Here is a 53,897-nt window from a genome sequence, read left to right as displayed (position 1 = left end):
GGCTGGAGTTCACCGACGTCGAGGCCGACGACGCCCCGCGGGTGGTCGCGCACCAGCAGCGGCTGGACAACGGCCAGTACCTGGTCGCCGGCCTGCGCATGCGTTCGGAGGACGGCTTCCTGCGCCTGATCCTGCATTCGGCGCTGGCCGCGCTGCTGGCCGCGGCGGTGATGGGGGCGATGGTCGGCGGCTGGACCTCGCGCTGGGTGGCGCGCCGGCTCGGCAGCCTGGACCGCACCGCCGAGCGGGTGGCGGCCGGCGAAATGGACCTGCGCGTGCGCAGCGATGGCAGTGGCGATGCCTTCGACCGCGTCGCGCTGCGCTTCAATGGCATGCTCGACCGGATCCAGGCGCTGCTCGACGCGGTGCGCCACGCCACCGATCACATCGCCCATGACCTGCGCACTCCGCTGAGCCGCCTGCGCACCCGGCTGGAGGCGATGCGCGCGGTACCGGCCATTGCCGCGTCGCCGGCGGCGCTGGCCGAACTGGAGTCGGGGCTGGCCGAGGCCGACGGCCTGCTGCAGTCGTTTTCCGCGCTGCTGCGGCTGTCGCGGATCGAGGCGCAGGCGGCGACCACCGACGATGCCACCGTGGTCGACCTGGACCAGCTGGTCGCCGACGTGGTCGAGCTTTACCAGCCGGTCGCCGCGCAGCGCGGCATGCGCCTGTGCGTCTCCGGCGTGCCGCTGCAGGTGGCGGGCGACCCCGACCAGCTGTTCCAGGTGCTGGTGAACCTGCTCGACAACGCACTCAAGTACGGGCCCACCGGCGGTACCGTCAGCGTGGACACGGCGGTGGACGGCGAGCATGCCGTGCTGCGCATCCGCGACCAGGGCCCGGGCATCCCCGAAGGCGACCGCCAGCGCGTGTTCGATCGCTTCGAGCGCCTGCAGGCCGACCGCGGCCAGCCCGGTACCGGGCTGGGCCTGAGCCTGGTGCGCGCCATCGTCAGCCGCCATCGCGGCACCGTTGTGCTGTCCGCGGGCGACCCGGGCCCGGGCGGCACCCCGGGGCTGTGCGTGACCGTGCAGCTGCCACGGCGGCCGCCCGCTGCCCTGGCCTGAGGCCCGTGGAGGGGCGCCGCGCACCCCCAGGCGGGCTTGGACAGTTGCCCCTGCAAGCGTTCCGGCCGGGCATCGCGGCCCCCCGCTGCGGCCCATTTGCGGTACAGTTGCGCGGTGTCCATTCTGACGACCAAGCGTTCCCTTTCTTCCGCTCGCCGCTGGTGGCGATGGTGGCCCGTTGCCGTCGTCCGTACCGCCACCGTCGATTCCCGGAAGGAAAGCCGTCTTGATCACGCAAGAGCAGTTCCAGCAGCAGGCCGCTGAAGGCCATACCCGCATCCCCGTCGTCCGCGAAGTGCTGTCCGACCTGGACACGCCGCTGTCGGTCTACCTCAAGCTCGCCGACGGCCCGCATACCTACCTGTTCGAATCGGTCGAGGGCGGCGAACGCTTCGGCCGCTACTCGATCATCGGCCTGCCGGCGCGGCGCATCTACAGCGTCCGCGGCCATACGCTGGAAGTAAGCGAACTGGGTGAAGTGATCGAACGCCGCGAGGTCGCCGACCCGCTGGCCGAGGTCGAAGTCCTGCGTGCGCAGCACTCGGTGCCACAGTTCGATGGCCTGCCGGGTTTCACCGGCGGCCTGGTCGGCTGGTTCGGTTTCGAGTGCATCCAGTACATCGAGCCGCACCTGGGCGCGGGCGACAAACCCGACGAACTCGGCACACCGGACATCTACCTGATGCTCTCCGAAGAGCTGGCGGTGTTCGATAACCTCAAGGGCCGGCTGTACCTGATCGTGCATGCCGACCCGGCGCAGCCGCAGGCCTGGGCCCGCGCCAACCGCCGCCTGGACGAACTGGCGCACCGGCTGCGCCAGGGCGGGGCCGGCTACCCGCAGGCGCAGGTGTCCGATGCCATCGACGAGCAGGATTTCCAGTCCTCGTTCACCCGCGAGCAGTACCACGCGGTGGTGCGCAAGGCGCAGGAGTACGTGCGCGCTGGCGACATTTTCCAGGTGGTGCCGAGCCAGCGCCTGCGCGTGCCGTTCCGTGCGCGGCCGATCGACGTATACCGCGCGCTGCGGGCGCTGAATCCGTCGCCGTACATGTATTTCATCGACGTCGGCGGCACCCAGGTGGTCGGCTCCTCGCCGGAAATCCTCGCGCGGCTGCGCGATGGCATGGTCACCGTGCGCCCGATCGCCGGCACCCGCCCGCGCGGCGCCACGCCGGAGCAGGACAAGGCGCTGGAGGTCGAGCTGCTGGCCGATCCCAAGGAGCGCGCCGAACACGTGATGCTGATCGACCTGGGCCGCAACGACGTCGGCCGCATCGCCGAGCCGGGCACGGTGAGGGTGGGGGAGCAGTTCGTGATCGAACGCTACAGCCATGTCATGCACATCGTCAGCGAAGTCACCGGCACCTTGAAGGCCGGGTTGAGCTACAGCGACGTGCTGCGCGCCACGTTCCCGGCCGGCACCGTCAGCGGCGCGCCCAAGATCCGCGCGCTGGAGATCATCCGCGAGCTGGAGCCGGTCAAGCGTAACGTCTACTCCGGCGCGGTCGGCTACATCGGCTGGCATGGCGACGGCGACACCGCCATCGCCATCCGCACCGCGGTCATCCAGGGCGGTTACCTTTATGTGCAGGCCGGCGGCGGCGTGGTCTACGACTCCGACCCGGACGCCGAGTGGCAGGAGACCATGAACAAGGGCCGCGCGCTGTTCCGCGCGGTGGCGCAGGCGGCGAAAGGGCTGTGAGGTGAACGGCATGGCCGCCAATTGCCTGCCAGTCGTCCTGCTCGCTGCAGTGATGGGAGCGGCGACGACGGTGTCCTCTGCGCGAGCCGCTGGCACCGTGGATGGCGCGCAGGCGGCGGTCCGTGCCGAAGGCAGGGTCGTTCATTACGACGGCCGGATAACGCAGGCCTCCGTTGCCGCGGTACGCATGCTGCTTGAGGCCGACGGCTCGTTGAAGGAACTGGCGATCCGCTCGGGCGGCGGCGATGTCGAAGCCGGGCTGGCGCTGGGCGGGCTGGTCCGTGACCGCGGCCTGGACGTGCGCGTCGTCGGTGATGTCTGCATGTCGTCCTGCGCGAATTACGTGTTTCCGGCAGGTCGGCGGAAGATCGTGGAAAGCGGCGCGCTGGTGATCTGGCACGGCTCCATGATCCAGAAGAATCTGCTTGAGGATTTTGATTACTCGGGCGTGCAGAAGCAGCTCGGCCGGCCACCTACCTGGTGGGAGCGGTGGTCCATGAAGCGGACGGCCAGGCAGTGGCTGCGCAGGATCTCGGCCGAGCAGGCCGCGTTCTACGCCAGGATCGGAGTCGATCCGCGGATAACGGTGCTCGGCCAGCTGCAGGACTGCGGGTGCAACTGGACCGTTACGGTCGCGGACATGGCGAAATTTGGAATCGATTCGGTGGCGGCCGACCCCGCTTATGGCATGCCCGGCTACGGGCGCTGGGACGGGGAATGGCGGCTGGTGGCCGACCACCCGCAGCCGCTCGCCGCAACAGGACAACGATGAGAGACGAACCATGCTGTTGATGATCGACAACTACGACAGCTTCACCTTCAACCTCGTGCAGTACCTGCAGATGCTGGGCGCCGAGGTGAAGGTGGTGCGCAACGACGCGCTCAGCGTCGAGCAGATCGCCGCGCTCAATCCCTCGCACATCGTGGTGTCGCCGGGGCCGAAGACGCCCGACGACGCCGGCGTGTCGCTGGAGGTAATCCGTCGGCTCGGCCCGACCATCCCGGTCTTCGGCGTGTGCCTGGGCCACCAGAGCATCGGCCAGGTGTATGGCGGTGACGTGATCCGCGCCGGCAACATCATGCACGGCAAGACCTCGCCGATCCGCCACGAGGGCAAGGGCGTGTTCGCCGGCCTGCCGGACCGCTACGAGGCCACGCGCTATCACTCGCTGGTGGTGGACAAGAACACGCTGCCGGACGTGCTGGAGATCACCGCCTGGACCGAGAACCCGGACGGCTCGATGGAGGAGATCATGGGCCTGCGCCACCGCCAGTACCCGGTGGAAGGCGTGCAGTTCCATCCCGAGTCCATCCTCACCCAGCACGGCCACGCGCTGATGAAGAACTTCCTGGACCGCACGTGCTGAGCGGCACCGAAGCGCTGCGGCTGTTCGTGGTAATGCTCGGCGGCCGCCATGCGCGCGCCAACACCGAAGTGCATGACGTGGTGTTCGCCGTGGCCCCCGGTATCGAGCAGAGCTACCCGCAGCTGCGCCAGCAATGGTTCGGCGATGCGGCGGGGCTGCACCTGGATTCGTGGATGACGGTCGATGGCGTCGAGCAGTGGCAGGTGCGCCTGTCCGCGGACGTGCCGGCCGCCGATGCACCGCGGCTCTACTTCGTGAACCTGGGCGGCTACGTCGCCGGCGAGTTCGGCGAGGCCCACCGCTACCTGCTGGTGGTCGCCGACGACCCGGCCGACGCCAAGCGCAAGGCGCTGCGGCAGGCCGGCGCGGCATGGATCAAGCCACACCGCGACGCCCTGTTCGAGGTCGACAGCTGCCTGCCCGTCGGCCCCATCGGCGGTCTGCACGTGCACCTGGTTCCCGGCGCCCACGAAGGCATCCGCTGCCAGAGCGATTACATCGTCATTTCCTGATCCTGGAGTTTTCATGACCATCACCGCGCAGGAAGCCCTGCAACGCACCATCGAGCACCGCGAGATCTTCTTCGACGAGATGGTCGACCTGATGCGGCAGATCATGCGTGGCGAGGTGTCCCCGACCATGACCGCGGCCATCCTCACCGGACTGCGGGTGAAGAAGGAAACCGTCGGCGAGATCGCCGGCGCGGCCACGGTGATGCGCGAGTTCGCGCTGCCGGTGGCGGTGGCCGACAAGACCCACCTGGTCGACATCGTCGGCACCGGCGGCGACGGCTCGCATACCTTCAACATCTCCACCTGCTCGATGTTCGTGGTGGCCGCGGCCGGCGCCAGGGTGGCCAAGCACGGCAACCGCAGCGTGTCGTCCAAGTCCGGCAGCGCCGATGCGGTGGAGGCGCTGGGCGCGGCGATCGAGCTGCAGCCGGACCAGGTGGCCCGGCTCATCGAACAGACCGGCATCGGCTTCATGTTCGCGCCGATGCACCACCCGGCGATGAAGGTGGTGGCGCCGGTACGCCGCGAGATGGGCGTGCGCACCATCTTCAACATCCTCGGCCCGCTGACCAACCCCGTGGGCGCCACCAACATCCTCATGGGCGTGTTCCACCCCGACCTGGTGGGCATCCAGGCGCGGGTGCTGCGCGAGCTCGGCGCGGAGCGTGCGCTGGTGGTGTGGGGGCGTGACAACATGGATGAGATTTCGCTCGGCGCCGGCACCCTGGTCGGCGAGCTGCGCGACGGCAAGGTGCGCGAGTACGAGATCCACCCGGAGGATTTCGGCATCGCCATGTCGGCCAGCCGCAACCTCAAGGTCGCCGATCCGGCAGAGTCCATCGCCATGCTGCGCGGCGTGCTCGACAACCAGCCCGGCCCGGCCAACGACATCGTCGCGCTCAATGCCGGCGCCGCGCTGTACGCTGCCGGCGTGGCCGACAGCATCGCCGATGGCCTGGCGCGGGCGCGCGCGGTCATCGCAGACGGCAGCGCCCGCGCACGCATGCAGCAGTACGTCGCCGCCAGCCGCGCGCTGGCCGGTTGAGCGCCCCCCGTCTTCCCCTACCGCCGTACCGCATTCCAGGAAAGCAGAGCCATGAGCGACATCCTCAACACCATCCTTGCCCGCAAGACGCAGGAGGTGGCCGAGCGCAGTGCCCGCGTGCCGCTGGCCGAGCTGAGGGCGCGCGTGGCCGACGCGCCGCCGGTGCGCGGTTTCGCCAGTGCGCTGCAGGCGGCCATCGCCAACGGCGACCCGGCGGTGATCGCCGAAGTCAAGAAGGCCAGCCCGTCCAAGGGCGTGATCCGCCCCGACTTCCGCCCCGCGGAGATCGCGGTGAGCTATGAGCTGGGCGGCGCCAGCTGCCTGTCGGTGCTCACCGACGTGGACTTCTTCCAGGGCGCCGACGCCTACCTGCGGGAGGCGCGCGAGGCCTGCACGCTGCCGGTGCTGCGCAAGGATTTCGTCATCGACCCCTATCAGGTGGTCGAGGCCCGCGTGCTGGGCGCGGACTGCATCCTGCTCATCGTTTCGGCGCTGGACGACCGCCAGCTGGCCGGGTTGTCCGACCTGGCGATGCAGCTGGGCATGGACGTGCTGGTGGAAGTCCATGACATCGACGAGCTGGAGCGCGCGATCCAGGTGCCGGTACCGCTGGTGGGCATCAACAACCGCAACCTGCGCACCTTCGAGGTATCGCTGGACACCACCCTGTCGATGCGCGCCGCGGTGCCGCGCGACCGCCTGCTGGTCACCGAGAGCGGCATCCTCGGCCCGGGCGACGTCAGGACCATGCGCGAGGCCGGCGTCAACGCCTTCCTGGTCGGCGAGGCCTTCATGCGCGTGGAGGAGCCGGGCGAGGGCCTGCGTCAGCTATTCTTCAGCGCATGACCGAGTCCTACCCCGTTCCCCGCGACGACGCGCAGCTGGTCGTCTTCGATTTCGACCACACCCTGTACGACGGCGATTCCGGCAGCCACCTGTTCGCCTGGCTGATCCGCCGCAACCCGCTGCGGATGCTGGCGGCAGTGCTGGCCACGCCGCTGTTGGGCCCGCTGGTGGCGCTGCTGCCGACGCGCCGTTTCGGCATCTCCGGCTACGTGTGGATCGCGACGTTCGGCCTGCACCGGGCTCGCGAGTTCAACGGCATCATCGACCAGTACGTGCGCGCGCACGAGCCGGCCATCCGCGCGCGCCTGCTGCCGCGCGCGCTGGCGGTGTTCGCCGCGCATCGCCGCGCCGGCGACCGGGTGGTGGTCGCGACCGGTGCGCCACCGGAGCTGGCGCGGGCCATCCTGGCCTTCGTCGCGCACCAGGACGTGCCGGTGGTCGGCAGCGAAGTGGGGCCGCGGCTGGGCGCCATGGGCGCCACCCGCCACTGCCACAACGAAGAGAAGATGCGCATGCTGCGCGAGCGCGGCTATGGCGACATCGCCATCGCCTATTCGGACAGCACCGCCGACCTGCCGCTGCTGCGCGCGGCCAGGGCGCCGGTGGTGGTCAACCCCAAACAGGCACGGGTGGCCTATTTCCGCCGGGTGCTGCCGGCCGGCACCCGCATCCTCAACTGGGGCTGCGTCGACCGCGGCGGCGAACCGGCCTGAGCGGCGCCGCCGGCCGGTGGCCGTGGCCGCGCCCGGCGGCGGTCATCCCAGCCAGCGGTGCAGCGCGTGTCCGATCTGGAACAGGCTGATCGACAGCACCAGCACGCCCACCGCCACCAGCACCCAGCGCTCCTTGAGGCGCTTGACCAGCAGCGCCGCCACCGGCGCGGCCATCATCCCGCCCACCAGCAGTCCGGCGACGATGGACAGGTGCTGCAGCCCCATCGACAGCAGGAAGGTGGCCGAGATCGACAGGGTGACGATGAACTCGGCGGCATTCACCGTGCCGATGGTGGTGCGGGCTTGGCCGCCGCGCGCGAGCAGGGTCGAGGTCGCCACCGGCCCCCAGCCGCCGCCGCCACTGGCGTCGAGCAGGCCGGCGAAGAAGCCCAGCACCGGTACCCGTTGCACCTCGCTGCGCGGGGTGAAGCGGCCGGCCGCGCGGGCCAGGATGAAGATCGCCAGCGCCAGCAGGTAGAGATAGATGAAGGGGCGGATGAACTCGCCGGGCAACTGGGTCAGGACATAGGCGCCCAGCGCGCCGCCGACCGCCCCCGGCAATGCCAGGCGCAGGAACAGCCGCCGGTCGACATTGCCCGCTGCCAGATGCGATACGCCGGACGCGCCGGTGGTGAACACCTCGGCCGTGTGGATGCTGGCGCTCACCGCCGCCGGCGGCAGGCCCATGCTCAGCAGGACCGACGAGGACACCAGCCCGAACGCCATGCCCAGCGCGCCATCGACCAGCTGTGCCCCGATCCCGATCAGGATGAACCAGTAGAACTCGCTTCCAAATTCCATTCGTGGAGACTGCTGGGTAAGGAAGGGAACCGTCAAGGCAGCAGCAATGTCCCGCAGTGCCAGGCTGCGGGGCTTGCGACGTCATGTTTCCGCCGAGGCAGCCCCCTTTGGTGAAGGGGGCGCGCCGACAGGCGCACGGGTGAAGATGGCCTGCCTGCGCGGTACTGCCGCGCGGGCCATCCGAACGACCGGCGCGCTGCGCCGGGCCGGGGAAGGGCAAAACAGAAGCTGGGGCCCAGCGGTTTGCGAAGCAAACGTTGGGGCTGATACGTGAATACGTATCAGCGCGTTCCGTACAGCACGATGGTCTTGCCGCGCGCGTGCAGGATGCCGTCGGCCTGCAGCTTCTTGAGCACGCGCCCGGCCATTTCCCGCGAACAGCCCACCAGCCGGGCGATCTCCTGGCGCGACACGCGCAGCTGGGTGCCCTGCGGATGACTCATCGATTCCGGCTCGCGGGCCAGGTCGTGCAGGGTGCGCACGATGCGGTCGGTCACATCCAGGAACGCCAGGCGGCTGGCCTTGCGGCTGGTATGCAGCAGGCGCCGTGAAATCTGCGAGCCGATGGCGTACAGCAGCCGCGGGGCGTCGCTGGACAGCGGCCCGAGGAACAGCTGGTGCAGCCGTTCGTAGCTGATCTCGGCCAGTTCGCAGGGGGTACGGGTGCGCAGGATCACCTCGCGCTTGTCCGATTCGATGAACAGGCCCATCTCGCCGACGAACTCGCCAGCGCCGAAGTAGCCCAGCACCAGCTCGCGGTCCTCGTCCTCCTCGGCGATGATGCTGACCGAGCCGCTGACCACGTAATACATGGTGCCGGCCGGGTCGCCCGGGCGGAACACATCGGTGCGCGCCGGATAGCGGCGGCGGTGGCTGTGGGCCAGGAACCGATCGATGGTGGCGATGTCCAGGGCCAAGGGGCTGGAGGCGAGGCGCACGGTAGGCACGGTGTTGGCGATCCCTGGACTCATGATGACGTTCATGTTCGTGTTTATGAACTTGTCTTAACGGACAAGCTTAGCGACGCCGGCCATAAGGGGCAAACGCCTGTTGGCCGCGCACGTTTCGCCAGGGGGCGGTTTGCCCCATAATTGCCCCCTTTCCCACCATTCACAGGACCGACCGCCGTGGTCAAGCCGTTGCCTCGCCTGAGGTTGCAGGGTTTCAACAACCTCACCAAGGCGCTGAGCTTCAACATCTATGACGTCTGCTATGCGCGTACCGAAGAGGAGCGCCAGCGTTACATCGAGTACATCGACGAGGAATACAACGCCGATCGACTCACGCAGATCCTCACCGATGTGGCCGAGATCATCGGCGCCAACATCCTGAACATCGCCCGTCAGGATTACGATCCGCAGGGTGCGTCGGTGACCATCCTCATCTCCGAGGAGCCGGTGATCGACAAGAAGGCCGCAGGCAAGGAGCTGATCTCCGACGCCGTGGTCGCGCACATGGACAAGAGCCACATCACCGTCCATACCTATCCCGAGACCCACCCGCAGGAAGGCATCGCCACCTTCCGCGCCGACATCGACGTCGCCACCTGCGGCGTGATCTCGCCGCTGAAGGCGTTGAACTACCTGATCGAGAGCCTCGAGTCGGACATCGTGATCATGGACTACCGCGTCCGTGGCTTCACCCGCGACGTGAAGGGCAAGAAGCACTTCATCGACCACAAGATCAACTCGATCCAGAACTTCCTGGCCAAGAACATCAAGTCGCGCTACGAGATGTTCGACGTCAACGTCTACCAGGAAAACATCTTCCACACGAAGATGCACCTGAAGGACTTCGACCTGGACCAGTACCTGTTCGAGGAGAAGGCGAAGAACCTGTCGTTCAAGGAGCGCATGAAGATCGAGGCGCTGCTGCGCCGCGAGATCGAGGAGCTGTTCCACGGTCGCAACCTGGCCGAGTGACGGTTACATGCGGTTCGGGGAGCGGTTGCTAGCCTGCCGCTCCTGAAATACCCGGCGGGACGGCCCGCCCCGTGGAGCGATCCGCGGACCACAGCCGACGGCGGCCCGGTGCTCACGCACCGGGCCGCTTCTTTTTTTGTCCCGTACCCAAGGAGGAAACCCGTGGCCTGGATCTATCTGCTGGTGGCCGGTCTGTTCGAAGTCGTCTGGGCGATCGGCCTGAAGTACACCGAGGGCTGGACCCGCCTGTGGCCCAGCCTGGGCACCCTGGCCGCGATGGGGGTCAGCTTCTGGTGTCTGTCGCAGTCGCTCAAGTCGATCCCGATCGGCACCGGTTATGCGATCTGGACCGGGATCGGCGCGGTCGGCGCCGCGGCGCTGGGCATCGTGCTGTTCGGTGACAGCGCCTCGTGGCCGCGGCTGCTGTGCATCGGGCTGATCGTGTCCGGCGTGATCGGGCTGAAAGTGGTGGGGTGATCCTGGCCGCGGCGCGGCCAGGCCCCGGGGCTTGTGTGGCCAGCCCCGGGGCCCGCCGCGGGGCGGCCCATCCCGCGCGCCTTCGGTGCGCCGGCTTTTGCAAAGGCCGCGGCGCACCGGACGGGTTGCAGGCCTCGTGCGTTCCGCTGTGTGGACTGGGTGCGCGGGGGCTGGCCGGCGCTGGCCTTTGCGGCCCGGGCGACCGGTGCCATCACTGCGCGGATCGGCAGTGGCAGGGGCGGGGCGGCGGGTGCTGCCTCCGCGGGCGCCGCGCTGAACCCGGCCGGGGCGTCGGGTTCGCCTGTCCCCGCGGCGATCGTCGCGCCCGCCTGGAGAAAGGCGGTGCTGCAGGGGGCTCCGGGCGCTCCAGGCGTTGCGCCGTGGGCCCGGGGCCTGGATTCAGAGGCGATAGGCGATGGCTTTCATGGCGCGCGAGGCCAGTGCCATCGCCGCCGGGATCGGTGGCGGCAGGAGTCGCGCGCCGGCGTGTTCGGCATGGTCGGCGTGGCGCGCCTCGTCGATCTTCATGACCTTGAGGATCTCGCGGCTGCGCTGGTCGGCCGCTGGCAGGGTCTCCAAGTGTTCGTCCAGGTGCGCCTCGACCTGGCGCTCGGTTTCCACCACGAAACCCAGGTTCCAGCCGTCGCCGCGCAGCCCGGCGAGGGTGCCGATGGCATAGCTGCCGGCATACCACAGCGGGTTGAACAGGCTGGGGCGGCTGTCGAGCTCGCGCAGGCGGTCCGCACACCAGCCCAGGTGGTCGGTCTCTTCCTGCGCCGCTGCCAGCAGGTGCGCGCGGGTGGACGGATCGCGGGCGACGGCCGCCTGTCCAAAATACAGCCCCTGTGCGCAGACTTCGCCGACGTGGTTGATGCGCATCAGGCCCGCGGCGTGGCGCCTTTCATCGGGTTCCAGCACCACGTCCGGGGTGTCGCCGGCCGGGTTGGGCCGGCGCGCCGACGGGTTGCCGAACACCGTGTCCAGGGCGCGCTGGGCCTCGGTCAGCAGGCGATCCAGGGGCGTGAAGGCGCGGTCGGTGATCATGGCGTCCAGGCGGGGTGGGGGAGAGCCGGATTCTCGCCGCTGTCCCCGGGGCTGCCAAGGCCGGGCGGGCGGCAGCTTGCGTGAGCCGGCCGCGGCCGGTACAATCCCGCCTCTTGTGTTTCACCTTCACAACGCGTGGCAGAGTTCCGGCAGTGCAGCGCCGCAATGAGCCCGACCTAACCTGAGTTCTTTCATGAGCACTTTCACCGCAAAGAACGAGACCGTCCAGCGTGACTGGTATCTCGTCGACGCCTCGGGCAAGACCCTGGGCCGTCTGGCCACCGAGCTGGCCCGCCGCCTGCGTGGCAAGCACAAGCCGGTCTACACCCCGCACGTCGATACCGGCGACTACCTGGTTGTCATCAACGCAGAAAAGATTGTCGTCACCGGCAAGAAGCTGCAGGACAAGCAGTACCACCGCTTCACCGGCTACATCGGCAACCTGAAGACCGAGACCCTGGCCCAGGCGCTGGAGCGTCACCCGGAGCGCGTGATCGAGATCGCTGTCAAGGGCATGCTGCCGAAGGGCCCGCTGGGTCGCGCCATGTACCGCAAGCTCAAGGTCTACGCCGGCGCCGAGCATCCGCACGCCGCCCAGCAGCCGCAAGTTCTGGATATCTAATCATGGCTATCACGCAAAACTACGGCACTGGCCGCCGCAAGTCCTCCACCGCCCGCGTGTTCCTGCGCAAGGGTTCGGGCAACATCACCGTCAATGGCCGTCCGCTGGACGAGTTCTTCGGCCGTGAGACCGCGCGCATGATCGTGCGCCAGCCGCTCGAGCTGACCAAGAACACCGAGAGCTTCGACGTCATCGTCACCGCCACCGGCGGCGGCACCACCGGCCAGGCCGGTGCGATCCGCCTGGGCATCGCCCGTGCCCTGGTCGAGTACGACGAAGGCCTGAAGTCCGAGCTGCGCAAGGCCGGCTTCATGACCCGCGACGCCCGCGAAGTCGAGCGCAAGAAGGTTGGTCTGCACAAGGCCCGCCGCGCCACCCAGTTCTCCAAGCGCTGATCCATCGCGCCTGGCGTGGGATCCTCCGGGATCCCGCTGGGAAAACAAAAGCCCGGCCTTGGCCGGGCTTTTGTCGTTCAAGGGTGGCGCGAAGGCCATGCCGCGCGGGCGCCCGGTCGAGGTGCCTGCCGATGGCAGGAGGGGCAAAAAGAAAGGCCTGATCTTTCGATCAGGCCTTTGCTGTTTGGCAGCCCCGGAAGGATTCGAACCTCCGAATGCCTGAGTCAGAGTCAGGTGCCTTACCGCTTGGCGACGGGGCTAGGCAGGGGTGGATTATCGCATGCCGCGGCGGCCGAGGCCAACAGGCGTGGCAAGACCGCTGGAGCAGGCAAAAAAAAGACCAGATCTTTCGATCTGGTCTTCGGTATCTGGCAGCCCCGGAAGGATTCGAACCTCCGAATGTCTGAGTCAGAGTCAGATGCCTTACCGCTTGGCGACGGGGCTGTGGCTTTCAGGAGCCGGGCTCCTGCTCCCTTGGTGGCTATGGGTGGACTCGAACCACCGACCCCAGCATTATGAGTGCTGTGCTCTAACCGGCTGAGCTACATAGCCTCAGGGAGCCCGCAATTCTGCGTATCGGCGGCTTGCCTGTCAACTGTTTTTTCCGCGCTTGTGGCATTGCAGCGGCCATGGCAGAGTCCAAGCCAGTAGAAATATTTAGGAGTCCGCATCGTGATCGATCCGGACGGCTATCGACCGAACGTCGGCATCGTGCTGATGCGGGAAGACGGACAGGTGTTCTGGGCACGACGCGTGCGCCGGGATGGCTGGCAGTTCCCGCAGGGTGGGATGAACTCCGACGAGACCCCGGTCGAGGCCATGTATCGCGAGTTGCAGGAAGAAACCGGCCTGTTGCCTGAACATGTCGAAGTGCTCGGGGCTACCCCGGGCTGGCTTCGCTACCGGTTGCCCAGTCGCGCCATCCGCCGCACCGAGAAGCAGGTCTGCATCGGCCAGAAGCAGGTCTGGTTCCTGCTGCGGCTGACCGGCGACGAGGGCCATGTGCGCCTGGACCATACCGAGGCCCCCGAGTTCGACCATTGGCGCTGGGTGGATTTCTGGTATCCGGTCGAGCATGTGGTGATGTTCAAGCGCGGGGTCTACGCGCGTGCGCTGCGGCACCTGGCGCCGCTGGCGCGTGGCATCGCCGGGCAGGGCGTTACCGCGATGCCGAAGAGCGCCCAGGAGGCGTGGATGCCGGGCCATGCGGCGGGCCATGAGCGCCCGCGCAAGCGGTCCCGCAAGCGCGGCTATTGGCCGCGCAAGGCGCAGGGCGAGGGGCCGACGGCCTGACCGGCACTGTCTGATCGAGAACGATTCAGGATTTTAATTGACAATCGTTCTCGTTTTCGCTGGAATGGTGTCCGGCCACTCCCGGCCGGTCCTGCCCAGCGCCCCCGTGTACGTCTGCATCTGCAACGGTGTCACCGACCACCAGATCCGCGAAGCGGCCGACAACGGCTGCAGTTCGGTTGCCGAACTGACGATGCGTACCGGCTGCGGTTCCAACTGCGGTTCCTGCCTGGAGATGGCGGGCGAGCTGCTGGCCCGGGCACGCGCGGCGCGCGACCTGCCGCTGCCGATCCTCGGCCTGGCCAGGGTGGCCTGAAGAACGTCGCGGCGCACCGCCGGGGTGACCTCACGGGACGCTGCCGCCATCGCGGCCGGACCAATGCATACGATTCGCGTTCCTTCATCGCCGCACGCGTGACGCTACAGTGCGCGCGTTCAACGCGTGCAGGAGCAACACCCATGAAAGGCGACGCCAAGGTCATCGAATTCCTCAACAAGGTGCTCTACAACGAGCTGACCGCGATCAACCAGTACTTCCTGCACGCCAAGATGCTGAAGAACTGGGGCCTGAAGGAACTGGCCGAGCACGAGTACAAGGAATCCATCGACGAGATGAAGCATGCGGACGCCTTGTCCGACCGCATCCTGTTCCTCGAGGGGCTGCCGAATTTCCAGGCGCTGGGCAAACTGCGCATCGGCGAGAGCCCGGTGGAAATCCTGCGTTGCGACCTGGCGCTGGAAACCTCGGCCGTGGCGGTGCTGCGCGAAGCCGTGGCGTACGCCGAGAGCATCGGCGACTACGTCAGCCGCGAGCTGTTCGTGAAGATCCTCGATTCCGAGGAAGAGCACATCGACTGGCTGGAAACCCAGCTCGACCTGATCGAGCGCATCGGCGAACCGAACTACCTGCTGACCAAGCTGGACGATTGAGCCTGCGGCCCGGCGCCGCGCCGGGCACTGCCGGCTCTCCGGCTACGGCGCGTCCGCGCCGCCGTGTGCCAGGGCATCCCTCACCTGCGCAGTGCGGTGCTGCCTGCGCGGCGGTGATCTCACTCCCTTGCCCGCACGCGCGCTCGGGCGCGACGCGCGCATGCGCATGACCCGGGTTCAGGCCTGCACGGCGCGTTCGCCGCGCATGTCCGACTGGTAGCCGATCAACGCCAGCCGCGCGCGCGCGAACTCGGCGATGATCAGCGCGACCATGACCGCCGGGCGTTCCAGCTTGCCGGCGCGGGCGGCCAGTTCGACCCGGCGTGCGGCGGCCGACAGTGCCAGCGCGCCGACGTTGGCGCTGGCCGATTTGAGGCTGTGCGCAAGCTCACGCAGCTGCTCCAGGTCGGGAGCGACCGCGGCCTCCTGCAGCTGCCGCACCAGCGGGGTGGTGTCGTCGAGGAACACGTCGATGATGGTGGCGGTCTCGGCGCCGGCGATCTCGCGCAGTTCGTCCAGCACCTCGCGGTCGAGCACCGGCAGGGTGGTGGCCTGCACGGCCGAGGCCGGCGCCTCTTCGACCTGGGCGGGCGCCGCCTGCGGCGGTGCTTCGCCGGCAGCGGCCGAGGACCCGCACCAGCGCAGCAGACAAGCCTGCAGGCCTTCGCGCGAAATGGGCTTGGAAAGGTAATCGTCCATGCCCGCGTCCAGGCAGCGCTGGCGGTCGCCGACCATGGCGTTGGCGGTCATGGCGATGATCGGCAGGCGCGCGGCCTGCGTGGCGGCCTCGTGCTCGCGCCAGCGGCGGGTGGCGGCGTAACCGTCCAGGACCGGCATCTGGCAGTCCATCAGCACCGCCTGGTAGCGGGTGGCGTGCAGCTTGTCCAGCGCCAGCTGGCCGTTGATGGCGGTGTCCACTTCGCAGCCGAGCACGCCCAGCAGCTTCTGCGCCACCAGCAGGTTGACCGGGTTGTCCTCGACCAGCAGCACCCGCGCGCCGGCCAGCCCGCCGGCGCGTGCCGGCGGCACGTCGGCATGCGGCGCTTCCGCTGCGGTGGCGGGCGTCTGCTGGAGCGGGAGCGGCGCGCGGGTGGCCGGTTCGCTCAAGGCCGTTCGCAGTGCCGCATCGGCCGCCTCGCGCGCGATCACGCGCGCACTGTCGTGCAGCTCGGCCGGCAGCGGCGCATCGCCCTGCAGCCAGACCAGGCGGTGCTCGCCGCTGGCGCGCTGCAGCGCCGCCACCCCCAGGCGCAGCGACGGCAGGTCGCCGATGACGGCATGCCAGGGCTGCGGCGTGCCGCCGGCGCGCAGCAGGTCCAGCGCTTCCTGCACCGTGTCCACGCTGCGCACGTCGAACCCCCAGTTCGGCAGCACCAGCTCCAGCCGCTGGCGCAGGCGCGCGTCGGTGGACACCAGCAGCACCCGGGGATGGGCGGCATGCGCGGGCGCGCGCAGGTCGCCGATCACCTTCAGCAGCGGAATCTCGAACCAGAAGGTCGAACCCTGGCCCGGTACCGAGTCCAGGCCGATCTTGCCGTGCATCAGGTCGATGATGCGCTTGCAGATGGCCAGCCCCAGGCCGGTGCCACCGTACAGGCGGGTGGTCGAGGCGTCGGCCTGGGTGAAGGCGCTGAACAGGCGTTGCTGCTGGTCGGCGTCGATGCCGATGCCGGTGTCGCGGACCTCGAAGCGCAGCAGGTGCTGGGCATTGGTCTCGCCCATGCGCCGCACCTGCACCTGGATGCCGCCGCGCTCGGTGAACTTGATCGCATTGACCATCAGGTTGCTGAGGACCTGGCGCAGGCGCACCGGGTCGCCGCGCACCGCCAGCCGCACCGCCGGATCGAGCGCCAGGGTGATGTCCAGCCCCTTGTGCGCCGCCGAACGCCGCATCAGCTGCAGCAGCGAATCGAGCAGTTCGCGCAGGTTGAAGGTGGTGATCTCCAGCTCCAGCCGCTGCGCTTCGAGCTTGGAGTAGTCGAGGATGTCGTCGACGATGCGGAACAGCGCACGCGAGCTTTCGCTGGCGGTGTTGAGCATCTCGCGCTGCTCGGCGCCCAGCGGCCCCTGCGCGACCATCTCCAGCATCGGGATGATGCCGTTGAGCGGGGTGCGGATCTCGTGGCTCATGGTGGCCAGGAACTCGCCCTTGGCCAGCATCGCCGCTTCGGCGTCCTGCTTGGCCTGCAGCAGTTGCTGCTCCAGCTGCACATGGCGCTGCTGTTCCTGGCGCAGGCGCTGCAGCTCGCGCTCGTTGTCGCGCGCGCGCCGCGCGAACGCGGCGGAGGTTTCGGCCAGGGCGCGCGCGGCGAGCGCCGCCAGCAGCGCGCACAGGCAGGCAAACCCGGCCAGGACGGTGGACACCGCGTGCGCCGGCAACGGCGGCGGCAGCCACTGCGCCGCGCCCGCGGCCACCGCGAGCATCGCCGAAGCCATGGCCCAGCGGTTGGCTGCCCGCATGTCAGAGCACCGTGTTCTGGAAGTCGAAGTCCAGCTCGCTGCCGACCGACTGCACCACGTTGCCCTGGATGAAGTCGATGCCGCTCATCCACATCGCGGCGGCGGCCTGCGGGTCCTCGATCTGCTGGCCGATGATCTGCAGCCCGGCGCGGTGCGCGGCGTCGATCGCGCCACGCAGCTCGTCGCGCAGCTTCTGGCTGGCATGGCTGCCGGCGAAACGCCCGGCCATGCGCACGAAGCCCAGCGGCAGCTGGGTCATCAGCGCGTTGGCCTCGTCGCCGGGTTCGAACTGGCTCAGGCAGAACTGCACGCCGGCGGGCATCAGCCGCTCGCAGAACTGCTGCAGCGTCACCGCGTGCACCAGCGCGTCGCCCAGGCGCACGTCGATGACCAGCGAACTGCCGGCGATCTGCCGGTCGGCGATGGCCTTGAGCAGCCAGCCGGCGAAAGCCTCGCGGGCGAGGCTGCGCAGCGACTGCGACACGAACAGCCGCATCGGTGGCACGGCGTGCTGGTAACGGTGCAGCAGTCCCAGCGCGTGGTCGAGCACCTGCTGGTCGAGGTCGCCGATGCGCCCGGCCGCTTCGGCCGCCGGAATCACCTGGCCGGCCGACAGCAGGGTGCCGTCGTTGCGGCGCAGGCGCAGCAGTACCTGGTACTGCGCGGTGTCGCTGCCGGCGACGGCCACGATCGGCTGGTAGGCCAGCTCGATCTGGCCTTCCAGCAGGGCCAGGTGTTCCTGCGCGGCGGCGTCGCCGTTGCCCTGGTAGGCGGCCACGCCGTCGGCGAGCAGCCGCGCCTGCAGGGCGGTGCGCTCGACCGCCTCCAGCGCGACGCCGGCATCCTCGAAGCCCTGCGACAGGCGGGCGTGGCCGACCGCGCAGCGCAGATGCAGCGATTCGTCATCGCGCACCACGAACGGGTGCGCGGACAGTGCCTGGCGTACCGAACGGGCCAGCGCCTCGACCGCGTCCTCGTCCATGGCGCGGCCCAGCAGCAGGAAGCTGTTGTCGTTCAGCCGCGCCAGCAGGTGCGGCCGCGCGGCTTCGGCCAGGCGCCGGCCGGCCTGCACCATCAACCGTTCGAAGGCGGCATAGCCATAGCGTTCGCGCAGGCCCAGCGCGCTGGCGATCTCGATGAACATCAACCCGCCGGGCTCGGATCCGGCCAGTGCCGTATCCAGCTGCAGCATCAGGTTGTGGCGCGTGGGCAGGCCGGTCTCCGGGTTGCTCAGCGCCAGCCCTTCGGCCGTGCCCTGCGCCTGCTGGCGCGAGCGGCGGATGCGGTTGGCCACCGCGGCGACCAGGTGGCGCGGGCGGATCGGCTTGGTGAGGAAGTCGTCGGCGCCGCTGTCGAGTACCTCGAACTGGCGCTCGGGGTCCGGGTCGCCGGTCAGGAACACGATGGGCAGCAACTGCTGCTGCGGGTTCTGGCGGATCAGCGCGGTCAGGCGCATGCCATCGAGCCCGGGCATGTGCAGGTCCATCAGGATCAGGTCGGGACGGTGCTCGACGATCGCCTGCTGCACGCCTTCGGCGTCCATCTGCACGATGGCCTGCATGCCGGCGCCGTGCAGCACGCTCTGCGCGAACAGGGCCTGCGAGCGGTCGTCCTCGACGATCAGCACGCGATAGGGCGTTTCGGCCGCTGCGGCGGCCTGGCCCGGCTCGGGCGCGGTGGCCGGCGCGGCGGCGATATGCGCGCGGACCGCCTCGGCCGGCGGCGCGTTCTCCACGCTCCAGCGCTGCCAGTAGTCAGCCGGCGGGACCTCCGCGCGCGTCAGCCGGGCGGAGGAAGTGGGTGTGTCGTTGCTTGCCATCGGTACTCCCCGTATGCCGTGGATTATGCGGTCAACGAGCCGGTGGCAGCGAATGGTCCCTGGCCGGTGCCGCTGGCGCGGCCGGCGGGGGTGCGGCGAACAGGCGCTTGACCCCGCGCCAGAGCGCGCGCCACACCAGCCATACGGTGAGCGCACCCAGCAGGCTGGCGCCTACCACCAGCGCCAGCGCCAGCCACGGGTGGGCCAGCGCCAGGGCCAGGCCGGCAATCACCACGCCGTCCTCGGCCACCGATGCGGCCCAGTTGCTGGCCGGCTCCGGGGAAGTGTTCAGCAGTGCGCGGGTGCCGGCCTTCAGGCCATGGCTGGCCAGCGCCACGCCGGCGCCGGCGGCGAGCGCGCCGGCACCGAGCTGGCCATCCGGGGACAACGTGGCCGCGGCCAGGAAGGCCCCGGCCGGTACCCGCGCCAGGGTCTGCAGCAGGTCCCAGATCGAATCCACGCCGGGGATCTTGTCGGCGAAGAACTCGGTGGTCGCCAGCGCCGCCGAGGTACCCAGCACCCACCAGGACTGGGTGGCCTGCAGTGCCGGCGGCAGCTCGACCCAGCCCAGCACGCCGGCCAGGCCGACGCCGAACACGGTCAGGTACACGCGGATGCCGGCCAGCCAGGCCAGCAGGATGCCGATGACGAAAACGTGGGCGTCGGTCATGGTCGCGGACTCCCGCGGGAACTGTGAGCAGGATCGCAACTATCGACCATGCCCCTGGCGATTGCCAGTTCCCGGCAGGCCATGCCGGGAGTCGTTTACACTGCCCAGCCGTTTCAACCGGAGCGAAGGTGCCGCTTCGCGCAGGACCCGGCACCGGTGATGCAGCGTCATGAGCAACCGATCCCCGTCGCGTTTCCAGATCACCCTGCGCGGCACCCCGCAGCGATCGGCCTGGACCCGGCTGGCCGCCCTCGCCGTCGCCTGGCTGGTGTCGCTGCTGCTGGTCGGCTGGCTGGCCGCCCGCTACGCCTCGCCCGATGCCGGCGGGTTGCGCGAGCGGCTGCGCCAGAGCGAGCGCACCGTGGCCGCGCAGCGCGCGCAGATCGAGGAGCTGCGGCAGCGCCAGGCCACGCTGGAGGCGTCGGACAAGATCAGCCGCGCGGCCAACACCGAGGTGCAGGCGTCGCTGGCCGAGCGTGACGAGGAGATCGCCGGGCTGCGCGCGGACGTCGCGTTCTACGAGCGGCTGGTGGGGGCCACCAGCCAGCGCAAGGGGCTGAATGCGCATTCGGTGGAGTTCTCCGCCGAAGCCGCGGGCACCTGGCAGTACAGTGTGGTGCTGACGCAGAACCTGAACAGGGGTGCCATCAGCCAGGGGCAGATGCGGTTCTCGGTGGAAGGGGTCAAGGGCGGCAAGCTGGCGACGGTGAGCTGGGATGAGCTCCACCAGCGCCGCGACGTGCCCGGGCAGGCCTATTCGTTCCGCTATTTCCAGCGCCTGGACGGCAGCGTGATGCTGCCCAAGGATTTCACCCCGCAACGTGTGCGAGTCTCGTTGACCGGGCCCGGGGGGAGCGCGACGCAGACATTCGATTGGAAACTCGCCGGCAACGGCAGAGGGGAGCAGTGATGTTCAAGAACAAGTCCAGCCGCGACAGCCACCTGGTGGTGGACGCCCTGATCGGGCCGCAGGTGGTGATCCGGGGCGACGTGGTGTTCAGCGGCGGCCTGTACGTGGAAGGCCGCATCGAGGGCCGGGTGATCGCCGAGGAGGGCGCCAAGGCGGTGCTGACCCTGGCCGAACAGGGCCATATCGACGGCGAGGTGCGCGCGTCGGTGGTGGTGCTCAGCGGGCGCATGGACGGCGACGTCCACGCCGGCGAACGCATCGAACTGACGCCCACCGCCCGGGTCAACGGCAACGTCCATTACCAGGTGGTGGAGATGGGCGCCGGCGCGCAGCTCAACGGCCGCCTGGTGCATGCCACGACGATGGCCGCGCTGCCCTCGCCCGAGGCGGCCGCGCTGCAGGCGCAGGCTGAAGCGGCGGAGGCTTGAATCGGCGGGCGGGCGACCCCATGCTGGGCGCATGAGCACGCTCGTTTCCCTGCCCGGCGCAACGGCCGCCCCCGATTACCAGTCCCTTGATCGCCCGCTGAACTTCACCCCGGCCGCCGCGGCCAAGGTGGGCGAGCTGATCCGCGAGGAGGGCAACGCGGCCCTGGCCCTGCGCGTCTATATCCAGGGCGGCGGCTGTTCCGGCTTCCAGTACGGCTTCGAGTTCGACGAGAACCGGGCCGACGACGACCTGGCGGTGGTCACCGATGGCGTGACCCTGCTGGTGGACCCGCTGAGCCTGCAGTACCTGATGGGCGCCGAGGTCGACTACTCGGAAAGCCTTACCGGGGCCCAGTTCGTGATCCGCAATCCCAATGCCCGCACGACCTGCGGCTGCGGCAGCAGTTTCGCCGTCTGAGCGCGGCGCCAGGCCGCCGGCACGCGCATCCCGCGGCGGACGCCGGCCGCTTCTCGCCACGCTGGTTTGCCGGTAGTCTGCCGACGATGCCTGCTTCCGATTCTTCCTTCCACGCCCATGCCTTTGCCGGCGCAGCGCTGGACCGCGCCGACGCACTGCGCGACGACGCCGACGCGCTGGCGCGGCTGTGGCCCGATGCCCGGGTGCTGGTGCTCGACGCCGATGGCACCGCCTTCGCCGACGCTGATGGCCAGCCGTTCCTGACCAGCGGCCGCGAACTGGGCGGCGGCCCGGGCACCGCCATCTTCCTGGGCATGCAGCAGGCGCGCGCCTGGTTCGTGGTAGAAGCGGCGATGGTGTCGGTACAGGCGCCGGGACGCATCGACCTGCGCCGCGCCGCCGCCGAGTGGCCGGCCGACGCGTCCGGCGTGTTCTGCTATGCGCGCGGCATGTCGTACTGGCACTCGCGCAACCGCTTCTGCGGCGTCTGCGGCGCCGCGGTGGTGTTCGGGCGCGGCGGTTTCATCGGCCGCTGCGGCCCGTGCGGTACCGAGCACTACCCGCGGGTGGATCCGGCGGTCATCGTCGCGGTCGAGCATGACGGCCGCCTGCTGCTGGGCCGCCAGGCCAGCTGGGCGCCGCGGCGCTGGTCGGTGGTGGCCGGTTTCGTCGAACCCGGCGAGACCTTCGAGCAGACCGTCGCGCGCGAAGTGTTCGAGGAGACCCGGGTGCGGGTGATCCAGGCCGACTACCTGTGCACCCAGCCGTGGCCCTTCCCGGGGGCGCTGATGGTCGGCTTCCGCGCGACCGCGCACGGCGACGTGCCGCAGGTCGACGGCGAGCTCGAGGACGCACGCTGGTTCGATGCCGAGGAAATCGGCGCGGCGCTGCGCCGCGAGCAGGCTGACGATGGCCAGGGCATCCTGTTGTCGCCACGCATCTCGATCGCCCGTACGCTGATCGAGGACTGGTACCGGCGCCGGCAGCCATGAAGCCGGCAGCGGGTCGTCGCCGGCAACAGCCTGCGCGGCCATGGCGGGGCCTACAATCGGGACCCGGAGGAATCGCATGTTCACGACCCTGGTAGCAGTGATCGCGGCACTGGTCCTTGGCCACCTGGCGCCCGCGGCGATGGCGGCGCTGCGCGACTGGCGCTGGTTCGGGCGCTGGCTGGGCTGGCTGCAGGTACACGAAGGCGGCGGCAATGCCGGCCGCTTCGGGCTGCTGCTGGCGATCCTTCCCTGGGTGCTGCTGGTGGCGGTCGTGCAGTGGCTGCTCGCCGGGCACCTGCACGGGCTGCCGTCGCTGCTGTTCGGCATGGGGGTGCTGGCGCTGTGCTGGGGGCCGCGCGACCTCGACCGCGACGTCGAGGCGGTCATCGACGCCGAAGACCCGGCCGCCTACGACGCGGCGGTCGCACAGCTGCAGTCGGCCGGCGGCAGCCTGCGCGAGGACCTGCCGACGCTGGTCGACGCGACCCTGTACAACGCGTTGCGGCGCTGGTTCGCGCCGCTGTTCTGGTTCCTGCTGCTGGGCCCGCTGGGGGCGGTGCTGTACCGGCTGCTGGTGCAGTCGGTGCATGGCCCGATCGCCGCCGGCGTGGCCACCGAAGCCCGCGAAACGGGGGGCTGGGCGCTGGCGTTGCTGGAATGGCCGGTGGCCCAGCTGATGACCCTGTCGATGGCGCTGGTCGGCAATTTCGACACGGTGTTCTCGGCATGGCGCCGTGCCGGCGGCAACCGCTGGGCGCTGGACCTGGCATTCCTGGGCGAGGCCGCGCGCGCCGGGGTCGGCATGGAGCTGGCCGAGGACGCGGCCGATGCGCGCGAGGCAGGCCTGGTCCCGCACGCCGAGCGTCACCCCGAGCTGCGCGACGCGATGAGCATGGTCTGGCGCATGCTGCTGCTGTGGATGGCGCTGCTGGCGCTGTTGATCATCGCCGGCTGGGTGGGCTGAGACCGGCGCAGGTGGCGGGCGTGCCCGGCACGGGGCATCGCCGAGGGGGGGGGCATGCGAGGCAAACCCCGCATCCACACGCTGGTCGCCTGATGCCGCCGGGAGACGCCCAACGTAGGTGCCGGGCTTGCCCGGCACGCGGCATTGCCAAGGGGGGCGTGCGAGGCAAACCCCGCCTCCACACGCCGGTCGCCTGATGCCGCCGGGGGCGCATAACGTAGGTGCCGGGCTTGCCCGGCACGCGGCATCGCCGAGGGGGGCATGCGAGGCAAACCCCGCCTCCACACGCCGGTCGCCTGATGCCGCCGGGGGTGCATAACGTAGGTGCCGGGCTTGCCCGGCACGGTGCCTGGTGCGCGCGATGCCGGCACGCGCGCCAGGCATGGCGCGCCGGAGGTTGCCGCCCGGTGTTTTTCAGCCCGGTGCCAGCAGGGTGAACGGATACCAGGGCAGGTTGCGGGCGATCCAGTAGGCCGGCAGCACCGCCAGCCACAGCTTCGGCGCCATCACCACCTTCATCAGCGGCTGCAACCAGCGTGGGTTCCAGCCGGCGGACCACAGCACCATCAACGGGATCAGGGCCAGGGTCACCAGGCCCAGTGGATTCATCGAAAACGCGCGCAGCAGGTCGCCGTGGGCCAGCGCGTGCAGCGCGCGGGTCAGTCCGCAGCCGATGCAGTAGTAGCCGGTGAAGGCCAGGAACATGCAGGGCGGGAACGGGTTGCCCTCGACGTTCGGGTCGAAATGCCACAGCAGCCAGAGGCCGGCGGGAATCGCCAGTGCGACCCCCGCCAGCCCGAGCCTGTGCCGGGTTTCGAGCACCAATGCCACGGCTTACTGGTATTTCTGCAGCATTTCCATGTAGGCGGCGGCGCCGCCCATGGCGAAGTAGATGGCGTTGAACACCACGCCGATGATGGCCAGCGCCGTGGCCACCCAGCACCAGGTCTTGGCGTTGTTGGAGGCGCGGCGCGCGCCGTCGATATCGCCCTGGGCCAGCAGGTTGTTGACCTTGCTGGAGAACACGATGGCGACGATGCCCACCAGGCCCAGCGGGCAGCACAGGCAGGTGGCCAGGACCGTGGCGATGATCGACCAGGCCAGGTGGTTGGGGATGCTGCTGGCGGGATTGACGGTATTCATGGGTTCTCCGGTGGGATGGCGATCAGCGTGACTTGCAGGCGTTCGCCGCGGTCAGCGACGAGAGGATCATGGCCGCGACCCAGCACAGCGGCCAGGTGATGAAGCCGATGAAGACGAAGCACAGCAGCAGGTTGACGAGCGTCAGCGCCCAGTAGCCGAACATGATGATCAGGCCGGTGCCGACGTTGCCGGCGTACATGTGGCCGATGCCGAACGTCTGCAGGAACAGCCCCGGCAGCACTTCCAGCAGCGCCGCCACGCCGCCGGACTTCTGCGGATGGTAGTAGTGGTGCACCTGCTGCGGCGCGGGAGCGGCGGGAGCGCTGGGAGGGGGCGGTGGGATGTCCATGGTTCCTCGGTGTCGGCGGATGCCGTGCAATCCCTGCAGCCGCGTGTGGACGGGTAGCGTAGCGATTTGCCGGGCAGGCGGTAAAGCCGGTCAGGCGTCGTCGCCGCGCAATGCCCGTACCCGGGCCTCCAGCGCCGCCGCGTCGGTGGCGGTGCCGTCGACCGCGGGGGCGGCCACCACCTCGATGTGGGCGCGGAAGCGGCGGGGTACCCGCATCCGCCCCAGCCGCGTGTCGCGGCGGCTCCACATGCTGCTCCACATGCCTTTCAGCGCCAGCGGCACCACCGGCACCGGCCGCCGCGCGAGGATCTTATCCACCCCGGAGCGGAACCGCGCGATGTCGCCGTCGCGGGTCAGCGCGCCCTCGGGGAAGATGCACACCAGTTCGCCGTCGGCCAGCGCCGCGTCGATGGCGTCGAACGCGCGCTGCATCAGTTCGGCGTCCTCCTTGGGGCTGGCGATGGGAATGGCCTTGGCGGTGCGGAAGATCCAGCGCATCACCGGGATGTTGAAGATCCGGTAGTACATGACGAAGCGCACCGGGCGCGGGATCACCGCGGCCAGGATCAGCGCGTCCATGTAGCTGACGTGGTTGCACACGATCAGCGCCGCGCCTTCGTCGGGCACGTGTTCCTCGATGCCGGTCCGGCGCAGGCGGTACAGCGCGCGCACCATCACCCAGCTCAGGAAGCGCATCAGGAACTCGGGCACGATGCTGAAGATGTAGCCGGCCACCAGCACGTTGGCGATGGCCAGCGCCAGGAACAGCTGCGGCACGCTCCAGTCCAGCACGCTCTGGGTGAGCAGGCCGGCCATCGCCGCCAGCACGATGAAGCCCGAGTTCTGGATGTTGAGCGCGGCGAACACGCGCGACATCTCCGACTTCGGCGTGCGGCTCTGGATCAGCGCGAACAGCGGCACCACGAACAGGCCGGTGAACAGGCCGATGCCGAGCAGGTCGATGACGATGCGCACGCTGCCGGGCTGGCGCAGGAAGCCGGCCACGTCCAGCCCGCTCGCCGCCACCGTGCCGGTACGGGCGAAGTACAGGTCGAACAGGAACGCGCTCATGCCGAACGCGCCCAGCGGCACCAAGCCGATCTCGACGGTGCGCGCGGACAGTTTCTCGCACAGCAGCGAGCCGGTGCCGGTGCCCACCGAGAACAGCGCCAGGGCGAAGATGTACAGGGTCGAGCCACCACCCAGGTTGATCTCGGCGTAGGCCGGCAGCTGCGAGGTCAGCACGGTGCCGACGAACCAGAACCAGGACACGCCCAGCACCGCGTTGCGCACCGCCTTCTGCTTCCTGGCCATGCGCAGCACCGCCAGCGATTCGGACAGCGGGTGCCAGTTGATCTTCAGGCCGGGCGCGCCGGCATCCACTTTCGGGATCAGCCGCGCGGCGATGTTGCCGGCCACCGCCAGCGCGATCACCGCCACCGAAGCCACGACCGGGCCGTGGCTGCCGGCCAGGGTGAAGATCATGCCGCCGGCGATCATGCCGCCGAGGATGGAGAGGGAGGTGCCCATCTCGACCAGGCCATTGCCGCCGGTCAGTTCCTCCGGCTTGAGGATGGACGGCAGCACCGAGTACTTCACCGGTCCGAACAGGGTGGACTGCAGCCCGGTGCAGAACAGCGCCACCAGCAGTACCGGCATGCTCTGGGTCAGGAAGCCCAGCGCGGCCAGCGACATGATCACGATTTCCATCGTGGTGGTGATGACGATCAGCCGCTGCTTCTCCAGCTTCTCGGCGAACTGGCCGGCCAGCGCCGAGAACAGGAAGTAGGGCAGGATGAAGATCGCCGGCGCGAGCATGGCGTAGATGCTGCGTTCCCTGGTGCTGACGCCGAGGAAGAACAGCAGGCCGATGATCGCCTGGCGGTACACGTTGTCGTTGAAGGCGCCCAGCGCCTGGACGACGAAGAACGGCAGGAAGCGGCGCTGTCCGAGCAGCGCGAACTGGTTATGGCCGGCCACGTGGGTTCCTTGGTTTGCGCCGCACCTTAGCAGGTTCGACGCACGCCCCGTACGTCGCGGCGGCGGGCAGCAGCGCGAGCAGGGCGCGCGCGGCCGGGGTGGGATCTGCACGCCACACCGCGCAGGTCCGGAAGCGGAACGGTTCGTCCAGCGGGCGTACCTCCACCGCATGCATGCGCGCGGCCATGCTGTCCGGGATCGCCGCGACCGCCAGCCCGGCGGCCACCAGCTGGCGCAGCAGTTCGCCGTGGCTGACTTCATATTGCAGCCGCGGCACGACGCCGCGCTCGTCCAGCGCGTCGTCCATCATCCGGCGCACCCCGGCGCCGGGCACCAGCGCCGCCAGCGGCACGCCGTCGAGCGCGCTCAGCGGCACCCGCTGCATCGCCGCCAGCGCATCCCCGGGCGGCAGCAGCAGCGACAGGCCTTCCTCGTCGAGCAGGCGGTGCTGCGCCGGCAGCGGCACCTGCGGACCGACGCCGACCAGGGCCACGTCGAGCCGGCCCTCGGCCAGCTCGGCCAGCAGTTCCTCGCTCATGCCCACGCGCAGGTGCACGTCCACGGCCGGATGCGCGCTGCGGAAGCGGGCCAGCAGCGCGGGCACGTCGACCACGCTGAGCGCGGTGATCTGGCCGATGCGGATGCGCCCGCGCACCGTGCCCAGCGCCAGCGCCATTTCCTCCTGCAGCCGGTCGGCGGCCTGCAGGGTGAGCCGGGCGTTGCGCAGGAACACTTCACCGGCCGCGGTGGGCCGCACCTGGCGGTGGCCGCGTTCGAACAGGCGTGCGCCGAAGGCGTCCTCCAGCCGCGCCACCTGGTGGCTCAGCGCCGACTGCACGGTATGGCAGCGCGCGGCGGCGGCGGTGAACCCGCCCTCCTCGGCGACGGCGACGACGAACTCCAGCTGGCGCAGGGTGAACATGCCATCACTCAGAAAGATGGAAAGGATGAAAACAATACATTGGCGTCATTCATGGGTGGCCCACAGACTTGCCTTCCGTTGTTCCCCATCGAGGCCGTGATGTCCAGCCAATCCCCCCAACCGCACGTGCTCAGCCAGCGCCGGGTCATGCTGCTGGCCGCCGCCACCGGGCTGATCGTGGCCAGCAACTATTACGCCCAGCCGCTGCTGCAGCTGCTGGGCGACGCGTTCGGGCTGGGCGCCGGCCGGGTGGGCTGGGTGGTGACCGTCGCGCAGTTGTCCTATGCCGCCGGGCTGCTGCTGATCGTGCCGCTGGGCGACCGCCTGGAACGGCGCCGGCTGATCGTGGCGCTGTTCGTACTGGCGGCGCTGGGGCTGCTGGTCAGTGCCAGCGCCGGCCATTTCACGCAGCTGCTGGCCGGTACCGCGCTCAGCGGACTGTGCGCGGTCGCCGCGCAGGTGATCATCCCGCATGCGGCGACGCTGGCGGCACCGGAGCGGCGCGGGCGCGTGGTCGGCACGCTCATGGCCGGGCTGCTGCTGGGCATCCTGCTGGCGCGCACGGCTTCGGGGCTGCTGGCCGGGATCGGCTCCTGGCATACCGTGTACTGGGTGGCCGGCGTCGCGCTGCTGCTCATGGCGCTGGCGCTGGCGCGTGCGCTGCCGGCCTACCGGCCGCGGGCGACGCTGTCGTATCCACGGCTGCTCGCCTCGGTGCTGGTGCTGTTGCGCGACGAACCGGTGCTGCGCCGGCGCGCCTGGCTGGGCGCGCTCCTGTTCGCCGGCTTCAGCGTGTTCTGGACGCCGCTGGCGTTCCTGCTGTCCGGGCCGGCCTATGGCTATTCCATCGCCAGCATCGGCCTGTTCGGGCTGGTCGGTGCCGCCGGTGCGCTGGCCGCCAGCCGCGCCGGGCGCCTGAGCGACCGCGGCCACGGCCGCCTGGTGACCGGTGGCGGGCTGGTGCTGTTGCTGCTGTCGTGGGGGGTGTTGCTGCTGGCGCCGGTGTCGCTGGCCGCGCTGGTGGTGGGCGTGCTGGCGCTGGACGTGGCGGTGCAGGCGGTGCACATCGACAACCAGAGCACGATCTACCGCCTGGACGAGAGCGCCCGCAGCCGCATCACCGCGGCCTACATGACCTGCTACTTCATCGGTGGCGCGGCCGGTTCCGCGCTGGGCACGCTGGGCTGGACCCGGTACGGCTGGAACGGGGTGTGCGCGGTGGGCATCGCACTGGCGCTGGCGGCGCTGCTGGCAATGCCGCGCGCGTCGGCGCGACGCTAGCCCTGCGGAGCCGCCAGCGCGGCCGGCGCCGGCGCGCCCACCGCTTCGTCCGCGGCCGCGCGCAGCCGCGGCAGCAGGCGCAGGATCAGCGCCAACTGGGTGCGTACCAGACGCGATTTGTCGTCGCTGTCGCCGGGCAACTGCTCCAGCGTATCCGCCAGCGCGGCCTCATCGACCTCCGCCGCCGGCACCGGCCGCCGCGCGGCGAGCGCGGCCGACAGCCCGGCCAGCGCCTGCTGCAGGCACTGCTGGGCATGGTTGACCAGGGGATCGTCGGTCACCGTGGCGCGCGCGCGGTGCGCGCCGAGCGCGGACAGGTAGCCGAGCAGGGTGTTGGACAGCGCCAGGAAGCGGAACCCGGCATCCAGGTTGCCGCGCGCGTAGCCGGGCTCGCGCAGCATGTTGGACAGCGCCACCGACAGTGCGACGTCGGCGTTGTGCATGTCACGGCGGGCGATGCGGTAGGGCAGGTCGTCGCGCATGCCGCTGCGGTACTGGCCCAGCACCTCGTCCAGGTAGCGGGCGCTGGTGGCGATCACCTGCGCCATCACCCGGTGCAGGCGCCGCCCCTGCCAGTCGGGCAGGATCAGCAGCGAGGCGGTGGCGGCGATCACGCAGCCGATCAGCGTGTCCAGCAGCCGCGGCCAGATCAGCACGAAGCCGTCGCCGAGCAGGTTGAAGCACAGCAGCGCCATGGTGGTGATCGCGGCGGTGGCGATCACGTAGCGCTCGGTGCGGGTGACGAAGAACAGCAGCGCCGCGGCCAGCGCCAGCAGCAGCTGCAGCGTGGTGCCCGGGAACAGCTGCATCAGCGCCCAGGTCACGCCCAGCCCGACCAGGGTGCCGCCGATGCGCTGCACCAGCCGCAGCCGGGTGGCGCCGAAGTGCGGCCGGCACACGAACACGATGGTGAGCAGGATCCAGTAGCCGTTGCTGGGGTGCACCAGCTTGAGCACGGCGTACCCGGCGATCAGCGCCAGGGCGATGCGCACGCCGTGGCGGAACAGCACCGAGCCGGGCGTCAGCGCCTGGCGCAGCCGGGTGGCCATCTCGCGCAGGGTATGCGGCGAGGAATCGCGCAGGCGGGTGTCGATGCCTTCCAGTGGCGTGTCGGCCAGCGATGCCTCGGACAACTGCCGCGCGATGCTGGACAGGTTGCTCGCCAGCAGCTGCAGCGAGCCAAGCAGGCGCTGCCAGTGCGGGTTGTGCTGGTCGCGCAGGTATTGCAGCGAATGTTCCAGGTCCTGCCCGGCCTGGCGGTTGCGCTCGCCGTAGTCGAACGGCTGGCGCAGGCGGATGGCCTGGCCCAGCGCCATGCAGGCGCTGCCCTGCAGCGACAGCAGGCGCCGGCAGCGGTACAGCACGTCGCTGTGGAAGAACGCCTCGGTCAGCGCCTCGTAGGGATAGTGCGAGGAACTGGCGCGTTCGTGGAAATCCTGCGCCATGTAGTACAGGCGGAAATACAGCCCGGACTGCACCCCGGGGCGCCCGGAGCGGCCGAAGCGGCTGAGGATCGCGGTCTTGGCCGCGTTGAGCGCCTCGACCACGCGCACGTTCTGCTCGGCCAGCGCCAGCCGCCGTGCCTCGAGGTCGCCATGGCGCACCGGCTCGAACAGGTCCGCCTTCAGCTGCAGGTAGCGCCCGAGCTCGGCGAACAGCCGTGCCAGCCGCTCGCGCACCGGCCGGTTGGCGAACATCACCGTCCACAGGATCGACAGCGCGCCGTACCACGCCGCGCCGGCCAGCATCTGCGCCACGTCGCGCCAGGCCGCACCGGTGCCGGCGCCGCGGTGCTGGTCCATCGCGATCATGGTGTAGATCGCCAGGGTCACCGTGGCCTGGCCGATGGAGGCGTAGCGTTCGCCCAGGGCGCCCAGCAGGGTCAGCGCGAACGCGGCCAGTGCCAGCGCCGCGACGAACGGCAGCGGCCAGTCGAACAGCTGGATGACCGCGGCGGCGGCGGCGACGAAGCACAGCAGTGACAGCAGCACCGATTTGCTGCGGCCCCAGCCGTTGTCGTCGGTCTCGGCCACGGCGCTGGCGATGGTGCCCAGGAACAGCGACGGCAGCGGCTGCAGGTCGCCGCGGTACCAGCACACGGCCATCAGCGTGCCCAGTGCGATGAACACGCGCAGGCCGTAACTGGCCTTCTCATGGGCCCAGAGCCGGTTCAACAGGCGTTCGGTGGGGCGCATGCCGGTGCGGTGGGTCGCCAAGCGTGGGGATGGCCCAGCTTGCCGTGCGCGAATGAAAGCGGCAAGGCAATGGGGCAAGGCCGTTGGCGCGAAGCAGCTGCCCCGCAGGCATGTACTGCCGTGCGCGGTTGGGCCTTGCCATGGGTGCTTCGTCGCGCACCGCAGTGCGCTCCTGCGGAGCATCGGTGCAAGACGTCAGTGCAGCAGGCGCCGCTCTACCGGGGCGGAGCGTTGGCGTCGCGCATGAAATCCACGAACACCCGCAGCTTGGGCGCGAGCTGCTCGCGCGACGGGTAGTACAGGTGGAAGCCGGGGAACGGCGGCTGCCACGCATCGAGCAGGCGCTGCAGGCGGCCGGCGGCCAGGTCCTCGGCCGCGGCCGCTTCGAACACCTGCGCCAGGCCGAGGCCGGCGATGGCCATGCGCCGGCCCAGCCCGCTGTCGTTGAAGATCGGCCCGCCGCCGACCTCGACGCTGAAATCGTGCCCGTCGCGGGTGAACTCCCACGGCATCAGCCGGCCATCGCTGCGCCGGTAGCGGATGCAGGCATGCGCGGCCAGCGCCTGTGGCGTTTCCGGTGGCCGGTGCCGGCGCAGGTAGTCCGGCGCGGCCACGACCACCAGGCGCTGCGGCGGGCCCAGCGGCACCGCCACCATGCCATCGGCCAGCGATTCGCCCAGGCGGATGCCGGCATCGAAACCTTCGGCCACCAGGTCGGTCAGCGCCGCCTGCACCGCCAGTTCCACCTCGACATGCGGAAAGCGCATGGAGAACGCCGGCAGGTGCGGCAGCAGCATCTGTTCGACCACGATCCGCGGCGCGGTGATGCGCAGGCGCCCGGCGGGCACGTCGCGGCTTTCCTCCAGTGCCTGCAGCGCGCCGCCGATGCGCGCCAGCGCCGGTGCGGCCTCGCGCAGCAGGCGCTCGCCCGGCTCGGTCAGGCCGACCCGGCGCGTGGTCCGGTGCAGCAGGCGCACGCCCAGCCGCCGCTCCAGGGTGCGCACCGACTGCGACGCCGCCGACGCCGACATGCCCAGTTCGATCGCCGCCTGGCTGAAGCTGGCGTGGCGGGCGACGCAGGCGAAGGCCGCCAGCGCCGGCAGCAGGGAGGGGGCTATTGTGAAGGGCTGCTTCATTGATGTTGCAGATTACCCCGATTTATCGCCGGGTTCCCGCGCCCTACAGTGGCGTCCCCCGTTCTGGAGCATTGCCATGCAGACCCGCACCCTTGGCCGCGACGGCCCCGTGGTTTCCGCCCTCGGCCTTGGCTGCATGGGCATGAGCGCGTTCTACGGCGGCCGTGGCGACGATGCCGCGGCCATCGCGGTGATCCAGCGCGCGCTGGAACGCGGCGTCACCCTGCTCGACACCGCCGACATGTACGGCCCGCATACCAATGAAAGGCTGGTCGGCCGTGCCATCGCCGGGCGCCGTGGGCAGGTGCTGCTGGCCACCAAGTTCGGCGTCCGCCTGGACCCGTCCGACCCGCAGGCGCGTGGCGTCGATGGCCGCCCCGAATACGTGCAGGCCGCCTGCGAGGCCAGCCTGCAGCGGCTGGGCGTGGAGCACATCGACCTGTACTACCAGCACCGCGTGGACCCGCAGGTGCCGATCGAGGAAACGGTGGGCGCGATGGCGCGGCTGGTCGAGCAGGGCAAGGTGCGCTGGCTGGGCCTGTCCGAGGCGGCGCCGGAAACGATCCGCCGCGCGCATGCGGTGCACCCGATCACCGCGCTGCAGACCGAGTACTCGCTGTGGTCGCGCGAACCCGAGCACAACGGCGTGCTGCATACGGTGCGTGAGCTGGGCATTGGTTTCGTGCCGTACTCGCCGCTGGGCCGCGGCTTCCTGACCGGCGCGATCCGCAGCCCGGACGATTTCGAGGACGGTGACTACCGGCGCAATTCGCCGCGCTTCCAGGGCGAGAACTTCGCCCGGAACCTCGCGTTGGTGGCGCAGGTCAACGCGATTGCCGCCGCCAGGGGCATCAGCCCCGGGCAACTGGCCCTGGCCTGGGTACTGGCCCAGGGCGAGGACCTGGTGCCGATCCCCGGTACCAAGCGCCTGGCCTACCTGGAGGAAAACCTGGACGCGCTGGACGTGGTGCTGGATGCCGACGAACTGGCCCGCATCGACGCGGTGTTCCCGGTGGACGTGGCCGCCGGTGCACGTTACCCGGCGGCGAGCATCGGCAGCGTGCATCGCTGAAGGAAGCGGTAGCGGCAGCTCTGTGCTTTGCGCCTCTCGCCGCCATGGGCCGTGTCCCATCCCGCCGGCAGAGGGAGGCAACGAAAAGGGCGGCCCCAAGGCCGCCCTTCTCATCTTCCGCCACCCCGGTGGCTTACTGCTGCTCGCGTGCGATCGCGCGCCAGCCGATGTCGTTGCGGTGGAATTCGTTGGCCCAGTGGATCTTCGCCACGCCGGCGTAGGCATGGGCCTGCGCGTCGCCGACGCTGTCGCCCAGCGCGGCCACGCACAGCACGCGGCCACCGGCGCTGACCACGTTGCCGTCGGCGTCCAGTGCGGTGCCGGCATGGAACACCTTGGCGCTGGCCGGTACGTCATCCAGGCCGCTGATCACATCGCCGGTGATCGGCGCGTCCGGGTACGGCTTTGCCGCCATCACCACGCCCAGCGACGGGCGCGGATCCCATTGAGCGTCCACGCCGGCCAAGGCACCGTCGATGGCCGCTTCGAGCAGGTCGACCAGGTCCGACTGCAGGCGCAGCATCACCGGCTGGGTTTCCGGGTCGCCGAAGCGCACGTTGAACTCGATCACCTTCGGTGCGCCCGTGGCGTCGATCATCAGCCCCGCGTACAGGAAGCCGGTGAACGGCACGCCGTCGGCGATCATGCCGGCCACGGTCGGCTCGACCACTTCGCGCATGACCCGGGCGTGCACCTGCGGCGTCACCACCGGCGCCGGCGAATACGCGCCCATGCCGCCGGTGTTGGGGCCGGTGTCGCCGTCGCCCACGCGCTTGTGGTCCTGGCTGGTGGCCATCGGCAGCGCGACGCGGCCATCGACCATGGAAATGAAGCTGGCTTCCTCGCCCTCCAGGAACTCCTCGATCACCACCCGCGCGCCGGCATCGCCGAAGGCGTTGCCGCTGAGCATGTCGCGCACCGCGGCCTCGGCTTCGTCCAGCGTCATCGCCACGATCACGCCCTTGCCGGCGGCCAGGCCGTCGGCCTTGATCACGATCGGCGCGCCCTTCTCGCGCAGATAGGCCAGCGCCGCATCGACCTCGGTGTGCACCGCGTAGAACGCGGTGGGAATGCCGTGGCGGGCCAGGAAATCCTTGGCGAAGGCCTTGCTGCCTTCCAGCTGCGCGGCGGCGGCGGTCGGCCCGAAGATGCGCAGCCCCGCCGCGCGGAAGGTATCCACCACCCCCGCCACCAGCGGCACTTCCGGGCCCACCACGGTCAAGCCGACGGCCTCGTCCTGCGCCAGCTTGAGCAGGCCGGCGATGTCGGTGACCTTGACCGCCGCGTTGCGGCACTTGGCTTCGGTCGCGGTACCGGCATTGCCCGGGGCGACGATCACTTCGCTCACGCGCGCGGACCGGGCCAGCTTCCAGGCCAGCGCATGTTCGCGGCCGCCGGCGCCGATGACGAGGATTTTCATGGGGCAGTTCCTGTAGGGGGCATTCAAGGGGAAAGGCAATCGGAGGCTTTCAGCGTGGCGTCGAAGAACACCGCCCCGTCGGCATCGACGAAGTGCCGGCGCACGCCGCCGCCGGCGGCATGCAGCGGGGCGAACAGCGGATCGGCGCACAGTGCCTGCATCGCGGCCTGCTCGTCGTTGCGCAGCGCGTCGAACACGGCGGGCCTGGCCTTGGCCATGGCCACGGTGATCTCCGCCGAACGGATCACCAGCACCAGCTCGTCGCCGTCGCGGTGCACCGATTCGACCACCAGCCCGTCGCGGTAGGGACGCGGAAGCTGCGCGCCGATCTCCTGCAGGGCCACGCGCTGCGCCTGGTCGAGCGCGTGGTTGCCGCACCCGGTGGCCGCCGCCAGGCAGGCGGCCAGGAGCAGGGGCAGGCGCCAGCGCATCAGCCGCAGGCCTCCAGCTGCATGCGCGCCGGGACCAGGTAGCGCGATTGCGCCGGATCGTAGGCAATGGAATGCAGCGCATCCACCGCGCCGGTGCAGCCGTTGCCGGTCTCGTGCACGCGCAACGGCCAGTAGCGCAGCCCGGGCTCGCTGTCGTCCGGACGGGCGTCGAAATCCAGGTCCAGCGTCCCGGGCCGGCAGCTGCCGGTGGTGACGCAGTCAATCGCATTCTGGTCGTCCAGGTGGGCACGCAGCCAGCCCGCTTCGGCCACCGTGTCGCCGCCGTCGAACACCAGCCAGCTGCGGTCGCGCATCCGCGCGCCCACCACCACCCGCTCTTCGTCGATCTGGTAGGCCCAGGCGCCGGCACCGACCTGCAGGATGCTGATCGCGCCCGGTTGGCCGCCGCTGCCGCTGGCCCGGCCCGGCAGTTCGGCGGTGACGCCCACGCTGCCGTCGGCGGCCTCGCGCAGCACGATGAAGTCGCTGACGCCCAGTTCCACGGGGGTCGCGTCGGCATAGCGGGTGCAGACCGCCAGCATGCGATAGCGGCCGCCCGCAAGGGTGATGCCGCGGTCGGCGCACAGCGCGCGCTGGACCTGGCGCGCGGGGTCCAGCTGCGGGTCGTCGAGGCGTTGCGTCCACGGGCCCTTGAGCCGCGCCGGCGCGCCGTAACGCGCCTTGAGCAGCGCCAGCACGGCCGCATCGCCGTCCGGCGCCTGCGCCGTGCCGCCGTCCTGGGTGGCCGCATCCTGCCGGCACGACGCCAGCACGAGCGCGGCGAGCAGTACCGCCAGCGTCCGGATCATGCCCGCCGCCATGCCTGCGGCCTCAGTGGCGGAAGTGGCGCACGCCGGTGAACACCATGGCGATGCCATGTTCGTCGGCCGCGGCGATCACTTCGGCATCACGCATCGAGCCACCCGGCTGGATCACCGCGGTGATGCCCGCTTCGGCGGCGGCGTCCAGGCCGTCGCGGAACGGGAAGAACGCATCGGAGGCCATCACCGAGCCCGGCACCACCAGCCCGGCATCGGCGGCCTTGATGCCGGCGATGCGCGCCGAGTACACGCGGCTCATCTGCCCGGCGCCGACGCCGATGGTGCGCTCGTCCCTGGCATAGACGATGGCGTTGGACTTGACGTACTTGGCCACGCGCCAGGCGAACAGCAGGTCGCGCAGCTCGGCCGCGGTCGGCGCGCGCCGGGTCACCGTCTTCAGCTCGTCGGCGCTCATGCCGCGGTTGTCGGCGCTCTGGATCAGCAGGCCAGAACCAATGCGCTTGGTGTCGTAGTTGTTGCGCGCGTCGCCGGCCGGGATGCGCAGCACCCGCACGTTGGCCTTCCTGGTGGCGTACTCCAGCGCGGCCGGCTCGTAGTCCGGGGCGATCAGCACTTCGACGAACTGGCGGTCGAGGATGGTCTTGGCGGTGGCCGCGTCCAGCGTGCGGTTGAACGCCAGGATGCCGCCGAACGCGCTGGTCGGGTCGGTGTTGTAGGCCATCTCGTAGGCGGCGCCGACATCGGCGGCCACCGCCACGCCGCACGGGTTGGCGTGCTTGACGATGACACAGGCCGGCAGGTCGAACTGGCGCACGCATTCCCACGCGGCATCGGCGTCGGCCAGGTTGTTGTAGCTCAGCTCCTTGCCCTGCAACTGCACGAACGTGGCCAGGGTGCCCGGCACCGGGTACAGGTCGCGGTAGAACACGCCGCTCTGGTGCGGGTTCTCGCCGTAGCGCAGGTCCATCACCTTGACGAAGGTGGAGTTCATCTGCGCCGGGTATTCCTCGCGCACCGGTACCGCGGCGGCGGTGTCGCTGATCGCCGACAGGTAGTTGCTGATCGCCGCGTCGTACTGGGCGACGCGGTTGAACGCGGCCACCGACAGCTGGAAACGCCTGGCCGCCGACAGCTGGCCGCCATTGGCGTCCAGTTCGGCCAGCAGCGCGGCGTACTGGTCCGGGCTGGTGGCCACGGCGACGCGGGCGAAGTTCTTGGCGGCGCTGCGCAGCATGGCCGGGCCGCCGATGTCGATGTTCTCCACCGCGTCGGCGAGCGTGCAGTCGGCCCTGGCGGTGACCGACTCGAACGGGTACAGGTTCAGCACCAGCAGGTCGATCGGCGCGATGCCGTGTTCGGCCATCACCGCATCGTCGGTGCCGGCGCGGCCGAGCAGGCCGCCGTGCACCATCGGGTGCAGGGTCTTGACCCGGCCGTCCATCATCTCCGGGAAGCCGGTCACGTCGGACACGTCCTTGACCGGCAGGCCGGCCTCGCGGATCGCCTTGGCGGTGCCGCCGGTGGACAACAGTTCAACGCCGTGCGCGGCCAGCGCGCGGGCCAGTTCGACCAGGCCGGTCTTGTCGGAAACGGACAGCAGGGCCCGGCGCACGGGCAGCAGATCAGCGGACATGGGGGTGGGGAAGGAAGCGGAAGCGGGCCCGTATTGTAGCCGCGCGCAGCGTGCCGGTCCGGTTGCAGCGGTGACGACGCGTACTGCCGGTTGCCGGTTCGGGGTGGTGCGCAGCACCGGCTTGTCCGGCAGGTGCTGTCGATGACGTGCCGTCCAACGCTCGTCACCCACCGCAGGCAGTGGGGGATATATCCGGAGCAAAGTCCCCCTGGGTCAGGGGGCGCGCCGAAGGCGCGGGGTATGCAGGGCGAAAGACGGGGCCCGCGGTTTGCAGTGCAGACCGTGCGGCGCCAGCGCGCAGCGATGGCGCCGCTCAGGCCAGCCCGTATTCCTTGAGCTTCTTGCGCAGGGTGGCGCGGTGGATGCCCAGCAGCGCCGCGGCGCGGCTCTGGTTGCCCTCGCAGTGGTTGAGCACCTCCACGAACAGCGGAATCTCCATCTCGCGCAGGACGATTTCGTAGACATCGTCGGCGTCGCAGCCATCCAGATCGCGCAGGTAGCGACGCACGGACTGGGCGACGTGTTCGCGCAGCGGCGGCTTCGGAGCGCCACGACTGTTGTCAGGACGGGGTGGGGCAGCGTTCAAGGGAATTCCCGGATTCAGCGGAGCCGGCGCGGCCGCGCCCGGCATGGGGAGGGGAGTCTAGCGCGTGAACGAGGGGGCCGCCATGTCGGGCGCCGGGTCAGCGGAACTCGAACGCGTAGGCCACCGTGGCCGCCGACGGCTCGCGCAGCAGGAACGCGACCTGTGCGCTCTGTCCCGGTTCCAGCCGCTGCGCGGGGTCGTGCGCGCTGCCCAGGTAGTCGCGCGGCTGCAGCAGGCGGCGCCCGATCACCCGGCCGTCGGCGTCGGACAGCGACAACGACAATGCCGGCCAGGCCTGCGCCCAGCGCGCGTCGTTGCGGAAGCTGGCCTGTACCTGCAGCACGCCCGGGCGCCCGGGCAGCGGCCGCACTTCGCGCTGCAGCATGGTGTAGGCCGCGGGCTGGTGCCACGGCGGCAGGCTGCAGCGCAGCACCGCGCACAGGCCGGCCACGACCGGGCGCCAGCCGGGACGCGCAGCCAGCGTGGCGCGGTCGGCGATCACCACCTGGACGGCGAGCAGCAGGGCCAGCGCGGCCAGCAGCAGCCACTGCCAGCGCGGTGCGCGGCGGCCACTGGCGGTTGCCACCGGGGAGCGCTGCAGGAAGCTCGGCGCGCTGCCGCTTTCCTGCGCCGGGCCGTCGCCGTCCTGCGCGCTGTCCGCGGCGGCGTCCCCCAGGGCCGGCGCTTCGCCGTCGGTGGCCCCGTCCGCGGGCGGTACCGGTTGCGGCGCATCGCCACCGCCATCGACGTCGCCGTCGCCGTCGCGGGCGGGCGGGGTGTCCGGCGGCGGTGTGGCCCCGCTCCGCAGGAGCGTGGCCAGCGAAGGACGGGGCGGCGGGGTTTCTTCGCTCATGGCAGGTCGGTCGCGGACGCTGCGTTCATTCAAGCACGGCGCACGCCGGTAATGCGCATCCAGTCGCCGTCCTGCACGGCTTCCAGCTGCACGAACCACGGCGCGTAGCGTTCCAGCAGTTCGCCTTCCTGGCCATGCAGGATGCCGGACAGGGCGATGCGCCCGCCGGGCGCCACCCGCGCCGCCAGCCGTTCGGCCAGCGCGTCCAGCGCCGAGGCCAGGATGTTGGCGACCACCACCGGGTAGGTCGCCGCCGGCTCGTCCTCGGGCAGGTACGCGGCGATGTGCACGCCGTTGCGCTCGCCGTTGTCGGCGGTGGCGGTGAGCGCCTGCGGGTCGTTGTCCACGCCCACCGCGGCGGCGGCACCGAGCTTGAGCGCGGCCAGGGCGAGGATGCCCGAGCCGCAGCCGAAGTCGAGCACGCTGCGGCCGGCCAGTTCGCCCTCGGCCGAAAGCTGGTCCAGCCAGCGCAGGCACAGCGCGGTGGTCGGGTGGGTGCCCGAGCCGAACGCCAGGCCCGGGTCCAGCCGCACCACCGCGGCGTCGGCGGCCTGCGCCGCTTCGGGCAGTTCATGGTTCCACGGCACGATCCAGGTGCGCTGGCCGAACTGCATGGGCTGGAACTGGTCCAGCCAGGCGCGTTCCCAGTCCTCGTCCTGGACCGAACGGAAGCCGGCACTGCTCCAGTCCAGCCCGGCGTCGAACGATTCCAGCGCGGCCAGCAGCGCCAGCGCGTTGGTATCGGCCGGGAACAGTGCACTCAGCACCAGTTCGTTCCACAGCGGCGTCTGCCCCACGCCCGGCTCCAGGATCGCGCGTTCGTTGCTGGTGTCGGCATCGGCGTCGAGCATCGTCACCGCCAGCGCGCCGACGTCCTCCAGGGCGTTCTCGTAGCGGGGCTGGGTGGCTTCGGTGCAGCGCAGGGTGAGTTCGAGAAAGGGCATGGCGATGACGGCGACGGCAGAACGGAAGCGGGCATCCTAGACGAGGCGGCGGATGTTTTCCTTCTCTTGCCGGCCACGGGTGCCGTGGTGCCCGGGGCCGTTGCACCCCCATGCGCCCGCGCAGACGGAAGAAGGCGGGTTTCCCCGCCTTCTTCCTTCACCCGCGACGCACCGCGCTCAGGTCAGCGCGATCGACTGGTTCTTGCGCTCGGCCAGGCGCTTTTCCAGGTAGTGGATGTTCTGCCCACCGGCCTGGAAGCCCTTGTCGCGCATGATCCGCTGCTGCAGGGCGACGTTGGTCTTGATGCCGTCCACGACCATCTCGCTCAGCGCCACCCGCATGCGGGCGATGGCGGTGTCGCGGTCCGGGCCGTGCACGATCAGCTTGCCGATCATCGAGTCGTAGTTGGCCGGCACCCGGTAGCCGCCGTAGATGTGCGTGTCCACGCGCACGCCGGGGCCGCCCGGCGGGTAGAAGCCGGTGATGGTGCCGGGGCACGGGAAGAAGGTCTCCGGGTCCTCGGCGTTGATGCGGCACTCGATGGCGTGGCCGTTGATCTTGATGTCGCTCTGCTTGATCGACAGCTTGTGGCCGGCGGCGATCTTCAGCTGCTCGGCGACCAGGTCGATGCCGGTGATCATCTCCGTCACCGGGTGCTCCACCTGGATGCGGGTGTTCATCTCGATGAAGTAGAAGCGGCCGTTCTCGAACAGGAACTCGAAGGTGCCGGCGCCGCGGTAGCCGATGCGGATGCAGGCTTCCACGCAGACCTTGCCGATCTCCTCGCGCAGTTCCGGGGTGATGCCCGGCGCCGGCGCTTCCTCCACCACCTTCTGGTGGCGGCGCTGCATCGAGCAGTCGCGTTCGCCCAGGTGGATGGCGTTGCCCTGACCGTCGGCCAGCACCTGGATCTCCACGTGGCGCGGGTTCTCCAGGAACTTCTCCATGTAGACCATGTCGTTGCCGAACGCGGCCTTGGCTTCCTGCTTGGTGGTGGCGATGGCGTTGACCAGCGCGCCCTCGGTGTGGACCACGCGCATGCCGCGGCCGCCACCGCCGCCGGCCGCCTTGACGATGACCGGATAGCCGATCTCGCGGGCGATCTTGACGTTGGTCGCCGGGTCGTCGCCCAGCGGGCCGCCCGAGCCGGGCACGCACGGCACGCCGGCGGCCTTCATCGCGCGGATCGCCTCGACCTTGTCGCCCATCAGGCGGATGGTGTCGGCCTTGGGCCCGATGAAGATGAAGCCGGACTGCTCCACGCGCTCGGCGAAATCGGCGTTCTCGGAGAGGAAGCCGTAGCCGGGGTGGATGGCCTGGGCGTCGGTGACCTCGGCCGCGGCGATCAGCGCCGGGATGTTGAGGTAGCTCTCCGACGACGGCGCCGGGCCGATGCAGACCGATTCGTCGGCCATGGCCACGTGCTTGAGGTTGCGGTCGACGGTGGAGTGCACCGCGACCGTGCGGATGCCCAGGGTGTGGCACGCGCGCAGGATGCGCAGCGCGATCTCACCCCGGTTGGCGATTACGACCTTGTCGAGCATGGCCGGCGCCTCAGGCGATCACGAACAGCGGCTGGTCGAACTCCACCGGGTTGCCGCTTTCGCCGAGGATGGCGACCACGGTGCCGGACACCTCGGCCTCGATCGGGTTGAACATCTTCATCGCCTCGATGATCGCCAGGGTCTCGCCGGCCTTGACCTGCTGGCCCACGCTGACGAACGGCGGCTTGTCCGGCGACGGCGACGCGTAATAGGTGCCGACCATCGGCGCGCGCTGCACGTGGCCGTCCGGCAGGGCGTTGCCCGGCTTGGCGGTGCCGCCGGTGGACGCTTCGGTCGGCGAGCTCATCGGCATCGGCGCGGCCGCGGCCGGGGCGGCGACCGGGGCCGGGGCGGCCATCACCGGCGCCGGCGCGTAGCCACCGACCGGGGTGCGCGACAGGCGCACGGATTCCTCGCCTTCCTTGATCTCGATCTCCGCCAGGTTCGACTCTTCCAGCAGGTCGATCAGCTTCTTGATTTTGCGCAGGTCCATAGGATGCCTCTTGGGTGGTGTAGGCGGTGGCGCGCTCGCGCCCACCGCCCGGGAATGGGGGTCACAGCCGCAGCAGTGCCGCGTCCATGGCGTAGCGGTAACTGTCCGCGCCGAAGCCGCAGACCACGCCGATCGCCTTGTCGCTGAAATAGCTGTGCTGGCGGAACGGCTCGCGGGCGTGGGGGTTGGACAGGTGGATCTCGATGAACGGGATGGCCACCGCGGCCAGCGCGTCGCGCAGCGCCACCGAGGTGTGGGTGAAGGCGGCCGGGTTGATCAGGATGAAACCGGTACCATCGCCGCGCGCGGCCTGCACCCGCTCCACCAGCACGTGCTCGGCGTTGGACTGCAGGCTCTCCACCGCGTGCCCCGCCGCCTGCGCCTGGCGCGCCAGCGCGGCGTCGATGTCGGCCAGCGTGGTGTGCCCATAGACCTCCGGCTCGCGCGTGCCGAGCAGGTTCAGGTTGGGGCCGTGGAGGACCAGCAGTTTTGCCATGGGCCAGCGGTGGGCGGGAAAGGGCGGCAGTGTGAGCGAACCGGGGAATACTGTCCAGTTCGGCGAAATTGACGACGTTTTAATCGATTGTTTGAAATTGCCCGGGGTCCCGCCGGGTGCCCGGGGCGTCGTGTGGACACATGCGCGCGGCGTCCGCAGGGCGCCATGGGCGCGGCGTGCTGGCGGATGTTGGCGTCACGTTCGCCGCGGTTAGCGCGCTTCTTCGTCCAGCCCGGCCCATGCCTCGATCTCACCGGCCTTGAACGGCCCCAGCTTCTGCCGGACCACGCGCCCCTGCGCGTCGATCAGCACGCTGTAGGGCAGCAGCCCCTGGTGGTTGCCCAGTTTGACGCTGGCGTCGGCCGGGCCCGGGGTCTCCAGCACGATCGGGTAATACACCGGCACGTTGCCGAGGAAATCGAGCACGGCTTCATGCGTGTCCAGTGCCAGCCCCACCACCTGCGGGCCGTCGTCGGCATGGCGGGCGGCGAAGCGCGCCAGTTCCGGCATCTCCTCGATGCAGGGGGCGCACCAGCTGGCCCAGACGTTGATCAGCAGCGGCCGGCCCAGGAAGCGGTCCGGGAACCGCACCGGCATGCCGTCCAGGTCGGGCAGGGTGAAGGCCGGCACCCGGTCGCCCGCGGCGAGCGCCGCGGGTGCCGCGGCCGGCGTGGCCGGACGCGCCGTCGACGGCTCGGTCATCGGCGGCAGCGCGGGCCGGCTCAGCCAGGCGCCGGCGGCCAGCCCGGCCGCCGCGGCGATGCCCACCACCCACCCTGCCGCGCTGCGCATCTCAGCGCGCCGCGCGCAGCAGCGCGTCCTCGACGATCGCCTGGGTCAGCACGGTCGGCAGCACGCGCGGCGGCGCACCCGGCCCGTACACCACGTACAGCGGCACGCCCACCGCCTTGTGCTGCTCCAGGAACGCGCTGATCTGCGGGTCCACGTTGGTCCAGTCGCCGTGCATGTACACCGCGTCCACCCGCTTGAGGGTGTCGCGGAACGTATCGCGGTCGAGCACGTTGCGTTCGTTGGCCTTGCAGGTCACGCACCAGTCGGCGGTCATGTTGACGAATACCACGCGGTTGTCCGCGCGCAGCCGGTCCAGCATTTCCGGCGAGTACGCCACCGTGCCCTCGCTGGCCGCGCGTGCCGGCGGTTCCATGCGGGTCACGCCCCACACCGGTACCAGCGCCAGCAGCGCCAGCACCGCGCCCAGCGCCATGCCCGCGCGGCGGCTGCGCCAGCGGTTGCGCTCGAACCACCACAGCCCCAGCGCCAGCAGCGCCGCGCCGGCCAGCAGCAGCGCCATCGCGTCGATGCCGCGCTGCTTGCCCAGCACCCACAGCAGCCAGATCGCGGTCAGGTACATCGGGAATGCCAGCACCTGCTTGAAGGTTTCCATCCAGGCGCCGGGCCTGGGCAGGCGCCGGGCCAGCGCCGGCACGAAGCCGATCAGCAGGAACGGCAGCGCCAGCCCCAGCCCCAGGGCCAGGAACACCAGCATCGCCACCGCCGCCGGCGCGGTGAACGCATAGGCCAGCGCCGGGCCCATGAACGGGGCGATGCACGGGCTGGCGACCACGCAGGCCAGCACCCCGGTGAAGAAGTCGCCGGCCGCGTCCTGGCGCTGCGCCAGCGACTGGCCGACGCCGCCGAGGTTGCCGCCCAGGGTGAACACGCCGCTCAGGCTCAGGCCGACCACGAACATCAGGTACACCAGCGCGGCGATGAACCACGGGTGCTGCAGCTGGAAGCCCCAGCCGGCGGCCTGCCCGGCCGCGCGCAGGGCCAGCACCAGCGCGCCGATGGCGGTGAACGCCACCAGCACCCCCAGCGTGTACCACAGCGCGTGGCGGCGGGCGTGCTGGCGGCTCTCGCCGCTCTGCGCCAGCCCCAGCACCTTCAGCGACAGCACCGGCAGCACGCATGGCATCAGGTTCAGGACCAGGCCGCCGGCCAGCGCCAGCAGCAGGATCCACGCCAGCGAGTCATCCTCGCCGGCGCTGCCCGGCGGCTGGCTGCGACCGGCGTTGTCGGCCGAGGCGTCGGGCGTGGTGGCGGCGCCGTTGCCGCTGTCGTTGGAACGGACCACCAGCGGCTGCGGGGCGGGCGGGTTGGCCGGGTCGATGGCCACCGGGTCGGCGGGCTTGCGACCACTGGGCAGCGGCGTGATCACCAGCGGCGTGACCATGGCCTCGCCGCTGGGCGAGACCTTGCCGGCGGGCAGCGACAGCCGCACCCGCCGGGTCATCGGCGGGTAGCAGATGCCGTCGGTCTGGCAGCCCTGGAAGGTGGCCACCAGCGTCGCCGGGCTGGCGTCGGCGCGTTCGCGGTGCAGTGGCAGCGGGACGTCGACCTGGTCGAAGTAGACCACCACGTTGCCGAAATGCTCGTCGCGGTGCGAGGTGCCCGCCGGCCACTGCGGCTTGCCGGTGCGGATCCCGGCCGCGCCTTCCAGCGCCAGCGAGGTGCGGTCGCGGTACAGGTAATAGCCCGGCGCCGGCGAGAACCGCAGCAGCAGGCGGTTGCCGTCGTCGACGATCGCCTCGAAGCCGAACGCCTGCTCCGAGGGCAGCGGCAGCGACTGGGTGGCGGCGCTGCCCGGCAGCTTCAGGCCGCCGCCGTCGTTGCGCGCCAGCGGGTTGAACAGCGGCGCGCCGGTTGCCGCGGCAGGGGTGGCCGCGGCGCCGGGCAGCCGGACCTCGACGGTGCGCTTCTGCGGCGGATAGCACACGCCGGCATCGGCGCAGCCCTGGTAGCGCACCTCCAGCGTCACCGTCCCGGCGGCGGCGTCCGCGGTGCCGGGCAGGGTGGCCTTGAGCTGCCGGTGGTAGGTCTCGACGTCCCCGAAGAACTCGTCGTGCTTCTTTTCCCCGGCCGGCATCTGCAGCGCGCCGGCGCTGAACCCGGGCCCGGCCTTGACGCTGGTGCGGTGGCGGTAGAGGTAGTAGCCCGGGGCGATGTCCCAGCGCAGCTCGATGCGGTCGCGCGTGTCCGCCTGGACCTGGAGGGCGAAGGCCTGGTCGACCGGCAGCAGGTCCTTCTCGTCCAGGGCCAGCGCCGGGAAGGCACAGAGGGTAAGCAGGCACAGGGCGGTGAAACGGCGCAACAGCATCTTCAAGTCAGGTCCTCGCGGGTCTGGGCCCGGATCCAGTCCAGGTAGGCTGGCAGCCCCGCGCTGGGGGAAACGGCCAGTATTTCCGGCAATTCATACGGGTGGTGCTGCAGGAGCGCCGCGGTCAGCGCGTCCAGGCGATCGGCGGTGGTCTTGATCAGCAGCTGGACTTCCTCCGCCTGCTCGATCCGCTCCTGCCAGCGATACACAGACTGTATATGCGGCAACAAGTTCACGCAGGCGGCCAGCCGCTGCTCGACCAGCAGCCGGGCAAGCGCCTGGGCGGTGGCGGCGTCGGGGCAGGTACAGAAGACAAGGCGGGCGTCCATCCGCGGCATTGTCGCAGATGCCGCCGCCGCCGCCGCCGCCGGGGGCATCGGTGACGGGGCCGCAGGAAGTTGGGTTCAGGCACTTGAAAGCCCGCCGGCGGTCCCCATTTCCCAGCCAAGCCCGGCGACGGGCGTTTTTAGGCGTGGCGTCGCTGCTGCCGGACGGCAGCGGTGGCGACCACCGGACTTTCCAGACCCATCACCAACATCCAAGAGGTCTCACATGAGCATCAAGCCGCTGCACGACCGCGTCGTGGTCAAGCCCATCGAAGCCGAGGAAGTCTCTGCCGGTGGCATCCTGATCCCCGATTCGGCCAAGGAAAAGTCCACCAAGGGCGAAGTCGTGGCCGTCGGCCCCGGCAAGCCGCTGGACAATGGCAGCGTCCGCGCCCCGGCGCTGAAGGTCGGCGACAAGGTCATCTACGGCCAGTACGCCGGTTCCACCTACAAGGCCGACGGCGTCGAATACAAGGTGCTGCGTGAGGACGACGTGCTGGCCGTGATCGGCTGAGCCGCGTTTCCGAACGACTCCCAAGACCCCTTAAACCCTGATCCACTGAGGTATAGCAATGGCTGCCAAGGATATCCGTTTCGGTGAAGACGCCCGTTCGCGCATGGTGCGCGGCGTCAACATTCTCGCCAATGCCGTCAAGGCGACCCTGGGCCCGAAGGGCCGCAACGTCGTGCTCGAGAAGAGCTTCGGCGCCCCGACCATCACCAAGGACGGCGTGTCCGTCGCCAAGGAAATCGAACTGGCCGACAAGTTCGAGAACATGGGCGCGCAGATGGTCAAGGAAGTCGCTTCCAAGACCAACGACAACGCCGGTGACGGCACCACCACCGCCACCGTGCTGGCCCAGGCCCTGATCCGCGAAGGCGCCAAGGCCGTGGCCGCCGGCATGAACCCGATGGACCTCAAGCGCGGCATCGACAAGGCCGTCGTGGCCGCCGTCGCCGAGCTGAAGAACATCTCCAAGCCCACCGCCGACGACAAGGCCATCGCCCAGGTCGGCACCATCTCGGCCAACTCGGACGAGTCGATCGGCAACATCATCGCCGAAGCCATGAAGAAGGTCGGCAAGGAAGGCGTGATCACCGTCGAGGAAGGCTCGGGCCTGGAGAACGAGCTGGACGTGGTCGAAGGCATGCAGTTCGACCGCGGCTACCTGTCGCCGTACTTCATCAACAACCAGCAGGCGCAGTCGGCCGACCTGGACGACCCGTTCATCCTGCTGCACGACAAGAAGATCTCCAACGTCCGTGACCTGCTGCCGGTGCTGGAAGGCGTGGCCAAGGCCGGCAAGCCGCTGCTGATCGTCGCCGAGGACATCGAAGGCGAGGCGCTGGCGACCCTGGTGGTCAACACCATCCGCGGCATCGTCAAGGTCGTGGCGGTCAAGGCCCCGGGCTTCGGCGACCGTCGCAAGGCGATGCTGGAAGACATGGCCGTGCTGACCGGCGGCACCGTGATCTCCGAGGAAGTGGGCCTGTCGCTGGAGAAGGCCACCATCAAGGACCTGGGCCGCGCCAAGAAGGTGCAGGTCTCCAAGGAGAACACCACCATCATCGACGGCGCCGGCGATGCCGCTGCCATCGAATCGCGCGTCAAGCAGATCAAGGTGCAGATCGAGGACACCACCTCCGATTACGACCGCGAGAAGCTGCAGGAGCGCGTGGCCAAGCTGGCCGGTGGCGTTGCCGTGATCAAGGTCGGTGCTTCGACCGAGATCGAGATGAAGGAAAAGAAGGACCGCGTCGACGACGCCCTGCACGCCACCCGTGCGGCGGTCGAGGAAGGCGTGGTGCCGGGCGGCGGCGTCGCCCTGATCCGTGCGGTCACCGCGCTGGCCGGCCTGAAGGGCGCCAACGAAGACCAGAACCACGGCATCCAGATCGCCCTGCGCGCCATGGAAGCCCCGCTGCGCGAGATCGTCGCCAACGCCGGTGAAGAGCCGTCGGTCATCGTCAACAAGGTCAAGGAAGGCACCGGCAGCTTCGGCTACAACGCCGCCTCGGGCGAGTTCGGCGACATGCTGGAGTTCGGCATCCTGGATCCGACCAAGGTGACCCGTTCGGCGCTGCAGAACGCCGCTTCGATCGCCGGCCTGATGATCACCACCGAAGCGATGGTGGCCGAGGCCCCGAAGAAGGACGAGCCGGCCGCTGCCGGTGGCATGGGTGGCATGGGTGGCATGGGCGGCATGGACTTCTAAGTCCGCCGCAGCCTCACCGCTGCCGTTGCACGAAGGAACCCCGCCGCGAGGCGGGGTTCCTGCTTTCCGGTTCCCCGTCGCCGGACCGGGTGTCTTGTGGGGCGAGGCTCGCCCCGCACGATGGCTTTTGCGATGAAGCTACCGTGCCGTAGGTGCGGGGCTCGCCCCGCACCGGGCTTTCGCGGTGAAGCTTCATGCGGGGCAAGCCCCGCATCTACGGTATGCGGGTTGTTTCGATGCCGGGCGCTCACCGCAACTGCGCGCGCACCCACTGCACGATCGCGCTGGCCGGCATCGCCCCGGACTGGCGCGCCAGCTCGCGGCCGCCGTGCAGCAGCACCAGCGTGGGGATGCTGCGGATGCCGAAGCGCGCCGCCAGCGCCGGCTCGGCCTCGGTGTCGAGCTTGCCCAGGCGCACCTGCGGCTCCAGCTGCGCGGCCGCCCTGGCGAACTCCGGTGCCATCTGCCGGCAGGGGCCGCACCAGGCCGCCCAGAAGTCGACCAGCAGCGGCAGCTGCGAGCGCTGCGCGTGGGCCTCGAAGGCGGCGGCGTCGAGCACCACCGGGGTGGCGGCGAACAGCGGCCGGTGGCAGCGTCCGCACGCCGGCGACTGCGCCAGCCGCGCGGCCGGCAGGCGGTTGATGGCGTTGCAGTGCGGGCAGGCGACCTGCAGCAGGGTGTCGGTGGTCATGGCCGGGCCTCGCCGGGCATCGGGGGGAAGACGCACAAGTATCGCGCCCCGGGAGTGAATCGCGGTTGCGGTTGAAACTGTCGCATCGCACAAAAAACCGTGTTATCAATGCTGCCCATGAACGCAACCCGCGCCAGCTTTTACTTCTGGTACTACTTTCCGAAGCCGCTGGCGGAGGAAGGACTGCGCTCACCCTGAAGAAACTTTCAGACGCACTCCCGAAAAGCCGCCAGCGAACCTGGCGGCTTTTTTCATGCCGCCTTCCGCTGGGGCCCCCATCACGCTTGACACCGGAGACCCCGCAATGCCCCCCCACACCGACGACCTTCGCATCCGCCGGCTCGATCCGCTGACCCCGCCGGCGCACCTGATCTCGCTGCTGCCCTGCGACGAACAGGCCTCGCAGACGGTGGCCGACGCCCGCGCCGCGCTGCACCGCATCCTGCATGGCCATGACGACCGCCTGGCGGTGGTGGTCGGGCCGTGCTCGATCCACGACCCGGTGGCGGCGATGGACTACGCCCAGCACCTGCGCCCGCTGCGCGACGCGCTTGGCGGCGAACTCGAAATCGTCATGCGCGTGTACTTCGAGAAGCCGCGCACCACCGTCGGCTGGAAGGGGCTGATCAACGACCCGGACCTGGACGGCAGCTTCAACATCAACAAGGGCCTGCGGGTGGCGCGCGGCCTGCTGCGCGACATCAACCGGCTGGGCCTGCCGGCCGGCGTGGAGTTCCTCGACGTGATCTCGCCGCAGTACATCGCCGACCTGGTGGCCTGGGGCGCGATCGGCGCGCGCACCACCGAAAGCCAGGTGCACCGCGAGCTGGCCTCCGGGCTGTCGTGCCCGGTGGGCTTCAAGAACGGCACCACCGGCGACGTCAAGATCGCTGCCGACGCGGTGGGCGCGGCCTCGCATCCGCACCATTTCCTGTCGGTCACCAAGGAGGGCGGCACCGCCATCGTCGCCACCGGCGGCAACCCCGACTGCCACGTCATCCTGCGCGGCGGCAAGCTGCCCAACTTCGACGCGGCCAGCGTGCAGGCGGCCAGCGAGGTGCTGGCCAGGGCGCAGCTGCCGGCGCGGTTGATGATCGACGCCAGCCATGCCAACAGCAGCAAGAAGCCGGAGAACCAGCCGCAGGTGATCGAGGACATCGCCGCGCAGCTGGAAGCGGGCGAATCGCGCGTGGTCGGGGTCATGGTCGAGAGCCACCTGGTCGCCGGCCGCCAGGACCTGGTCGACGGCCAGCCATTGGTCTACGGCCAGAGCATCACCGACGGCTGCATCGGCTGGGACAGCACCGTGCAGGTGCTCGAGCGCCTGGCCGAGGCGGTGCGGGTGCGCCGCCGCGCGCGGCTGGAGGCGGCCGCCTGAGCGGATGTGACGCCTGCACTGGCAGCGGCCGGCCGCTCCAAGTAGTTTACCCGGCGGGAGGCGCCAGGCCTCCCGCCTGCTGTGTGGAACAGGACGCGCCGCGTCCGGCAGGAAGCCGATCAATCACCGTACCAGGGAGAAGGAAGTGATGCGTACCCTCAGTTGCACCGTCGCGATGGCATTGATGCTGGTGCCGGCACTGGCCATGGCCAAAAAGCCGGTCCAGGACTCGGGCAGTGGCTGCCTGCAGAATCTGTCGGTGACCGGCGGCTTCACCACCGGCAAGCAGTTCCTGGCCGCGACCGAACACGAAGGCGTCAGCTACGCCGAAGCCTTCCGCAAGACCGTCGCCGCGATCGAGGCCGAGGGCATGGTGTCGGTGTCGCCGAACGAGCGCACCGGCTACATCGCCGCCGAGAACCCGGTGCGCGGTGGCGGCGGTTCCACCGTGCCGCTGCGCACCACCGTGCGCCGCCAGGACGACGGCAGCATCCGCGTGGAAGTGCGTTTCAGCATCAAGGGCGGGCAGATGACCTCGAACAAGGCCGTGGGCGAGGGCATGTGCAAGATCGCCGACGCCGCCAGCCTGTAAGCCGCGTACGGGAGGCAACGTGGCCGGCGGCGCCTGGTTCCTGTACCTGCTGGAGTGCAGCGGCGGCAGTTACTACGCCGGCATCACCACCGACGTGCAGGCGCGCTTCCAGGCGCATGCGGCCGGCAAGGGCGCGCGCTACACCCGCGCGCACCCGCCGCTGCGCGTGCTGGGTGTCCGCCAGTACGCCGACCGCGCCGCCGCGTCGCGCGCGGAGTGGCAGCTGAAGCGGCAACCACGCGACCGCAAGCTGGCCTGGCTCGAACACGGCGGCCGATAAGGGTAGATTCGGGCCTGGCCGTGGGGCTTTGCGCGGCCACAGCGGCCCGCTTGCGGCGGGCCTCCGGCCGGAGCGGGGCGGCGGCGGTGCCGCGGCGTTGCGCGCCGGCGACTCCAGCAGCGGGGGAAACCTGATGAAGGGTTGGTTCGAGTTGCATCGCAGCAGTGACGGCCAGTTCCACTTCGTGCTCAAGGCCGGCAATGCCGAAGTCATCCTGGGCAGCGAGCGCTACACCACGCGCGCGGCCGCGGAGAACGGCATCGCCTCGGTACGCGCCAACTGTGCCGACGACGCGCGCTACGCGCGCAGGACGGCCAGCGACGGCCGTTACCATTTCAACCTCACGGCGGCCAACCACCAGGTGATCGGCAGCAGCCAGCTGTATGCATCGCAGGCCGCGCGCGAAGCCGGCATCAGCAGCGTCAAGGCCAACGGCCAGGCCACGACGGTCAAGGACCAGACCGGCGGCTGAGCCGGGCCCGCCGGTAAACGCATGAAGCCCGGGAATCCCGGGCTTCATGCGGTGCGGCAAATGCGGGCCTCAGGCCTTCATCGTGCCGGTGTCCAGCCAGCGCTGGTGCCAGGACAGCGCCTCCGGCAGCAGGTGCGGGGTGTGCTTGCCGTAGCTGTCGCGGCAGGCACGCTCGAAATAATCGCTGAGCTGGTCGCGGAACTCCGGGTGCACGCAGTTGGCGATCAGCGTGCGCGCGCGGGCCCGCGGCGGCAGCCCGCGCAGGTCGGCCAGGCCCTGCTCGGTGACCACCACCGCCACGTCGTGCTCGGTGTGGTCGACATGGCTGACCATCGGCACGATCGAGGAAATGCTGCCGTTCTTGGCGGTGGACGGGCTCAGGAAGATCGACAGGAAGCCGTTGCGCGCGAAGTCGCCCGAGCCGCCGATGCCGTTCATGATGCTGCTGCCCATGACATGGGTGGAATTGATGTTGCCGTAGATGTCGGCCTCGATCATGCCGTTCATGCCGATGCAGCCCAGCCGGCGCACCAGCTCCGGGTGGTTGGACACTTCCTGCGAGCGCATGATGATGCGCTGCCGGTAGAAGTCAATGTTGCGCATGAACTCCTCGGTGGCCACCGGGCTCAGCGCGAAGCCGGTGCACGAGGCATAGCGCAGCACGCCGGTGCGCAGCAGCTCGAGCATGCCGTCCTGGATCACCTCGGTGAATGCTTCCAGGTCGCGGAAGCCGCTGCTGGCCAGCCCCGCCAGCACCGCATTGGGAATGTTGCCCACGCCCGACTGCAGCGGCAGCAGGTTGGCCGGCAGGCGGCCGCGCGCCACTTCATGCTTGAGGAACTCGATCAGGTGCCCGGCGATGCGCTGGCTGTCGGCATCGGGCGGGTTGAACGGGCTGTTGCGGTCCGGCGCGTGGGTGAGCACCACCGCGGCGATCTTGTCCGGGTCGCAGCGCAGCGTGGTCTGGCCGATGCGGTCGTCGCCGCGCACCAGCGGGATCGGCTTGCGGTGCGGCGGCAGCGCGGTGCCGTAATAGACGTCGTGCATGCCGTCCATGCCCAGCGGCTGCCACGCGTTGACCTCGATGATCACCTTCTTGGCCAGGTCCAGCCAGGTCTTGTTGTTGCCCACCGAGGTGGACGGCACCAGCGAGCCGTCGGCGTGGATCGCCGAGACCTCGACCACCGCGGTGTCGATTTCGTTGTAGAAGCCGAACCACACGTGCTGGGCGACGTGCGACAGGTGGATGTCCAGGTAGTCCAGCTTGCCGGCGTTGATGCGCTTGCGCGCGTCCGGGTCGCTCTGGAACGGCATGCGCATGGCTATGCCATCGACCTTGGCCAGCGCGCCGTCCAGCTCCGGTGCGGTCGAGGCGCCGGTCAGCAGGTTGATGCGGAACTCCTCGCCGCGCGCGTGCGCCTGTTCGATGCGCTGGGCCAGGCACTGCGGCACCGCCTTGGGGTAACCGGAACCGGTGAAACCGCTCATCGCGACGGTTTCGCCCGGCTGGATCAGGCTGGCGGCGTGTTCGGCGGAGACGACCCGTTCGCGCAGGCGCGGGTCCAGGATGCGTTCTACAGACATGGAAACGACGTTGGCTCGTGGGGATGGCCGATTATCCCGGATGGCGGCCACCGGCGGTGTTCTACCTTCGTGGGATGGCATTCGCCCGGCGATGCGGGGGCGGCGGGGCCGGCCACGGGCCGTTTCCGGGGCCTTGCCGGTGCCAGCGGCTTTTTTGCACTGCAGCGTGCAACTTGTACGCCGACCCCGCAGGATCGCCCTGCATCCCGACGTGGGGGAGGGAGCAAAGCCCGCTGGCAGTTCGCTGCCAGCGGGCTTTTTATTTGCGGTCTCCCGGTGCCGTGCCCGGTGCCGCGGTCGGCCTTACAACTGCACCAGGTGCTCGGGCCGCGCGCCCGCTACCGCACTCAGCGCAATGTGCCGGTTGAAGGTCACCAGCCGCCCGCCGTGGTGCACCGCGAGCGCCAGCAGGTACAGATCGGTCAACTGTCGCGGACTGTGGATGTAGCCATGCTGGAAATGCGTGCGATCCAGCACGCTGATGGCGTCTGGCCAGAACGCATGGAAGCGCGTGGACGTGGAACGTTCCAGCATGCTCACCAGGCTGCCCAGCGGTTGCGGCTTGGCGTATCCGGGCTGGGA

The 53,897-nt window shown here is 70.0% G+C and carries 57 protein-coding genes and 3 tRNA genes (2 of these 60 running past the window's edge); 28 read left to right on the top strand and 32 right to left on the bottom strand.

Annotated features, from left to right (window positions below; genetic code table 11):
• The 8 genes from MKP15_RS08240 to MKP15_RS08205 all read left to right on the top strand — a co-directional run.
• Positions 1–1,067, top strand: the 3' portion of a protein-coding gene (locus MKP15_RS08240; protein ID WP_240212378.1) for a sensor histidine kinase. The gene continues 325 nt to the left of window position 1, outside the view; only the last 1,067 of its 1,392 coding nucleotides appear in the window; its start codon lies beyond the left edge, outside the window; its stop codon occupies positions 1,065–1,067.
• Positions 1,068–1,293: 226 nt separating this feature from the next.
• Positions 1,294–2,769 carry an anthranilate synthase component I gene (gene trpE, locus MKP15_RS08235; RefSeq protein WP_240212377.1) on the top strand — a complete coding sequence of 492 codons (1,476 nt, stop codon included), beginning with the start codon at positions 1,294–1,296 and terminating at the stop codon, positions 2,767–2,769.
• A gap of 10 nt (positions 2,770–2,779) precedes the next feature.
• Complete coding sequence (locus tag MKP15_RS08230) at positions 2,780–3,541, top strand: hypothetical protein (RefSeq protein ID WP_240212376.1); 762 nt, start codon at positions 2,780–2,782, stop codon at positions 3,539–3,541.
• 10 nt (positions 3,542–3,551) lie between these two features.
• Entirely contained in the window at positions 3,552–4,136 is a 585-nt protein-coding gene (locus tag MKP15_RS08225) for an aminodeoxychorismate/anthranilate synthase component II (RefSeq protein WP_104939721.1), read from the top strand.
• A complete protein-coding gene (locus MKP15_RS08220) occupies positions 4,130–4,648 on the top strand; it encodes a DUF1543 domain-containing protein (protein WP_240212375.1) in 519 nt (172 codons plus the stop codon). The genes MKP15_RS08225 and MKP15_RS08220 overlap by 7 nt, the downstream gene beginning before the upstream one ends.
• Positions 4,649–4,661: 13 nt before the next feature.
• Positions 4,662–5,693: an anthranilate phosphoribosyltransferase gene (gene trpD, locus MKP15_RS08215; RefSeq protein WP_240212374.1), complete on the top strand. Its 1,032-nt coding sequence runs from the start codon at positions 4,662–4,664 to the stop codon at positions 5,691–5,693.
• 51 nt (positions 5,694–5,744) lie between these two features.
• Positions 5,745–6,539: an indole-3-glycerol phosphate synthase TrpC gene (gene trpC / locus MKP15_RS08210; protein ID WP_161614962.1), complete on the top strand. Its 795-nt coding sequence runs from the start codon at positions 5,745–5,747 to the stop codon at positions 6,537–6,539.
• Positions 6,536–7,252 (top strand): haloacid dehalogenase-like hydrolase, encoded by a 717-nt coding sequence (locus MKP15_RS08205; protein ID WP_104939718.1) that lies wholly within the window; start codon positions 6,536–6,538, stop codon positions 7,250–7,252. Before trpC ends, MKP15_RS08205 begins: the two co-directional genes overlap by 4 nt.
• A 42-nt stretch (positions 7,253–7,294) precedes the next feature.
• Here the strand turns inward: MKP15_RS08205 and MKP15_RS08200 are convergent, their stop codons facing one another.
• Positions 7,295–8,053, bottom strand: a complete 759-nt coding sequence (locus MKP15_RS08200; protein ID WP_161614961.1) for a sulfite exporter TauE/SafE family protein — start codon at positions 8,051–8,053, stop codon at positions 7,295–7,297.
• 281 nt (positions 8,054–8,334) lie between these two features.
• Positions 8,335–9,024 carry a cAMP-activated global transcriptional regulator CRP gene (gene crp, locus MKP15_RS08195; RefSeq protein ID WP_104940282.1) on the bottom strand — a complete coding sequence of 230 codons (690 nt, stop codon included), beginning with the start codon at positions 9,022–9,024 and terminating at the stop codon, positions 8,335–8,337.
• Between the two features lie 156 nt (positions 9,025–9,180).
• On the opposite strand from crp, the gene speD reads away from it, so the two are divergent.
• Positions 9,181–9,975, top strand: a complete 795-nt coding sequence (gene speD, locus MKP15_RS08190) for an adenosylmethionine decarboxylase (RefSeq protein ID WP_054667806.1) — start codon at positions 9,181–9,183, stop codon at positions 9,973–9,975.
• Positions 9,976–10,137: 162 nt separating this feature from the next.
• A complete protein-coding gene (gene sugE, locus MKP15_RS08185; protein ID WP_240212373.1) occupies positions 10,138–10,452 on the top strand; it encodes a quaternary ammonium compound efflux SMR transporter SugE in 315 nt (104 codons plus the stop codon).
• Between the two features lie 399 nt (positions 10,453–10,851).
• On the opposite strand, the gene coq7 is transcribed toward sugE, so the two are convergent.
• Complete coding sequence (gene coq7, locus MKP15_RS08180) at positions 10,852–11,496, bottom strand: 2-polyprenyl-3-methyl-6-methoxy-1,4-benzoquinone monooxygenase (RefSeq protein ID WP_240212372.1); 645 nt, start codon at positions 11,494–11,496, stop codon at positions 10,852–10,854.
• A gap of 193 nt (positions 11,497–11,689) precedes the next feature.
• Between coq7 and rplM the strand changes: the two genes are divergently transcribed.
• Positions 11,690–12,118: a 50S ribosomal protein L13 gene (rplM, locus tag MKP15_RS08175; RefSeq protein ID WP_056932810.1), complete on the top strand. Its 429-nt coding sequence runs from the start codon at positions 11,690–11,692 to the stop codon at positions 12,116–12,118.
• Positions 12,119–12,120: 2 nt separating this feature from the next.
• On the top strand, positions 12,121–12,513 hold the full coding sequence (gene rpsI / locus MKP15_RS08170; RefSeq protein ID WP_054667799.1) for a 30S ribosomal protein S9: 393 nt from the start codon (positions 12,121–12,123) through the stop codon (positions 12,511–12,513).
• A 185-nt stretch (positions 12,514–12,698) separates the two neighbouring features.
• Here rpsI and MKP15_RS08165 read toward each other — a convergent pair.
• The 3 genes from MKP15_RS08165 to MKP15_RS08155 form a co-directional block, all read right to left on the bottom strand.
• A tRNA-Gln gene (locus tag MKP15_RS08165) sits at positions 12,699–12,773 on the bottom strand.
• Between the two features lie 109 nt (positions 12,774–12,882).
• Positions 12,883–12,957: transfer RNA gene (locus tag MKP15_RS08160), tRNA-Gln, on the bottom strand.
• Positions 12,958–12,988: 31 nt separating this feature from the next.
• Positions 12,989–13,065 (bottom strand) — tRNA-Met (locus MKP15_RS08155).
• A gap of 120 nt (positions 13,066–13,185) precedes the next feature.
• Here MKP15_RS08155 and MKP15_RS08150 point away from each other — a divergent pair.
• The 3 genes from MKP15_RS08150 (at position 13,186) to bfr (ending at position 14,736) form a co-directional block, all read left to right on the top strand.
• The gene (locus MKP15_RS08150; RefSeq protein ID WP_056932809.1) at positions 13,186–13,806 is read left to right on the top strand and encodes an RNA pyrophosphohydrolase; all 621 of its coding nucleotides are present in this window, start codon (positions 13,186–13,188) and stop codon (positions 13,804–13,806) included.
• 106 nt (positions 13,807–13,912) lie between these two features.
• Positions 13,913–14,122 (top strand): bacterioferritin-associated ferredoxin, encoded by a 210-nt coding sequence (locus MKP15_RS08145; protein ID WP_104940281.1) that lies wholly within the window; start codon positions 13,913–13,915, stop codon positions 14,120–14,122.
• A 143-nt stretch (positions 14,123–14,265) separates the two neighbouring features.
• On the top strand, positions 14,266–14,736 hold the full coding sequence (bfr, locus tag MKP15_RS08140) for a bacterioferritin (RefSeq protein WP_104939714.1): 471 nt from the start codon (positions 14,266–14,268) through the stop codon (positions 14,734–14,736).
• A gap of 177 nt (positions 14,737–14,913) precedes the next feature.
• Here the strand turns inward: bfr and MKP15_RS08135 are convergent, their stop codons facing one another.
• Genes MKP15_RS08135 through MKP15_RS08125 form a run of 3 tightly spaced genes read right to left on the bottom strand, consistent with a single transcriptional unit; the run spans position 14,914 to position 19,685 of the window.
• Positions 14,914–17,196: a hybrid sensor histidine kinase/response regulator gene (locus MKP15_RS08135; protein WP_240212371.1), complete on the bottom strand. Its 2,283-nt coding sequence runs from the start codon at positions 17,194–17,196 to the stop codon at positions 14,914–14,916.
• A gap of 1 nt (position 17,197) precedes the next feature.
• The gene (locus MKP15_RS08130) at positions 17,198–19,015 is read right to left on the bottom strand and encodes an EAL domain-containing response regulator (protein ID WP_240212370.1); all 1,818 of its coding nucleotides are present in this window, start codon (positions 19,013–19,015) and stop codon (positions 17,198–17,200) included.
• Between the two features lie 31 nt (positions 19,016–19,046).
• Positions 19,047–19,685: a DUF4126 domain-containing protein gene (locus tag MKP15_RS08125; RefSeq protein WP_240212369.1), complete on the bottom strand. Its 639-nt coding sequence runs from the start codon at positions 19,683–19,685 to the stop codon at positions 19,047–19,049.
• A 169-nt stretch (positions 19,686–19,854) separates the two neighbouring features.
• On the opposite strand from MKP15_RS08125, the gene MKP15_RS08120 reads away from it, so the two are divergent.
• The 5 genes from MKP15_RS08120 to ampE all read left to right on the top strand — a co-directional run bounded on the left by MKP15_RS08120 (position 19,855) and on the right by ampE (position 23,397).
• The gene (locus MKP15_RS08120) at positions 19,855–20,595 is read left to right on the top strand and encodes a DUF6776 family protein (protein ID WP_161614955.1); all 741 of its coding nucleotides are present in this window, start codon (positions 19,855–19,857) and stop codon (positions 20,593–20,595) included.
• Positions 20,595–21,023, top strand: a complete 429-nt coding sequence (locus MKP15_RS08115) for a polymer-forming cytoskeletal protein (protein ID WP_104939710.1) — start codon at positions 20,595–20,597, stop codon at positions 21,021–21,023. Before MKP15_RS08120 ends, MKP15_RS08115 begins: the two co-directional genes overlap by 1 nt.
• Positions 21,024–21,054: 31 nt before the next feature.
• On the top strand, positions 21,055–21,441 hold the full coding sequence (gene erpA, locus MKP15_RS08110) for an iron-sulfur cluster insertion protein ErpA (RefSeq protein WP_161614954.1): 387 nt from the start codon (positions 21,055–21,057) through the stop codon (positions 21,439–21,441).
• Between the two features lie 86 nt (positions 21,442–21,527).
• Positions 21,528–22,433: an NAD(+) diphosphatase gene (nudC, locus tag MKP15_RS08105; protein ID WP_240212368.1), complete on the top strand. Its 906-nt coding sequence runs from the start codon at positions 21,528–21,530 to the stop codon at positions 22,431–22,433.
• 76 nt (positions 22,434–22,509) lie between these two features.
• A complete protein-coding gene (gene ampE / locus MKP15_RS08100; protein ID WP_240212367.1) occupies positions 22,510–23,397 on the top strand; it encodes a regulatory signaling modulator protein AmpE in 888 nt (295 codons plus the stop codon).
• 414 nt (positions 23,398–23,811) lie between these two features.
• Here ampE and MKP15_RS08095 read toward each other — a convergent pair whose 3' ends face one another.
• The 5 genes from MKP15_RS08095 to MKP15_RS08075 form a co-directional block, all read right to left on the bottom strand.
• Complete coding sequence (locus MKP15_RS08095) at positions 23,812–24,222, bottom strand: DUF2752 domain-containing protein (protein WP_233996392.1); 411 nt, start codon at positions 24,220–24,222, stop codon at positions 23,812–23,814.
• Between the two features lie 9 nt (positions 24,223–24,231).
• Positions 24,232–24,540 carry a CD225/dispanin family protein gene (locus MKP15_RS08090; protein WP_104939708.1) on the bottom strand — a complete coding sequence of 103 codons (309 nt, stop codon included), beginning with the start codon at positions 24,538–24,540 and terminating at the stop codon, positions 24,232–24,234.
• Positions 24,541–24,562: 22 nt separating this feature from the next.
• Entirely contained in the window at positions 24,563–24,889 is a 327-nt protein-coding gene (locus tag MKP15_RS08085; protein ID WP_240212366.1) for a hypothetical protein, read from the bottom strand.
• A gap of 90 nt (positions 24,890–24,979) precedes the next feature.
• Complete coding sequence (locus tag MKP15_RS08080) at positions 24,980–26,869, bottom strand: MFS transporter (protein WP_240212365.1); 1,890 nt, start codon at positions 26,867–26,869, stop codon at positions 24,980–24,982.
• The gene (locus MKP15_RS08075) at positions 26,856–27,791 is read right to left on the bottom strand and encodes a LysR family transcriptional regulator (RefSeq protein WP_240212364.1); all 936 of its coding nucleotides are present in this window, start codon (positions 27,789–27,791) and stop codon (positions 26,856–26,858) included. Before MKP15_RS08075 ends, MKP15_RS08080 begins: the two co-directional genes overlap by 14 nt.
• A gap of 99 nt (positions 27,792–27,890) precedes the next feature.
• On the opposite strand from MKP15_RS08075, the gene MKP15_RS08070 reads away from it, so the two are divergent.
• Positions 27,891–29,072 (top strand): MFS transporter, encoded by a 1,182-nt coding sequence (locus MKP15_RS08070; RefSeq protein WP_240212363.1) that lies wholly within the window; start codon positions 27,891–27,893, stop codon positions 29,070–29,072.
• On the opposite strand, the gene yccS is transcribed toward MKP15_RS08070, so the two are convergent.
• Positions 29,069–31,267, bottom strand: a complete 2,199-nt coding sequence (yccS, locus tag MKP15_RS08065; RefSeq protein ID WP_240212362.1) for a YccS family putative transporter — start codon at positions 31,265–31,267, stop codon at positions 29,069–29,071. The genes MKP15_RS08070 and yccS overlap by 4 nt on opposite strands.
• Positions 31,268–31,482: 215 nt before the next feature.
• The gene (locus MKP15_RS08060; RefSeq protein ID WP_240212361.1) at positions 31,483–32,403 is read right to left on the bottom strand and encodes a LysR family transcriptional regulator; all 921 of its coding nucleotides are present in this window, start codon (positions 32,401–32,403) and stop codon (positions 31,483–31,485) included.
• 76 nt (positions 32,404–32,479) lie between these two features.
• On the opposite strand from MKP15_RS08060, the gene MKP15_RS08055 reads away from it, so the two are divergent.
• A complete protein-coding gene (locus tag MKP15_RS08055) occupies positions 32,480–33,475 on the top strand; it encodes an aldo/keto reductase (RefSeq protein ID WP_104939704.1) in 996 nt (331 codons plus the stop codon).
• Between the two features lie 133 nt (positions 33,476–33,608).
• On the opposite strand, the gene purD is transcribed toward MKP15_RS08055, so the two are convergent.
• From purD to cutA, 13 genes are all read right to left on the bottom strand, one after another.
• Positions 33,609–34,895, bottom strand: coding sequence for a phosphoribosylamine--glycine ligase (gene purD, locus MKP15_RS08050; RefSeq protein ID WP_161614945.1), 1,287 nt, complete (start codon positions 34,893–34,895; stop codon positions 33,609–33,611).
• A 23-nt stretch (positions 34,896–34,918) separates the two neighbouring features.
• Positions 34,919–35,326 (bottom strand): hypothetical protein, encoded by a 408-nt coding sequence (locus tag MKP15_RS08045; protein ID WP_240212360.1) that lies wholly within the window; start codon positions 35,324–35,326, stop codon positions 34,919–34,921.
• The gene (locus MKP15_RS08040) at positions 35,326–36,135 is read right to left on the bottom strand and encodes a hypothetical protein (RefSeq protein ID WP_240212359.1); all 810 of its coding nucleotides are present in this window, start codon (positions 36,133–36,135) and stop codon (positions 35,326–35,328) included. Before MKP15_RS08040 ends, MKP15_RS08045 begins: the two co-directional genes overlap by 1 nt.
• A 22-nt stretch (positions 36,136–36,157) precedes the next feature.
• Positions 36,158–37,741 carry a bifunctional phosphoribosylaminoimidazolecarboxamide formyltransferase/IMP cyclohydrolase gene (purH, locus tag MKP15_RS08035; RefSeq protein ID WP_240212358.1) on the bottom strand — a complete coding sequence of 528 codons (1,584 nt, stop codon included), beginning with the start codon at positions 37,739–37,741 and terminating at the stop codon, positions 36,158–36,160.
• Between the two features lie 313 nt (positions 37,742–38,054).
• The gene (gene fis, locus MKP15_RS08030; protein WP_054667755.1) at positions 38,055–38,327 is read right to left on the bottom strand and encodes a DNA-binding transcriptional regulator Fis; all 273 of its coding nucleotides are present in this window, start codon (positions 38,325–38,327) and stop codon (positions 38,055–38,057) included.
• Between the two features lie 97 nt (positions 38,328–38,424).
• The gene (locus MKP15_RS08025; RefSeq protein ID WP_240212357.1) at positions 38,425–39,180 is read right to left on the bottom strand and encodes a DUF3426 domain-containing protein; all 756 of its coding nucleotides are present in this window, start codon (positions 39,178–39,180) and stop codon (positions 38,425–38,427) included.
• 29 nt (positions 39,181–39,209) lie between these two features.
• The gene (gene prmA, locus MKP15_RS08020) at positions 39,210–40,124 is read right to left on the bottom strand and encodes a 50S ribosomal protein L11 methyltransferase (protein ID WP_104939699.1); all 915 of its coding nucleotides are present in this window, start codon (positions 40,122–40,124) and stop codon (positions 39,210–39,212) included.
• A 177-nt stretch (positions 40,125–40,301) separates the two neighbouring features.
• Positions 40,302–41,669, bottom strand: a complete 1,368-nt coding sequence (accC, locus tag MKP15_RS08015; protein WP_104939698.1) for an acetyl-CoA carboxylase biotin carboxylase subunit — start codon at positions 41,667–41,669, stop codon at positions 40,302–40,304.
• A gap of 10 nt (positions 41,670–41,679) precedes the next feature.
• Positions 41,680–42,162, bottom strand: a complete 483-nt coding sequence (accB, locus tag MKP15_RS08010) for an acetyl-CoA carboxylase biotin carboxyl carrier protein (protein ID WP_104939697.1) — start codon at positions 42,160–42,162, stop codon at positions 41,680–41,682.
• 61 nt (positions 42,163–42,223) lie between these two features.
• Positions 42,224–42,658, bottom strand: coding sequence for a type II 3-dehydroquinate dehydratase (gene aroQ / locus MKP15_RS08005; RefSeq protein ID WP_240212356.1), 435 nt, complete (start codon positions 42,656–42,658; stop codon positions 42,224–42,226).
• Between the two features lie 210 nt (positions 42,659–42,868).
• Entirely contained in the window at positions 42,869–43,450 is a 582-nt protein-coding gene (locus MKP15_RS08000) for a TlpA disulfide reductase family protein (RefSeq protein ID WP_240212355.1), read from the bottom strand.
• 1 nt (position 43,451) lies between these two features.
• Positions 43,452–45,776 (bottom strand): protein-disulfide reductase DsbD, encoded by a 2,325-nt coding sequence (locus tag MKP15_RS07995; protein ID WP_240212392.1) that lies wholly within the window; start codon positions 45,774–45,776, stop codon positions 43,452–43,454.
• 2 nt (positions 45,777–45,778) lie between these two features.
• Positions 45,779–46,114, bottom strand: coding sequence for a divalent-cation tolerance protein CutA (cutA, locus tag MKP15_RS07990; protein WP_240212354.1), 336 nt, complete (start codon positions 46,112–46,114; stop codon positions 45,779–45,781).
• A 214-nt stretch (positions 46,115–46,328) separates the two neighbouring features.
• Between cutA and MKP15_RS07985 the strand changes: the two genes are divergently transcribed.
• Complete coding sequence (locus tag MKP15_RS07985) at positions 46,329–46,616, top strand: co-chaperone GroES (protein WP_104939694.1); 288 nt, start codon at positions 46,329–46,331, stop codon at positions 46,614–46,616.
• Positions 46,617–46,674: 58 nt separating this feature from the next.
• Positions 46,675–48,318 (top strand): chaperonin GroEL, encoded by a 1,644-nt coding sequence (gene groL, locus MKP15_RS07980; RefSeq protein WP_104939693.1) that lies wholly within the window; start codon positions 46,675–46,677, stop codon positions 48,316–48,318.
• A gap of 247 nt (positions 48,319–48,565) precedes the next feature.
• Here the strand turns inward: groL and trxC are convergent, their stop codons facing one another.
• Entirely contained in the window at positions 48,566–49,009 is a 444-nt protein-coding gene (gene trxC, locus MKP15_RS07975) for a thioredoxin TrxC (protein WP_240212353.1), read from the bottom strand.
• A 304-nt stretch (positions 49,010–49,313) separates the two neighbouring features.
• On the opposite strand from trxC, the gene MKP15_RS07970 reads away from it, so the two are divergent.
• The 4 genes from MKP15_RS07970 (at position 49,314) to MKP15_RS07955 (ending at position 51,731) form a co-directional block, all read left to right on the top strand.
• Positions 49,314–50,387, top strand: coding sequence for a 3-deoxy-7-phosphoheptulonate synthase (locus MKP15_RS07970; RefSeq protein WP_240212352.1), 1,074 nt, complete (start codon positions 49,314–49,316; stop codon positions 50,385–50,387).
• A gap of 148 nt (positions 50,388–50,535) precedes the next feature.
• A complete protein-coding gene (locus MKP15_RS07965; protein ID WP_161615507.1) occupies positions 50,536–50,979 on the top strand; it encodes a hypothetical protein in 444 nt (147 codons plus the stop codon).
• A 19-nt stretch (positions 50,980–50,998) separates the two neighbouring features.
• Complete coding sequence (locus MKP15_RS07960; protein ID WP_104939689.1) at positions 50,999–51,259, top strand: GIY-YIG nuclease family protein; 261 nt, start codon at positions 50,999–51,001, stop codon at positions 51,257–51,259.
• A 133-nt stretch (positions 51,260–51,392) separates the two neighbouring features.
• Positions 51,393–51,731: a YegP family protein gene (locus MKP15_RS07955; protein WP_240212351.1), complete on the top strand. Its 339-nt coding sequence runs from the start codon at positions 51,393–51,395 to the stop codon at positions 51,729–51,731.
• Between the two features lie 69 nt (positions 51,732–51,800).
• Here the strand turns inward: MKP15_RS07955 and MKP15_RS07950 are convergent, their stop codons facing one another.
• Positions 51,801–53,315 carry an acetyl-CoA hydrolase/transferase family protein gene (locus MKP15_RS07950; protein WP_104939687.1) on the bottom strand — a complete coding sequence of 505 codons (1,515 nt, stop codon included), beginning with the start codon at positions 53,313–53,315 and terminating at the stop codon, positions 51,801–51,803.
• Positions 53,316–53,618: 303 nt separating this feature from the next.
• A protein-coding gene (locus tag MKP15_RS07945) for a TA system VapC family ribonuclease toxin (protein WP_240212350.1) crosses the window boundary here: on the bottom strand, positions 53,619–53,897 show its 3' portion. The gene runs 150 nt beyond the window's last position; the window shows 279 of its 429 coding nt (coding positions 151–429); the start codon falls outside the window, past its right edge — the gene reads right to left on this strand; the stop codon is at positions 53,619–53,621.

Source organism: Stenotrophomonas sp. Y6 (assembly GCF_022436665.1).
Lineage (GTDB): Bacteria > Pseudomonadota > Gammaproteobacteria > Xanthomonadales > Xanthomonadaceae > Stenotrophomonas > Stenotrophomonas acidaminiphila_A.
Note: the sequence above shows the minus strand (reverse complement) of the source record. Positions and strands in the feature narration are given on the sequence as shown.

Excerpts from the sequence above, each read along its gene's own strand:
- MKP15_RS08230 (WP_240212376.1), top strand. The coding sequence starts at position 2,780 with ATGGCCGCCAATTGCCTGCCAGTCGTCCTGCTCGCTGCAGTGATGGGA.
- MKP15_RS08225 (WP_104939721.1), top strand. The coding sequence starts at position 3,552 with ATGCTGTTGATGATCGACAACTACGACAGCTTCACCTTCAACCTCGTG.
- trpD (WP_240212374.1), top strand. The coding sequence starts at position 4,662 with ATGACCATCACCGCGCAGGAAGCCCTGCAACGCACCATCGAGCACCGC.
- trpC (WP_161614962.1), top strand. The coding sequence starts at position 5,745 with ATGAGCGACATCCTCAACACCATCCTTGCCCGCAAGACGCAGGAGGTG.
- MKP15_RS08205 (WP_104939718.1), top strand. The coding sequence starts at position 6,536 with ATGACCGAGTCCTACCCCGTTCCCCGCGACGACGCGCAGCTGGTCGTC.
- MKP15_RS08200 (WP_161614961.1), bottom strand. The coding sequence starts at position 8,053 with ATGGAATTTGGAAGCGAGTTCTACTGGTTCATCCTGATCGGGATCGGG.
- crp (WP_104940282.1), bottom strand. The coding sequence starts at position 9,024 with ATGAGTCCAGGGATCGCCAACACCGTGCCTACCGTGCGCCTCGCCTCC.
- coq7 (WP_240212372.1), bottom strand. The coding sequence starts at position 11,496 with ATGATCACCGACCGCGCCTTCACGCCCCTGGATCGCCTGCTGACCGAG.
- rplM (WP_056932810.1), top strand. The coding sequence starts at position 11,690 with ATGAGCACTTTCACCGCAAAGAACGAGACCGTCCAGCGTGACTGGTAT.
- rpsI (WP_054667799.1), top strand. The coding sequence starts at position 12,121 with ATGGCTATCACGCAAAACTACGGCACTGGCCGCCGCAAGTCCTCCACC.
- bfr (WP_104939714.1), top strand. The coding sequence starts at position 14,266 with ATGAAAGGCGACGCCAAGGTCATCGAATTCCTCAACAAGGTGCTCTAC.
- MKP15_RS08135 (WP_240212371.1), bottom strand. The coding sequence starts at position 17,196 with ATGCGGGCAGCCAACCGCTGGGCCATGGCTTCGGCGATGCTCGCGGTG.
- MKP15_RS08130 (WP_240212370.1), bottom strand. The coding sequence starts at position 19,015 with ATGGCAAGCAACGACACACCCACTTCCTCCGCCCGGCTGACGCGCGCG.
- MKP15_RS08125 (WP_240212369.1), bottom strand. The coding sequence starts at position 19,685 with ATGACCGACGCCCACGTTTTCGTCATCGGCATCCTGCTGGCCTGGCTG.
- MKP15_RS08120 (WP_161614955.1), top strand. The coding sequence starts at position 19,855 with ATGAGCAACCGATCCCCGTCGCGTTTCCAGATCACCCTGCGCGGCACC.
- MKP15_RS08115 (WP_104939710.1), top strand. The coding sequence starts at position 20,595 with ATGTTCAAGAACAAGTCCAGCCGCGACAGCCACCTGGTGGTGGACGCC.
- erpA (WP_161614954.1), top strand. The coding sequence starts at position 21,055 with ATGAGCACGCTCGTTTCCCTGCCCGGCGCAACGGCCGCCCCCGATTAC.
- nudC (WP_240212368.1), top strand. The coding sequence starts at position 21,528 with ATGCCTGCTTCCGATTCTTCCTTCCACGCCCATGCCTTTGCCGGCGCA.
- ampE (WP_240212367.1), top strand. The coding sequence starts at position 22,510 with ATGTTCACGACCCTGGTAGCAGTGATCGCGGCACTGGTCCTTGGCCAC.
- MKP15_RS08090 (WP_104939708.1), bottom strand. The coding sequence starts at position 24,540 with ATGAATACCGTCAATCCCGCCAGCAGCATCCCCAACCACCTGGCCTGG.
- MKP15_RS08085 (WP_240212366.1), bottom strand. The coding sequence starts at position 24,889 with ATGGACATCCCACCGCCCCCTCCCAGCGCTCCCGCCGCTCCCGCGCCG.
- MKP15_RS08075 (WP_240212364.1), bottom strand. The coding sequence starts at position 27,791 with ATGTTCACCCTGCGCCAGCTGGAGTTCGTCGTCGCCGTCGCCGAGGAG.
- MKP15_RS08070 (WP_240212363.1), top strand. The coding sequence starts at position 27,891 with ATGTCCAGCCAATCCCCCCAACCGCACGTGCTCAGCCAGCGCCGGGTC.
- yccS (WP_240212362.1), bottom strand. The coding sequence starts at position 31,267 with ATGCGCCCCACCGAACGCCTGTTGAACCGGCTCTGGGCCCATGAGAAG.
- MKP15_RS08060 (WP_240212361.1), bottom strand. The coding sequence starts at position 32,403 with ATGAAGCAGCCCTTCACAATAGCCCCCTCCCTGCTGCCGGCGCTGGCG.
- MKP15_RS08055 (WP_104939704.1), top strand. The coding sequence starts at position 32,480 with ATGCAGACCCGCACCCTTGGCCGCGACGGCCCCGTGGTTTCCGCCCTC.
- purD (WP_161614945.1), bottom strand. The coding sequence starts at position 34,895 with ATGAAAATCCTCGTCATCGGCGCCGGCGGCCGCGAACATGCGCTGGCC.
- MKP15_RS08045 (WP_240212360.1), bottom strand. The coding sequence starts at position 35,326 with ATGCGCTGGCGCCTGCCCCTGCTCCTGGCCGCCTGCCTGGCGGCGGCC.
- MKP15_RS08040 (WP_240212359.1), bottom strand. The coding sequence starts at position 36,135 with ATGATCCGGACGCTGGCGGTACTGCTCGCCGCGCTCGTGCTGGCGTCG.
- purH (WP_240212358.1), bottom strand. The coding sequence starts at position 37,741 with ATGTCCGCTGATCTGCTGCCCGTGCGCCGGGCCCTGCTGTCCGTTTCC.
- MKP15_RS08025 (WP_240212357.1), bottom strand. The coding sequence starts at position 39,180 with ATGAGCGAAGAAACCCCGCCGCCCCGTCCTTCGCTGGCCACGCTCCTG.
- prmA (WP_104939699.1), bottom strand. The coding sequence starts at position 40,124 with ATGCCCTTTCTCGAACTCACCCTGCGCTGCACCGAAGCCACCCAGCCC.
- accC (WP_104939698.1), bottom strand. The coding sequence starts at position 41,669 with ATGCTCGACAAGGTCGTAATCGCCAACCGGGGTGAGATCGCGCTGCGC.
- accB (WP_104939697.1), bottom strand. The coding sequence starts at position 42,162 with ATGGACCTGCGCAAAATCAAGAAGCTGATCGACCTGCTGGAAGAGTCG.
- aroQ (WP_240212356.1), bottom strand. The coding sequence starts at position 42,658 with ATGGCAAAACTGCTGGTCCTCCACGGCCCCAACCTGAACCTGCTCGGC.
- MKP15_RS08000 (WP_240212355.1), bottom strand. The coding sequence starts at position 43,450 with ATGCGCAGCGCGGCAGGGTGGGTGGTGGGCATCGCCGCGGCGGCCGGG.
- MKP15_RS07995 (WP_240212392.1), bottom strand. The coding sequence starts at position 45,776 with ATGCTGTTGCGCCGTTTCACCGCCCTGTGCCTGCTTACCCTCTGTGCC.
- cutA (WP_240212354.1), bottom strand. The coding sequence starts at position 46,114 with ATGCCGCGGATGGACGCCCGCCTTGTCTTCTGTACCTGCCCCGACGCC.
- MKP15_RS07985 (WP_104939694.1), top strand. The coding sequence starts at position 46,329 with ATGAGCATCAAGCCGCTGCACGACCGCGTCGTGGTCAAGCCCATCGAA.
- groL (WP_104939693.1), top strand. The coding sequence starts at position 46,675 with ATGGCTGCCAAGGATATCCGTTTCGGTGAAGACGCCCGTTCGCGCATG.
- trxC (WP_240212353.1), bottom strand. The coding sequence starts at position 49,009 with ATGACCACCGACACCCTGCTGCAGGTCGCCTGCCCGCACTGCAACGCC.
- MKP15_RS07970 (WP_240212352.1), top strand. The coding sequence starts at position 49,314 with ATGCCCCCCCACACCGACGACCTTCGCATCCGCCGGCTCGATCCGCTG.
- MKP15_RS07965 (WP_161615507.1), top strand. The coding sequence starts at position 50,536 with ATGCGTACCCTCAGTTGCACCGTCGCGATGGCATTGATGCTGGTGCCG.
- MKP15_RS07955 (WP_240212351.1), top strand. The coding sequence starts at position 51,393 with ATGAAGGGTTGGTTCGAGTTGCATCGCAGCAGTGACGGCCAGTTCCAC.
- MKP15_RS07950 (WP_104939687.1), bottom strand. The coding sequence starts at position 53,315 with ATGTCTGTAGAACGCATCCTGGACCCGCGCCTGCGCGAACGGGTCGTC.